The 57,671-nt window shown below is 29.0% G+C and carries 55 protein-coding genes and 4 tRNA genes (1 of these 59 running past the window's edge); 15 read left to right on the top strand and 44 right to left on the bottom strand.

Going from position 1 to position 57,671, the window contains the following annotated elements:
• Positions 1-1,019, bottom strand: partial view of a phosphoenolpyruvate carboxykinase (ATP) gene (pckA, locus tag B3Z56_RS13520; protein ID WP_346877813.1) — the 5' portion only. Its footprint begins 556 nt before the window's first position; 1,019 of the gene's 1,575 nt are visible here — the first part of the coding sequence; the start codon lies at positions 1,017-1,019; the stop codon falls past the left edge of the window.
• A gap of 387 nt (positions 1,020-1,406) precedes the next feature.
• Here pckA and B3Z56_RS13515 point away from each other — a divergent pair, with 387 nt between their 5' ends.
• Both B3Z56_RS13515 and B3Z56_RS13510 read left to right on the top strand, forming a co-directional pair.
• Positions 1,407-2,756, top strand: coding sequence for a Mur ligase family protein (locus B3Z56_RS13515; RefSeq protein ID WP_346849255.1), 1,350 nt, complete (start codon positions 1,407-1,409; stop codon positions 2,754-2,756).
• Between the two features lie 15 nt (positions 2,757-2,771).
• The gene (locus B3Z56_RS13510) at positions 2,772-3,494 is read left to right on the top strand and encodes a type 1 glutamine amidotransferase (RefSeq protein ID WP_346849212.1); all 723 of its coding nucleotides are present in this window, start codon (positions 2,772-2,774) and stop codon (positions 3,492-3,494) included.
• 81 nt (positions 3,495-3,575) lie between these two features.
• On the opposite strand, the gene B3Z56_RS13505 is transcribed toward B3Z56_RS13510, so the two are convergent.
• From B3Z56_RS13505 to B3Z56_RS13475, 7 genes are all read right to left on the bottom strand, one after another.
• Positions 3,576-4,835, bottom strand: coding sequence for an XRE family transcriptional regulator (locus tag B3Z56_RS13505; protein WP_346849213.1), 1,260 nt, complete (start codon positions 4,833-4,835; stop codon positions 3,576-3,578).
• A 15-nt stretch (positions 4,836-4,850) separates the two neighbouring features.
• Positions 4,851-6,164, bottom strand: coding sequence for a helix-turn-helix transcriptional regulator (locus tag B3Z56_RS13500; RefSeq protein WP_346849214.1), 1,314 nt, complete (start codon positions 6,162-6,164; stop codon positions 4,851-4,853).
• A gap of 199 nt (positions 6,165-6,363) precedes the next feature.
• Positions 6,364-6,534 carry a hypothetical protein gene (locus B3Z56_RS13495; protein ID WP_156964390.1) on the bottom strand — a complete coding sequence of 57 codons (171 nt, stop codon included), beginning with the start codon at positions 6,532-6,534 and terminating at the stop codon, positions 6,364-6,366.
• 167 nt (positions 6,535-6,701) lie between these two features.
• The gene (locus B3Z56_RS13490; RefSeq protein ID WP_346878985.1) at positions 6,702-7,613 is read right to left on the bottom strand and encodes a ribonuclease H family protein; all 912 of its coding nucleotides are present in this window, start codon (positions 7,611-7,613) and stop codon (positions 6,702-6,704) included.
• 25 nt (positions 7,614-7,638) lie between these two features.
• Positions 7,639-8,640 carry a YkvA family protein gene (locus B3Z56_RS13485; protein ID WP_346849216.1) on the bottom strand — a complete coding sequence of 334 codons (1,002 nt, stop codon included), beginning with the start codon at positions 8,638-8,640 and terminating at the stop codon, positions 7,639-7,641.
• A 262-nt stretch (positions 8,641-8,902) separates the two neighbouring features.
• Positions 8,903-9,961 (bottom strand): HD-GYP domain-containing protein, encoded by a 1,059-nt coding sequence (locus B3Z56_RS13480; protein WP_346878984.1) that lies wholly within the window; start codon positions 9,959-9,961, stop codon positions 8,903-8,905.
• A 20-nt stretch (positions 9,962-9,981) separates the two neighbouring features.
• The gene (locus tag B3Z56_RS13475) at positions 9,982-10,380 is read right to left on the bottom strand and encodes a DUF6762 family protein (RefSeq protein ID WP_346849218.1); all 399 of its coding nucleotides are present in this window, start codon (positions 10,378-10,380) and stop codon (positions 9,982-9,984) included.
• An 87-nt stretch (positions 10,381-10,467) separates the two neighbouring features.
• On the opposite strand from B3Z56_RS13475, the gene B3Z56_RS13470 reads away from it, so the two are divergent.
• On the top strand, positions 10,468-10,809 hold the full coding sequence (locus B3Z56_RS13470; protein WP_346849219.1) for a hypothetical protein: 342 nt from the start codon (positions 10,468-10,470) through the stop codon (positions 10,807-10,809).
• A 115-nt stretch (positions 10,810-10,924) separates the two neighbouring features.
• On the opposite strand, the gene B3Z56_RS13465 is transcribed toward B3Z56_RS13470, so the two are convergent.
• Together B3Z56_RS13465 and B3Z56_RS13460 are read right to left on the bottom strand one after the other, a co-directional pair.
• On the bottom strand, positions 10,925-12,379 hold the full coding sequence (locus B3Z56_RS13465; RefSeq protein WP_414633085.1) for an aminoacyl-histidine dipeptidase: 1,455 nt from the start codon (positions 12,377-12,379) through the stop codon (positions 10,925-10,927).
• Positions 12,380-12,398: 19 nt separating this feature from the next.
• A complete protein-coding gene (locus tag B3Z56_RS13460) occupies positions 12,399-12,950 on the bottom strand; it encodes a manganese efflux pump MntP family protein (RefSeq protein ID WP_035135592.1) in 552 nt (183 codons plus the stop codon).
• A gap of 216 nt (positions 12,951-13,166) precedes the next feature.
• Here B3Z56_RS13460 and B3Z56_RS13455 point away from each other — a divergent pair, with 216 nt between their 5' ends.
• Complete coding sequence (locus B3Z56_RS13455) at positions 13,167-14,105, top strand: magnesium transporter CorA family protein (RefSeq protein ID WP_035135590.1); 939 nt, start codon at positions 13,167-13,169, stop codon at positions 14,103-14,105.
• A 149-nt stretch (positions 14,106-14,254) separates the two neighbouring features.
• Positions 14,255-14,929 carry a DUF4397 domain-containing protein gene (locus B3Z56_RS13450; RefSeq protein ID WP_346849221.1) on the top strand — a complete coding sequence of 225 codons (675 nt, stop codon included), beginning with the start codon at positions 14,255-14,257 and terminating at the stop codon, positions 14,927-14,929.
• 110 nt (positions 14,930-15,039) lie between these two features.
• On the opposite strand, the gene B3Z56_RS13445 is transcribed toward B3Z56_RS13450, so the two are convergent.
• The 6 genes from B3Z56_RS13445 to B3Z56_RS13420 all read right to left on the bottom strand — a co-directional run bounded on the left by B3Z56_RS13445 (position 15,040) and on the right by B3Z56_RS13420 (position 21,775).
• Positions 15,040-17,070, bottom strand: coding sequence for an ABC transporter ATP-binding protein (locus B3Z56_RS13445; RefSeq protein WP_346878982.1), 2,031 nt, complete (start codon positions 17,068-17,070; stop codon positions 15,040-15,042).
• A gap of 2 nt (positions 17,071-17,072) precedes the next feature.
• Complete coding sequence (locus B3Z56_RS13440; RefSeq protein WP_346849223.1) at positions 17,073-18,824, bottom strand: ABC transporter ATP-binding protein; 1,752 nt, start codon at positions 18,822-18,824, stop codon at positions 17,073-17,075.
• 193 nt (positions 18,825-19,017) lie between these two features.
• On the bottom strand, positions 19,018-19,473 hold the full coding sequence (locus B3Z56_RS13435) for a PadR family transcriptional regulator (protein ID WP_346849224.1): 456 nt from the start codon (positions 19,471-19,473) through the stop codon (positions 19,018-19,020).
• Between the two features lie 6 nt (positions 19,474-19,479).
• Positions 19,480-20,328 (bottom strand): DegV family protein, encoded by an 849-nt coding sequence (locus B3Z56_RS13430; RefSeq protein WP_346849225.1) that lies wholly within the window; start codon positions 20,326-20,328, stop codon positions 19,480-19,482.
• Positions 20,329-20,468: 140 nt separating this feature from the next.
• Positions 20,469-20,696: a DUF1450 domain-containing protein gene (locus tag B3Z56_RS13425; protein ID WP_346849226.1), complete on the bottom strand. Its 228-nt coding sequence runs from the start codon at positions 20,694-20,696 to the stop codon at positions 20,469-20,471.
• A gap of 146 nt (positions 20,697-20,842) precedes the next feature.
• Complete coding sequence (locus B3Z56_RS13420) at positions 20,843-21,775, bottom strand: metal ABC transporter solute-binding protein, Zn/Mn family (protein ID WP_346878981.1); 933 nt, start codon at positions 21,773-21,775, stop codon at positions 20,843-20,845.
• 256 nt (positions 21,776-22,031) lie between these two features.
• On the opposite strand from B3Z56_RS13420, the gene B3Z56_RS13415 reads away from it, so the two are divergent.
• Both B3Z56_RS13415 and B3Z56_RS13410 read left to right on the top strand, forming a co-directional pair.
• Positions 22,032-22,691, top strand: coding sequence for a metal ABC transporter ATP-binding protein (locus B3Z56_RS13415; RefSeq protein WP_346849228.1), 660 nt, complete (start codon positions 22,032-22,034; stop codon positions 22,689-22,691).
• Positions 22,678-23,478 carry a metal ABC transporter permease gene (locus B3Z56_RS13410; RefSeq protein ID WP_035135574.1) on the top strand — a complete coding sequence of 267 codons (801 nt, stop codon included), beginning with the start codon at positions 22,678-22,680 and terminating at the stop codon, positions 23,476-23,478. Before B3Z56_RS13415 ends, B3Z56_RS13410 begins: the two co-directional genes overlap by 14 nt.
• Before the next feature lie 73 nt (positions 23,479-23,551).
• On the opposite strand, the gene add is transcribed toward B3Z56_RS13410, so the two are convergent.
• Positions 23,552-24,544: an adenosine deaminase gene (gene add, locus B3Z56_RS13405; protein ID WP_346849229.1), complete on the bottom strand. Its 993-nt coding sequence runs from the start codon at positions 24,542-24,544 to the stop codon at positions 23,552-23,554.
• Between the two features lie 220 nt (positions 24,545-24,764).
• Between add and B3Z56_RS13400 the strand changes: the two genes are divergently transcribed.
• Entirely contained in the window at positions 24,765-25,418 is a 654-nt protein-coding gene (locus B3Z56_RS13400) for a TVP38/TMEM64 family protein (protein ID WP_346849230.1), read from the top strand.
• A 64-nt stretch (positions 25,419-25,482) separates the two neighbouring features.
• On the opposite strand, the gene B3Z56_RS13395 is transcribed toward B3Z56_RS13400, so the two are convergent.
• From B3Z56_RS13395 to B3Z56_RS13370, 6 genes are all read right to left on the bottom strand, one after another.
• Positions 25,483-26,268, bottom strand: a complete 786-nt coding sequence (locus tag B3Z56_RS13395; protein ID WP_346849231.1) for an ABC transporter ATP-binding protein — start codon at positions 26,266-26,268, stop codon at positions 25,483-25,485.
• A 169-nt stretch (positions 26,269-26,437) separates the two neighbouring features.
• Complete coding sequence (locus B3Z56_RS13390; protein ID WP_346878980.1) at positions 26,438-27,223, bottom strand: ABC transporter permease; 786 nt, start codon at positions 27,221-27,223, stop codon at positions 26,438-26,440.
• Positions 27,220-28,089 (bottom strand): ABC transporter permease subunit, encoded by an 870-nt coding sequence (locus B3Z56_RS13385; protein ID WP_346849233.1) that lies wholly within the window; start codon positions 28,087-28,089, stop codon positions 27,220-27,222. Before B3Z56_RS13385 ends, B3Z56_RS13390 begins: the two co-directional genes overlap by 4 nt.
• Positions 28,079-29,287 (bottom strand): ABC transporter substrate-binding protein, encoded by a 1,209-nt coding sequence (locus B3Z56_RS13380; protein ID WP_346849234.1) that lies wholly within the window; start codon positions 29,285-29,287, stop codon positions 28,079-28,081. The genes B3Z56_RS13385 and B3Z56_RS13380 overlap by 11 nt, the downstream gene beginning before the upstream one ends.
• On the bottom strand, positions 29,277-29,876 hold the full coding sequence (locus B3Z56_RS13375; RefSeq protein WP_346849235.1) for a CDP-alcohol phosphatidyltransferase family protein: 600 nt from the start codon (positions 29,874-29,876) through the stop codon (positions 29,277-29,279). Before B3Z56_RS13375 ends, B3Z56_RS13380 begins: the two co-directional genes overlap by 11 nt.
• An 8-nt stretch (positions 29,877-29,884) precedes the next feature.
• Positions 29,885-30,661: a (Fe-S)-binding protein gene (locus B3Z56_RS13370; protein WP_346849236.1), complete on the bottom strand. Its 777-nt coding sequence runs from the start codon at positions 30,659-30,661 to the stop codon at positions 29,885-29,887.
• Between the two features lie 252 nt (positions 30,662-30,913).
• Between B3Z56_RS13370 and B3Z56_RS13365 the strand changes: the two genes are divergently transcribed.
• Positions 30,914-31,369, top strand: coding sequence for a rhodanese-like domain-containing protein (locus B3Z56_RS13365; protein WP_346849237.1), 456 nt, complete (start codon positions 30,914-30,916; stop codon positions 31,367-31,369).
• Positions 31,370-31,409: 40 nt separating this feature from the next.
• On the opposite strand, the gene B3Z56_RS13360 is transcribed toward B3Z56_RS13365, so the two are convergent.
• The 5 genes from B3Z56_RS13360 to B3Z56_RS13340 form a co-directional block, all read right to left on the bottom strand.
• A complete protein-coding gene (locus tag B3Z56_RS13360) occupies positions 31,410-32,123 on the bottom strand; it encodes a TVP38/TMEM64 family protein (RefSeq protein ID WP_346849238.1) in 714 nt (237 codons plus the stop codon).
• Positions 32,124-32,322: 199 nt separating this feature from the next.
• A complete protein-coding gene (locus B3Z56_RS13355; RefSeq protein WP_346849239.1) occupies positions 32,323-33,279 on the bottom strand; it encodes a sulfurtransferase in 957 nt (318 codons plus the stop codon).
• Positions 33,280-33,475: 196 nt separating this feature from the next.
• Positions 33,476-34,132 (bottom strand): tRNA (guanosine(46)-N7)-methyltransferase TrmB, encoded by a 657-nt coding sequence (gene trmB / locus B3Z56_RS13350; protein ID WP_346849240.1) that lies wholly within the window; start codon positions 34,130-34,132, stop codon positions 33,476-33,478.
• Positions 34,133-34,196: 64 nt separating this feature from the next.
• Complete coding sequence (locus B3Z56_RS13345) at positions 34,197-34,850, bottom strand: site-2 protease family protein (protein WP_346849241.1); 654 nt, start codon at positions 34,848-34,850, stop codon at positions 34,197-34,199.
• 443 nt (positions 34,851-35,293) lie between these two features.
• Positions 35,294-36,670: a PhoH family protein gene (locus B3Z56_RS13340; protein ID WP_035135555.1), complete on the bottom strand. Its 1,377-nt coding sequence runs from the start codon at positions 36,668-36,670 to the stop codon at positions 35,294-35,296.
• A 213-nt stretch (positions 36,671-36,883) separates the two neighbouring features.
• Here B3Z56_RS13340 and B3Z56_RS13335 point away from each other — a divergent pair, with 213 nt between their 5' ends.
• Both B3Z56_RS13335 and B3Z56_RS13330 read left to right on the top strand, forming a co-directional pair.
• A complete protein-coding gene (locus B3Z56_RS13335; protein WP_035135687.1) occupies positions 36,884-37,303 on the top strand; it encodes a Fur family transcriptional regulator in 420 nt (139 codons plus the stop codon).
• A 92-nt stretch (positions 37,304-37,395) separates the two neighbouring features.
• Positions 37,396-38,331 (top strand): hypothetical protein, encoded by a 936-nt coding sequence (locus tag B3Z56_RS13330; protein WP_346877820.1) that lies wholly within the window; start codon positions 37,396-37,398, stop codon positions 38,329-38,331.
• A 194-nt stretch (positions 38,332-38,525) separates the two neighbouring features.
• On the opposite strand, the gene B3Z56_RS13325 is transcribed toward B3Z56_RS13330, so the two are convergent.
• From B3Z56_RS13325 to B3Z56_RS13270, 12 genes are all read right to left on the bottom strand, one after another.
• Positions 38,526-39,494, bottom strand: coding sequence for a hypothetical protein (locus B3Z56_RS13325; RefSeq protein WP_346877821.1), 969 nt, complete (start codon positions 39,492-39,494; stop codon positions 38,526-38,528).
• 180 nt (positions 39,495-39,674) lie between these two features.
• Entirely contained in the window at positions 39,675-39,950 is a 276-nt protein-coding gene (locus B3Z56_RS13320; RefSeq protein WP_242844149.1) for a hypothetical protein, read from the bottom strand.
• Between the two features lie 129 nt (positions 39,951-40,079).
• Complete coding sequence (locus B3Z56_RS13315; RefSeq protein WP_346849244.1) at positions 40,080-40,397, bottom strand: hypothetical protein; 318 nt, start codon at positions 40,395-40,397, stop codon at positions 40,080-40,082.
• A 64-nt stretch (positions 40,398-40,461) separates the two neighbouring features.
• Positions 40,462-41,040 (bottom strand): hypothetical protein, encoded by a 579-nt coding sequence (locus B3Z56_RS13310; protein WP_346849245.1) that lies wholly within the window; start codon positions 41,038-41,040, stop codon positions 40,462-40,464.
• Positions 41,041-41,294: 254 nt separating this feature from the next.
• A complete protein-coding gene (locus tag B3Z56_RS13305; RefSeq protein ID WP_346877823.1) occupies positions 41,295-42,026 on the bottom strand; it encodes a CPBP family intramembrane glutamic endopeptidase in 732 nt (243 codons plus the stop codon).
• Positions 42,027-42,135: 109 nt separating this feature from the next.
• On the bottom strand, positions 42,136-42,726 hold the full coding sequence (gene yihA / locus B3Z56_RS13300) for a ribosome biogenesis GTP-binding protein YihA/YsxC (RefSeq protein ID WP_150844424.1): 591 nt from the start codon (positions 42,724-42,726) through the stop codon (positions 42,136-42,138).
• On the bottom strand, positions 42,716-45,049 hold the full coding sequence (lon, locus tag B3Z56_RS13295; protein ID WP_346878979.1) for an endopeptidase La: 2,334 nt from the start codon (positions 45,047-45,049) through the stop codon (positions 42,716-42,718). Before lon ends, yihA begins: the two co-directional genes overlap by 11 nt.
• A 317-nt stretch (positions 45,050-45,366) precedes the next feature.
• Entirely contained in the window at positions 45,367-47,058 is a 1,692-nt protein-coding gene (gene lonB / locus B3Z56_RS13290; protein ID WP_346877824.1) for an ATP-dependent protease LonB, read from the bottom strand.
• A 139-nt stretch (positions 47,059-47,197) separates the two neighbouring features.
• A complete protein-coding gene (gene clpX, locus B3Z56_RS13285; protein WP_346869358.1) occupies positions 47,198-48,490 on the bottom strand; it encodes an ATP-dependent Clp protease ATP-binding subunit ClpX in 1,293 nt (430 codons plus the stop codon).
• An 18-nt stretch (positions 48,491-48,508) separates the two neighbouring features.
• Positions 48,509-49,093, bottom strand: a complete 585-nt coding sequence (gene clpP / locus B3Z56_RS13280) for an ATP-dependent Clp endopeptidase proteolytic subunit ClpP (protein ID WP_035135664.1) — start codon at positions 49,091-49,093, stop codon at positions 48,509-48,511.
• 122 nt (positions 49,094-49,215) lie between these two features.
• On the bottom strand, positions 49,216-50,505 hold the full coding sequence (gene tig, locus B3Z56_RS13275) for a trigger factor (RefSeq protein ID WP_346877825.1): 1,290 nt from the start codon (positions 50,503-50,505) through the stop codon (positions 49,216-49,218).
• 201 nt (positions 50,506-50,706) lie between these two features.
• The gene (locus tag B3Z56_RS13270) at positions 50,707-51,498 is read right to left on the bottom strand and encodes a hypothetical protein (RefSeq protein WP_346878978.1); all 792 of its coding nucleotides are present in this window, start codon (positions 51,496-51,498) and stop codon (positions 50,707-50,709) included.
• Positions 51,499-52,047: 549 nt separating this feature from the next.
• Here B3Z56_RS13270 and pflB point away from each other — a divergent pair.
• The 4 genes from pflB (at position 52,048) to B3Z56_RS13250 (ending at position 57,095) form a co-directional block, all read left to right on the top strand.
• Entirely contained in the window at positions 52,048-54,279 is a 2,232-nt protein-coding gene (gene pflB / locus B3Z56_RS13265) for a formate C-acetyltransferase (RefSeq protein ID WP_346877827.1), read from the top strand.
• 174 nt (positions 54,280-54,453) lie between these two features.
• Positions 54,454-55,197 (top strand): pyruvate formate-lyase-activating protein, encoded by a 744-nt coding sequence (gene pflA, locus B3Z56_RS13260; RefSeq protein ID WP_346849253.1) that lies wholly within the window; start codon positions 54,454-54,456, stop codon positions 55,195-55,197.
• Between the two features lie 205 nt (positions 55,198-55,402).
• Positions 55,403-55,852, top strand: coding sequence for a YbjN domain-containing protein (locus tag B3Z56_RS13255; RefSeq protein WP_035135659.1), 450 nt, complete (start codon positions 55,403-55,405; stop codon positions 55,850-55,852).
• Positions 55,853-56,003: 151 nt separating this feature from the next.
• On the top strand, positions 56,004-57,095 hold the full coding sequence (locus tag B3Z56_RS13250) for an AI-2E family transporter (RefSeq protein ID WP_346849254.1): 1,092 nt from the start codon (positions 56,004-56,006) through the stop codon (positions 57,093-57,095).
• A 184-nt stretch (positions 57,096-57,279) separates the two neighbouring features.
• On the opposite strand, the gene B3Z56_RS13245 is transcribed toward B3Z56_RS13250, so the two are convergent.
• The 4 genes from B3Z56_RS13245 to B3Z56_RS13230 form a co-directional block, all read right to left on the bottom strand.
• Positions 57,280-57,356 (bottom strand) — tRNA-Arg (locus B3Z56_RS13245).
• A 50-nt stretch (positions 57,357-57,406) separates the two neighbouring features.
• Positions 57,407-57,480 (bottom strand) — tRNA-Gly (locus B3Z56_RS13240).
• A gap of 17 nt (positions 57,481-57,497) precedes the next feature.
• Positions 57,498-57,573: transfer RNA gene (locus B3Z56_RS13235), tRNA-Pro, on the bottom strand.
• A gap of 5 nt (positions 57,574-57,578) precedes the next feature.
• Positions 57,579-57,655 (bottom strand) — tRNA-Arg (locus B3Z56_RS13230).
• Positions 57,656-57,671: the final 16 nt, after the last annotated feature.

Raw genomic sequence — 57,671 nt, 5'->3', positions numbered from 1 at the left:
AAGAATACTACTGTATTAGGATTTCCACCAACTCCACTTATTTCAACATTTTCGATAAAATCTATAGGATATGCTCCTCTTGTATTTTCAGTTAATGAATCATCATCAAACATTGGTCTATTACTCTCATCTAAAACTACATTTTCTAGTAATGCACCAAATTTTAAAGCGTTATAAATTTCTCTTTCCTTTTCTTTATCTAACTTGATAGTTTTTGCATAGCACCCACCCTCAAAGTTAAATACACCTTCATTACACCAACCATGTTCATCATCACCAATTAATTTTCTATCCGGATCTGCAGATAAAGTCGTCTTTCCAGTTCCAGAAAGTCCAAAGAATACAGCAGTATCGCCATCTTCTCCGATATTAGCTGAACAGTGCATAGGGAATACACCCTTTTTAGGTAATAAGAAGTTCATTATAGAGAATATTGATTTCTTAATCTCTCCAGAATATTGACTTCCACCTATTAAAACAATCTTCTTTTCAAAATTAATTATTATAAAGGCTTCAGAGTTTACTCCATCCTCTTTTCCTTTAGCTTTAAAACCTGGTGCTACAATTACATTAAACTCAGGTTTAAAACTTTCTAATTGTTCTTTTTCATATCTTCTAAATAATTGATTAGACATTAGAGCTTGTGATGCCAATTCATTGACAACTCTTATATTCATGCTATACTCTTTCATTGCTCCAACATAACCATCAAATACATATAAATTCTTAGTAGATAAATAATCTATAACTTGTGAATATAAATTATTGAAAATTTCTTCTTCTATGGGTAAGTTAACCTCTCCCCAGTTAATTAAATCATTTACACTTTCTTGTCTTACGATAAATCTATCTTTAGGAGATCTTCCTGTATACTTTCCTGTTTTTACAACAAAAGCTCCACTATTAGCAAGAATTCCTTCTTCATTTTTAATAGCATGAGAAACTAACTCAGCATAGCTTAAATTTCTATAAATTTCCTTATTAGTATTAATTTTTAAATTATTTAAGTTAAAATCCATTTTACTACCCCCAAATATCTTCTAGGAATTAATGTAACACATTTTTTTAATTTCCTAATATTATAATACTACTTTTTTATAAAAATGCAACAAATATTTTATTTTTCTTTATTAAATCATATTTTATTCAGAATTATTGCAAGTCGAACTTCATTATACTGCATTTTAAATATTGTAACGGTATATAGTACATCACTTTTATCGAATTTTGCTAACTTTTAATATTTTTTTAAATCTAAATTAATATTTAAAATCATCCTTTCATTTTCAATTTAGAATGATGTCATTAATGTAGATATATGTTATAATATAAAATTGATATACTTATAAATACTTAAATTAATTTATTAAAATAACTCTGAGAAATATTTAAAGGATGTGTGAAAAATTAAGATAAATTCATTTATAGCTATAGTCACTTCAAAAATTATATTAAAATTAAGTACCAAATTATTCAAAGGGGGTTCAAACTTTCCTGGCAAAGTCGCTTTAGCCTTAGACAGAAGTATATTATCAACAGTTGCTAAAGGTTATAAAGTAATTTTAATCACAGGTACTAACGGTAAAACTACAACCACTAGCATGATTTATAATATTCTTAATAAAGCCGGTAAAAATGCTATAACAAATAATACTGGAGCTAATATGAATACTGGAATAGTTGCGTCTTTCATTTCTAATTTCAAATTTTCTAATAAGAATAAAGATATGTACGCAGTTATCGAAGTAGATGAGGCTTACCTTAAATTCATAACAGAATATATAAAACCTGAAATAATTACTGTAACTAATCTATTTAGAGATCAGTTAGATAGATATGGAGAGGTACATACTACTTATAATAAAATTTTAGAAGGAATACATAAATCTCCTCAATCTCTACTTGTTCTAAATGGCGATGAATCTCTACTAGGTAAAATTGATGCCAATAATCCTGTAGTTTACTATGGCTTTAATGTTCCTATTAAAGAAAATACAGTTTTAAATGTAAATGCAGACAGCAAGTTCTGTAAATTCTGTAAGACTCCTTATAGTTACGAATTTATTACTTACAATCATCTAGGAAAATACTTTTGTGCAAATTGTGGGTATGAAAGACCTGAACTTAAATATCATATTGATGAAGTAGCAGCTTTAACTACCGAAGGCTCAGAAGTTGTTGTTAATGAAGAAAGTTACTTTATAAATCAATCTGGAGAATATAACATATATAATGCTATTTGCGCATTATCTGTAACACTAGAATTGGGTATAGAATCAACTTCAATTAAAGCATCTTTACAAAACCAAAAGAGCACTTTTGGAAGGCAAGAGAGTCTAAATATAAATGGAAAAGAAGTAAAAATAATTCTTGTAAAAAATCCTGCTGGTTATAACCAAGCTATAAACACTTTGCTTCTTAATAATAAACCTATAAATTTAGTATTGATGTTAAATGATAATTATGCCGATGGTACAGATGTTTCATGGATATGGGATGTAGATTTTGAAAAATTAAATTCACTAGAAATAAATGATATTATAATCTCTGGTATACGTCTTTATGATATGGCTGTAAGACTAAAGATTGCTAATCTTAAAGAAGAAAACTTTAAAATCTGCGAATCCGATGATGAGCTTATAAATAATATAATAAGTGCTGAAGCAGAAACCACATATGTACTTGTTACATATACTGCTATGTTACATCTTAGAAAGTTATTGCACAGTAAAGGCTATATAAATAAAATTTGGTAAGGTTAAGGTGAGTTTATGGAAATTAATATATGTCATTTATATCCTGATTTATTGAATGTTTATGGTGATATTGGAAATATTCTAATTCTTAAACATAGGGCTGAGAAAAGAGGAATAAATGTTATAATAAGAAACGTATCAATAGGTGATGCATTTAACCCTGAAGATTTTGATATAGTGTTCTTCGGAGGTGGTCAAGATTATGAACAGTCCATAGTTTCTAAAGACTTAGTAGAAACTAAGAAACAAGGGATTACCGATTATATAGAATCTGGAAAAGTATTTATATGCATATGTGGAGGATATCAACTTTTAGGAAAAACCTACGAAACTTCTACAGGTGAGATTTTAGAAGGATTGGGTATATTAGATATTTATACCAAAGCTTCTAATGAAAGATTAATAGGCAATTCAATTATATATAATGAATTCTTTAATGAAACCTACGTAGGATTTGAAAATCATTCAGGTAAAACTTACATTGGTGATTTAAAACCTCTTGGTATAGTGAAATACGGATTCGGTAACAATGGTGAAGATAAAAAAGAAGGTTGTGTTTATAAAAATACTTTCTGCACTTATTTTCATGGAAGCCTACTATCTAAAAACCCCGAGCTTACAGATAGACTTTTATCTTTAGCCATAAAAAATAAGTATGATGAAGTTGAACTTTCCCCTTTAAATGATTCCTTCGAAATTAAAGCTAAAGATCATATTATAAAAAGATTTATAAAATAAAAATAGGTTGTTTCAAAGTGATTAAAAATCATTTTGCAACAACCTATTTTCATATTAAATCCTGATAAATAAAATTACTAACTAATAAAAACTTTTATCCATCTTAAAGGCCAAACTAAAATATTTTATTGAATCATTAACATTTCCCATATCATGATACATGGTACCTATCTTCATATACCTTTTACATATTTCACTCTTAGTTCCATATTTCATCAGAGCATCTAAAGAAAGCATCATATACGTTTCAGCCATTATATAATTCTTCTTCCTTTCGAATATCATGGCTTTATAGTAGTATGCTTTTTCCATTATGGGAACAAGCTCTAGTTCAATAGATAAATCTAGGACTTCTTCTATATAGTTTAACACTAAATCGTAGTAACCATACTCTATCAAACTTTTAACCCCATCAATTAAAAATTCACATAACTGCTCTTTATCACTTCTTGGATATTCACTCAATGCCCTTTCTACATAGTCTAAAGCCTCGTCTTTAATTCCATTTTCAAACATAGCTTTTGCAAGATCATAATACGCTCTTGCTTTTTTATCTAGCAAGTTATCATATCTTTTTAAAGCTTGCTCTTCATAGTATTTAACTTCATCGCCACCTAAATAAATTTCTATAATAGCTAGCACTTTATATATTTCTGCATTTACATACTCATTTTTATTAAATGAAAGTATTTCCTTTAAATCTTCACTAACTTTTTTTGCTTTAATTATATTATTACACATTATATAAATTACTACTTGATTATAAGTTGCCTTTATATATTCTACTGAGTCTTTTTTATCTAATTCAATAAGTTTCTTCCTTACTGTTGATATATAACTACCCGCTTGAGAGCATTCACCATTAGTATATAAATATTTTGCTATATACATATAATAATTAATATGTAAAATTTCATCTTTAGACTTTTGACAAGAATTATAATATCTAGGTATAGTAGTACTTAATTCTGCTGACATACCGTGATTCAAATAGTATTCAAATAGTATTTGAAATAGTTTACAACTCAAATCGTAATAGTGATACTTTTCTGCATAATCTACATTGTATAGTACATCTTCTAAAGAAATTAATGGCGTCATAGAATTAAATTTTTCAATATTTGCTTCTATCTGTTCTCTTACACCATGTTTTAAATACTCCATATCTAATCCAAGCTTATCTACAATAATTTCTAGAATCCAATCTTCTGGATCAACCTTATTGTTTTCTATACAACTCATTTTAGAAACGGAAATTTTATCTTCACATATATCTTTTAAAGTTAGACCTTTATATATTCTGGTCCTCTTTATTTTTTCTCCAGCCGATAATATTTCCATAGTTATCCCCCATTTTTAAAAATCCGTTAAGCATTTTGTTTCTTCAAGAATCTTAACCCCTTCATCTAAATATTTTCCAGCTTCTTCTTCTCTTCCTAAGTCCATGTAGAATTTTCCTAAGGCAATAGCAATTTCAGCACTTTCCTTATGATAATTCATTTTTTCTGTATAGTTTAAAGCATCTATTAAAGTTCTTTCTGCTTCTTCATACTTCTTCTCTAGTAACTCAATTTTATATTTAAGAATATGGTACTTGTACATTAAAGTACAATCTGTTACACTTAAATTTTGCATATTAGATACTATCTGTTCTAGTACCTTTTTTGCATTTATTTCATCTTTTAATTTTATATAGTTATTACAAATCAACATTAAAGTATTAACAGTAGATTCCTCAGAAAGCCTTTCTTTAATAGCTTTAGCATCTAAAAGATATTCAAAGGACCTGTCTACATATCCATATTCTGAAAACATTTCTCCTAACCCTGACATTAAATCTGTAATTAAAATACTTTGTTGTCTAGTTCTAAAGAGATTCAAACTTTTTTCAGTGTATGCAATAGCCTGGTTTAAGTTACCCTCTTTAAACCTTACTTGTCCAATCTTCATAAATGATTCTCCATAGTTCCTCGAATCCTTTAGTTTTAAAAGTTTTTCTTCAGCATATTTCATATACTCTATTGCTTCTTTATCAATTCCCATTTTATTAAGAGTTTTGCTTATGTAATAATAAACCTTACCCATAGCAACTTCATTATATACATCACTTTCTTCAAACACCTTCTCTGCTTGTTGAAAATAGCTATATGCAGAATGATATGCATCAAGTTCAAGAGTAATTTTGCCTAGAAGCATAAATACTTTAATAATTTCGTCACTACAATTATATTTAATATATATATTATTAGCTGAAAGTAGTAACTCCTGAGCTTCATCATATTCTTTTTTCTTTTCATGTATTAAGGCTTTTAAATACAAATTAGTTGCCATATTTAATTCAAGATCATATTTTTCAATATATAAAAATGAATCTTCTAATGCCTTCCAAGCTATCTCCAAATTATTATTTAATATATTAGATTCCGCGATATTTTGATAGTATATACAAATCTTGCCTGCTTGCGTTTCTTCAGTCTCCATAAGGTGTTCTACCGAAACTTTTAATGCACCTGCTAAATATTCTAACAAGTCCATGCTAGGATTAGATTTACCTGATTCAATTAAACTTATTTGACCAGCAGTTATTCTATCTCCAGCCAGATTTTTTAGAGTTAAATCAAGCTCCTTTCTCCTTTTTTTTATTTTTTCTCCTAAAGATAAAATTTCCATAAATTCATCCTCTTCTCTTAGCAAATGCTTCCTAATTACTTCAGATAATTATACCCCTATATTGTATCATAAACAAACAAAATACACAAAAATAAATGTCTTAAATTTTTATTAAATGTGCGTTAATTTAATCAGTTTTATTGTATTATATTAAACTTTATTTAAAATAAAGATAACTAGAGCAGAAAATCTGCTCTAGCTATCTTAAAGGAACCATTGCTTTATTAAACATATCTTCAGCTCTATGTTGAAATCTCTTAGCCTTTTTCCTTAATTTTCTTTTAGTTCTTCCATCCATTGAAGGCATTACGTAATTAACAGCTAAGGCTAAACTTGCTATCAACACCATAATCTTTAATAACATTTTCATAAAATACACATCCCTTCTCATTGTATACTTATCCACCTGGAATTCCATAGAATTTTCCATATAAATAAATATTTTAGGTTACAATAATATTTACTTATTCATAATTAGTAGATCTTAAGTATGTTTATAGGATGCACATATTTCTAATTTATATGCCTATAATTAATTTATTTTAAGTTTTGAATTAATTCTAATATAATTTTATCCTTAACCTCTATAGGTACACATTTTAAATATTTTTCTCTCTCATTTATATCTATACTATTTAAGTGTTCTATTATTCTGGTAATGTGACATTTATCTTCAATTCCTATATTACTATGAACATCTAGAGACATAACGTTACTAATATTTTTCTTAATAATTTTAGAAAGTTTATTTTTAGCGTCACTAGTAGCAACCCTTAAAGTATTATTTTCAACAGCTTTATCTACTACAGAATCAAATTCTACCCCAGCACCACTTTTTGCCAACTCATCTGCAATATCATTATATAAATCATTAGTATGACTATCTACCTTAACAAATATAATGTTTATATTACCTTCTTTTTTTAACTTGTTAATAACTTCATAGTATTCCTTTGATAAAACTGTATTTCTCTCCCATGCGCCTGTTGCATGTTGACAGACTCCTGCATAATCATAAAATAATACTATTTCTCTATAGTTATTATCTAATGCATATTTTACACCATTTATAGCAGCCTTCAGCTCTCCATTTACTTGCCTTTGATTGCACTGATTATTCTTGCCTCCACCATAGTTGACATATGTAATTATATCCTTTTCAACTACAAGTACCCCATATCCAAACTCTTCTGTAGATATGTTATAGCTTCCATCAACATATATATGAGGCACATCTAAAGGATAGTTGTCCACACCTTTCTTTAATTCTGAACTATTATCTAAATAATCTTTTGCCTCTTTTTCTGTTAAAAAACTCTTATATATAGCACCTTTCGCTCCTTTTACATAGGAAAGACACTCACTCCAACTTTTAACAATAATATTATTAACGTCTACATTATTATTAAAATCTCTTCCTTTTTTTATCGCATAATATTTAGTTGCCATAATAACCCCTACCTTAAACGTAGATTTATTTAGTAAAAAATACTATAGACTTTTTTATAGATATTCTTACTACATCTACCATTTTTCTTATTTCTTTTGCTCCAAACTTGTCATTTAGTAAAGTCATAGCTTCTCTAGAAACCTCTATAATATTGCTCTGGCCTTCCCAATTATCAAGAATTATTTCTTCTGGAATATCACAAAGCACCTTTTGAAGTATAAAGAATGTAACTGCTAAATCATCAATCTTACCTATAATAGGTAATGTATCTGGTAATATATCTAAAGGAAACAAAAGATATCCTAAAGCAATAGATATATTAAACTTTACCTCTTTTACTACTCTTTTGTCCTTATATAACCTCATAAATAAAGCAATTATATCTGGTATCATCACTACATAGGGATACATCTTTTCATATTTTGCAGAAAATCTTTCTTTAAATTCTTTTCTAAACCTTCTATAAGTATACTCTTTATGATTATCTAAATTTTTTTTATTAGATTCTACACTGGAAATTGGCACTTCTTCTTTTTTTTCTTCATTTTTATCATTAGATTTATCATTTTCATTTTTAAAATTAAAATTACTAACCTCTGCTTCAAGACCATATGGGATTATAGATAAATCTTCTAATTTAAAATCAACCATCGGTATAACTTTACATAACTTGTATAAATCTATAATTATCGTATCATCAGTAAACTCTATGCCAAAATTAGCTACTTTTGAGCTAATTACTTTTAATGCCACATTTACAATGCCTTTAAATATTTTAAGACTTTTTACATTAATTTTATCTATACTTAAATATAGTTTATTATTCTCAACTTTGTTTATAGATATATCAACAGAAAAAGGAATAGATACTTTATGCTTATAACTTCCAACTACATTAATATTTTTATCTACTAATATTTTGTCAATTTTAAGTCCTTCAACGGGTACATAGTCTCTTAATACATCTACAACAATACTGTATAAATCTTTTTCTGTTATTGAAATCTTTATATTAGATATCTTCATTTTACTTTACCTCCAACTGTACTTTAATCATAATAGAAACAGAGTTTCTTGTTTCAGATGGGGTTTTTACTCCCTCTGAATAGACATCCTTATCCAAGGACGTAGCAACTCCTTACCCCCACCTTGAAGAAGATGAAAGTATTAGAGCTGGTAGTCATCGGGTAAAATATATATACGCCAAATTTCTATATCAAAACCAAAAGGACATACCTCAATTATACAGCATAATTAAAAACAGTACATCCCTCAATCTATATATTTATTAAATTACACATTGGATAATTAAATTAATTTTTTCCAACAAATTAATTTCATAAAATTTTACTGGTTTTCTAGTTTCATGATCATATAGTACTCTTATTATAGGCCTATCGGGGAACCCTTTGTTCTGACTTATAACATACCCTTCTACTCCATTAGAAAGTTTAACACAACATCCTAATGGATATACTGAAAATGTTTCTTTAAATGTGCGTACTAATTTTTCATCAAACTGACTTCCTGATCCAGAAAGTATAAGCTCATAAGCTTGATTAGGCTGAAATTTTTTTCTATAGCTTCTATTACTAGTTACCGCATCATATACATCGCATATTCCTACGATCTTACCAAATCTTGAAATTTGATCCCCTTGCAATCCATAGGGATATCCTTTTCCATTAATTTTTTCATGATGCTGCTCCACTCCTTCAATTGCACTAGCTGGAATTTTATAATTTTTACTCAATATTTCTCCACCATAAATTGGGTGTTTCTTCATGATTTCAAACTCCTCATCAGAAAGCTTCCCATTTTTATTAATTATACCTGCAGGCACTTTTATTTTTCCTACATCATGCAACATTCCACATATACCCAAATCTCGCACTGCCCACTTTTTCATTCCAAGGCTCATTCCTAAAAACACTGACATAATTCCAGTATTTATACTATGCAAAAATGTGTAGTTATCATGAGTTTTTACATCATTTAAACACTTATTCACATCTTCAATTTCCATTATATAATTCAATAACTGATCCATATTTTCTAAATATTCATCTCCACATGAACCGACTATACTTCCTATACCCCTTGATATGTTCTTTAAACTTTTAATAGTGGCTTGTTTTAGTATTATTAGCTTCTCATCTACTACGTCGATATCTTCTAATCGTTCATCCTCAAGATAAACATAATATACTCCTAGCTCTTCAAGTCTTTTTATGTATACACTGTTAAGACTCATACCAGCTTTTAACAATATTCTTCCATCATCACCATATACATGTTTACCAAGTATATCTGATTCATTAACTCTACATATATGTTCTAATCTCATGATTCTCCCCCAATTATGTACTATTGATATTCCTCACATTTTCCTTCTATATCAATAAAAACTTTTTCTAAAGCTTCCTTAATTCTTGTACATACATTGTTTAATCTATTATTTAGCACATTATGATCTTCATCATAATCAAAGGTAACAATCCATGTGGGATTAAATTCCTCATCATAAATTTCTATAGAGTCAACCAAATCAGTTAAACTTTCATCATCGAACAAATCATATATGGCTGAAAATTCCCACTCCTCTACATCTTTATTGGTATCAAAATATAAATTTACCTTTTCGCCATCATAAAATAGTTTAGTAATATATTCTGCACCTTCATTAACCTCATAGCTTCCAAGCTCTCTTGTAAAAAATTTTGTCTCTTTATCCTTTTCCATTAATACAATAGCAGAAAATTCCATTATCATACCCTCCTAATATTATGTAATTTATTTACATAAATTACTTTAAATGCTATAATTGATTATATCCTTAAAGGAGTGTGAATTATGAATCTTGTAAAAAATCTTAAAAAATTCAAAACTCTTTCCCTCATATCTTTAATTATTATAATTACTATTTATATAATTATTTTTAGTTACACTAACTTTAAATGTAAAAATTTAGATTATGCTATAAAAAAATATTCCACTTCTGGTATTTTTAATAAATATAAATTATATTCCTTAGAAGACTTTAACATTAAGTTTTCAGATGGTAATATATGTATTGCAGAAGTAAATGGTATAGAAGGAAAAAGCCCATATAAAACCACGACTTATAATCTTCACTTGGTAAAACATAAGTCTGGCAAATGGAAACTATCTGAAATTTCTCCTAATAACAATTGATTTTTCCCATAAACACAACTATTTTAGTATACCTTAGTAACCATAAATATACAACAATAAACAACTCCCCTTAAGATAATATTTATCGTTACCTTAAGGGGAGCATTTGTTCTTCCTATCTTATTTCTGCTAATACACTTAATAAGTAATCATACATTCTATCTAGTGAAGAAATACTTACATGCTCATCCGGTGTGTGAACATCAAAAATATTTGGCCCAAAGGAAATCTGATCTATATTCCCATTAAATTTATCTCCAATTAATCCACATTCAAGTCCTGCATGAATTGCAGATATCTCTGCTTTATTACCAAATTTATTTTCGTAAACTTGTTCAAATACAGTTCTAACTTTAGAATCTGGATTATACTGCCACTCAGGATAATCTGATTCAAGTTCTATAACACAATTCATTATTTCTGCAAGTACTGTCATTCGATCTACAATTGATTTTTTTAAAGAAGCTACTGAACTTCTAACTGCATTGTCAAATTCTACAGCTTCACTAGTAGTAGTTACCACACCTACATTGGTAGAACTCTGTACTAACCCTGGTATTGCCATACTCATAGTTTGAACTCCATTTGGTAATAAGAATAATGTTCTTATTACTTTCTGTCTAGTATCATCGCAGAATACTTTATCTACAGACTTAGTAATTTCATAGGTTAATTTCAAATCATCATCTATACCTTGTAATTCATTTATAAATATAGATGACCATTCTTTTACTTTTCCTTCAACTTTAACTATATCTTCTGGTCTTACAGCTATAATAGCATCTGCTTCTCTTGGAATAGCATTCATTTTAGCTCCTCCATTTAAAGATGCTAGTTTAAAGTCTACAACTGAATTAAGATCCATTAAGAATCTACCCATCATTTTATTGGCATTTCCTCTTTCTTTCTTAATTTCCATACCAGAGTGTCCGCCTTTAAGTCCTCTTATTTTAATAGCTAATGAACTATAGTTTCCTTCTATATTTTCATAATTTGTTGGCACAGAGAACTTAAGTCTAACTCCTCCTGCACAACTTACTAATAGTACTCCTTCTTCTTCAGAGTCTATATTTATTAGTATTCTTCCATTTAAATGTTCTGGATTTAAATTTGTAGCTCCACCCATTCCTGTTTCTTCTTCAGTAGTAATCAATACTTCTATAGGAGGGTGAGCTATTGTTTTATTATCAAGAATTGCAAGAGCATAAGCTACTGCAATACCATTATCCGCTCCTAATGTAGTTCCATTAGCCTTTATAAAATCACCGTCTATAATAAATTCTATTGGATCTTTTTCAAAGTCATGTTCAGTTCCTTGATTTTTTTCACAAACCATATCCATATGCCCTTGTAAAATCACTGTTGGAGCATTTTCATAACCACTAGTAGCTGGCTTCTTAATAATAACATTTAGTGCTTCATCTTGTATAACTTCTAAATTTCTGTCCTTGGCAAACTTAACTAACCAATCGCTAACAGCCTTTTCATTTCCTGAACCTCTTGGTATTTCATTCATCTCTTTAAAAAATTTGATTGCCTCAAAGCTTTTTAAGTTTTTTAATGTTTCTATCATTTTAATCATCCTTTCCTTAAAAGAAAATCATCTTTAATCCAAATAATATCAAAATTATGCCTCCTATATAATCAGCATATTTTCTTAATATATGGATTTTTCTTAGATACTTTGCTATTATAAATGCTAATATGCTCATAAAAAATGTTATCATACCAACAATAGCAGTAAAGAGTGTTAAGGTTACCATACTTTCTATCCTTGAGAAAGCAATAAATCCAATTACTATTGCATCAATGCTCACAGATATCCCTAAAATGAAGTACATTTTAAAGGTTATGACAATACTTTCTTCTTTTTCTATCATACCTTCCTTTATCATAAGTATACCAACTATTGCAATAACTATTCCCCCCATAACTGCAGGGACGGAAGCAATATTCTCTGTAAATATTTTACCACCAAATCCTCCTAAAATAGAAAACAAAAATTGGAAAAATCCAAAAGAAATTGCAAAAGAAAACTTTTGTCTTGCCTTAGCCCCTCTATTTAAGCCAATAGCTATTGCAATACCAAAAGCATCTAATGAAACTGCTAAGGCTATGAATAGCAATTCTTCTATTGCCATAAAAGACCTCCTACAAATACAATAATTTAATATTATCATAAATTTATATTTTCAATAACAACATTAATATTAATATTATAATTCTAACTTTTCAAAATTATGATTATAAATTAAATTATTTGTACTATAATAATTATTACTTTTAAATATACAGTTGTCAATTAGAAATATAGTGTTAAAATATATTCATGAGTTTTATTATATGAGGTGATAACATTGATTACAATATTTAAAAGTGATACCTCGGGCCGTCTCACAGAAATCGATTCTATAGAACATGGCTCTTGGATTAGTATGATTAATCCATCCGATGAAGAAGTTCTTTTAATTACACAAAAACTTAATATTCCTCAAGATTTTATAAGAGCTGCATTAGATGAAGAAGAAGGTTCAAGAATAGAATTTGAGAATAATGCTACTCTTGTAATTATAGATATTCCATTCACTGAAATGGATGATAATTCATTAACTTACGATACATATCCACTAGCAATAATATATACCGAAAGCGTAATTATAACTGTATGTCTTAAAAATAGTCCTGTATTATCAGATTTTACCATTGAAAAAATCTCTTCATTTTATACTTTTAAGAAGGTCAGATTTATGCTTCAAATATTATATAGAGCATCAAATTACTATTTATTATACCTAAGACAAATAAATAGAAAGAGTCTTTTGGTTGAAAAAACCCTTTATAAATCTTTAAAAAACAGAGAATTAATTCAATTATTTGCTCTTCAAAAGTCCTTAGTATATTTCTCTACATCTTTGAAATCTAATGATTTAACCTTAGAAAAACTTTTAAAGCAGGAAATCCTTACAAAATATGATGAGGATAGAGATATTTTAGATGATGTTATGATAGAAAATCGTCAAGCTATAGAAATGTGTAGTATATATAGTGATGTCCTCACTGGTACTATGGATGTATTTGCTTCTATAATTTCTAATAATCAAAACCAAGTTATGAAATACTTAACATCTGTAACTATAGTTATTTCTATTCCAACTTTAATATCAGGTCTTTTAGGTATGAATGTAGGTGGAATACCTTTTTTCAACGCCTCTGATGGATTTCTGTATATGTGTATAATTGTAGGATTAATAACTTTAGCCGTTACCTACTATCTTAGAAAAAAAGATATGTTTTAAATAATAAAAACCAATAGAAATCTAGTATGTAATTATGAAGGTATTTATGGATAATTATATACTAGATTTTATATTGAATCCCCTTTTGTAACATTCCCTAATTATATTTCATATACTATATTTGATAATATTTTTATATGAGGTATATAATGCAATATATTAATGTTCCCTTTAATATTCCTACAAGAGTAGATGACATGATGAATTCTGAAGATAATATGTCAGCCTATGTTAGGGTTGCTCACATTGCAGCTAGAGCCCCTGATATAGATATTTATGTAAATGATAAACTAACAATACCTGATCTTGAGTATAGAGATTTTACAACCTATATTAAACTCCCTTCTGGAACTTATAACATAAAGGTGTATAGAGCTAATAATACTGATTTTCCCTTGGCAGATGTTGATATTTTTATAGCACCCAAAAGTGTAACTACTATTGTAGCTTACATGCAAAGAAGAATGTTAAGCTTATACCCTGTGGATGAAACTCCGTTAACCTCTACAACTGATGGTAAAGCTAAAATTAGAATTGCTCAGTTTATTGAAAACATTCCACCTGTAGATGTAGTTCTTTCTAATGGTACTGTACTTTATAAAAATGTAAACTTTAAGGACATAAGAAATTATATTGAACTACCTATTGGTAGATATACTATGCTATTAAAATTAGCTAATACAGATATTGATATGTTATATGTTCCCAATATAAATCTAAAATCAGATAAATACTATACTCTTTATTTGATTGGTTTAGTTACTAATTTCCCAACACCACAGATGTTAATTCCTTTAGATGGAATAAGTTATTTAAATATATAAATTTTGTTTCTTTAGTCCCTAAATCTTTATTAATTAATCTTTACACATTAACGTAAAAGCTAGCCCACACAAACTAGCCTTTACGTTTAATTTTTATTTACCTACTTTAATTATTGTCCTGCATATTGTAATTTATACAAATTGCTATAAAGCCCTTTTTTCTCTAATAGTTCTGAATGACTTCCAATTTCACGTATCCTACCCCTGTGCATTACAATAATTTTATCTGCATTTTTAATAGTTGACAATCTATGTGCTACTACTATAGTAGTTCGTCCTTTAGTTAATTTATTTAGAGCATCTTGAATTAAACTTTCTGTTTCAGTATCTATGTTAGCTGTAGCTTCATCTAAAACTAAAATTGGCGGATTAAAAGCTAATGCTCTAGCAAATGCAATCAGTTGTCTCTCACCTTGAGAAAAGGTTGTTCCTCTCTCATTAACCTCAGCATTATATTTATCTGGTAACTTTTCAATAAATATATTTGCATTTACATATTTACATGCTTTTACAATCTCTTCATCTGTTATATTCTCATTATTTAATCTTACATTTCCTTTTATATCACCAGCAAATAAAAATACATCTTGAAGCACTGTAGCTACATTTTTTCTAAGTTCGTCCTTAGACATTTCTTTAATACTAACTCCATCTATCAGGATTTCGCCCTTTTGAATATCATAAAGTCTAGTTATGAGACTTATTATTGAGGTTTTTCCTGCTCCCGTTGCTCCAACAAAGGCTACCGTTTCACCTTTTCTAATTCTAAAGCTTACATCTTTTAATACCCAATCTTCATCATTGTAGGCAAACCAAACATTTTTAAATTCAATATCTCCTTGAGCACGTCCTATATGTTTAGGCTCCTTTGGGTTTTTAATTATAGAATCATTATCTAATAACATAAATATACGCTCTGAGGAAGCCATAGAAGACTGAAGTATATCAAATTTCTCAGATAAATCAAATATTGGTTGAAATAGTTTTTGTATATATATTACAAATGCATATAACACTCCAAATTCTATTGTTAAATTTAGAACTGCTGTACCACCAACCCAAATTAATATGCATAGAGCTAATTGATAAGTCATATCCATAAGTGGTCTAAATATAGCAAATACTTTAATTTGTTCCATTGCAGCTATGGAATATGATGTATTAATTTCATCAAATTCACTATACTTCTTACTTTCAACTCCAAATATCTGCACAGTCTTCATACCACTTATATTTTCAGATAAATTAGAGTTAATTCTAGATAATCTAGTTCTTACTTTCCTATAAGCTTCTCTATCATATTTTCTAAATATAAAGGTTAAAGCAACTACTAATGGAAGGGTTATAATTGATACTATTCCTAATTTTATATCTAATAGAAACATAGCAATTACAATGCCACTAACAAGAAATAAATCTTTGATTAAATATACTAAAACAGATGTGTACATTTCATTTAAGGTTTCTACATCATTTGTAATTCTAGTTACTAATCTTCCAACTGGACTTTTATCAAAGAAAGATAATGATAAACTCTCTACATGCTTAAATATTGCAGCTCTTATATTATATATAATCTTTTGACCAGTATACTGTAACAAATAAATTTGAATATAGTTTAGTATAAATATTACTATATAAATTAGCAATATTATAATAGCACTCCACTTTATCAAATCTAAATCATTAGTTCTTAATACTTTTATATCTTTTATAGTTATTTCATGAGCTTTAAATTCATTGTTATCTTGAAAAAATTTTTCACCTGATATTTCATAGGCTGTGTTTTTCCTTTGTTCACCCTCTATAACATAGGGTTCATTATTCTCATCATATACTATTGAAGCGCTTATTGCTCCGTCTCTTTCTCCCCTTACTACATATTTATCTCCTATAGCTATGGAACTATTTTCAGCTTCTTCTATAATAGAATATTTTCCACTTAAAGGATTAATATTATTATCTATAACATTTTTTATTATGAAGGGAACAGACAAATCTAAGCACACCACTAAAAACATTATAATTACTACTATTCCCATTAAGCCTTTGTATGGCAATGCAAATTTTAAGAGCCTTTTCATCAAAAGGGAGTCATATTGCTTATCTAATACTTCATCTTCCTGATTAAAGTTTTCCATAATTATATCTCCTCCTCTTCCATAATTTCTTGCTCAATCTGTTGTTTTTCATATATATCTTTATAAATTCCTGGCATATTTTTAAGCTCTTCATGTGTTCCTTCTTGAACAATTTCTCCTTGTTCTAGAACTATGATATTATGAGCATCTTTAATTGCTGAAATTCTATGAGATACTATAATAGAAGTTTTCTTCTTCATTACATCTTTTAAATTTTCAAGAATTATAGCCTCAGTTTTTGCATCTACTGCTGATAAACAATCATCTAAAATTAGGATATCAGGATCTTTAATAAGAGCTCTAGCTATAGAACATCTTTGTTTTTGACCTCCTGAAAGAGTTGTTCCTCTTTCTCCTACCATAGTTTCAAACTGCTTTGGAAAGTCTATTATATTATCATAAATATCTGCCTTTTTAGTTGCATCATGTATTTTTTCAATGCCTACTTCATGAAATGCAAGTCCTATATTTTCAGCTAAGCTAGTGGAAAACAAAAAAGGATCCTGTGATACAAACCCAATATTAGTTCTAAGACTATTTAAAGATATTCTATTTATATCTTTATCCCCTATAAAAATCTTTCCGTCTTCCACATTATAGAGTTTAAGCAATAAACTTATAAGAGTACTTTTACTGCTTCCAGTCTTACCCACAATCCCAAGAGTTTCTCCTTGCTTTACTCTTAAATTTATATTCTTAAGAGCTGGTGTTGTTGTATTATTATAGCTAAAAGTTAAATCCTTTATAACTATATCACCTTGTAATTTATCCACATATGATGTACAACAATCTACTATATCAGGTTTTGTATTTAAGACTTCTTCTATTCTTTCAAGGGATGCAAATCCTCTTTGTAAATTATTAATTACTTGTCCTATAGCCATCATTGGCCAAACTAAGTTTCCAAGATACATGTTAAAGGCCACAAAGTCCCCAAGAGATATTTTTCCCAAAACTACAAAAGTTCCCCCCACTACTATTAGTAATGCAAAGCTTAAGGATGAAATAAATTCTATCAAAGGAAAGAATACTCCCCAAATTCTTATAAATTCCATATTTACTTGAAAATTTTTATCATTCTCTTCTATGAACTTTTCATATTCCCTTTCCTCTTGAACAAAAGATTTAACTATTCTAATCCCTGAAAAATTTTCTTGAACTATATCTGTAAGTTTTGAAAAGCATCTTTGTACTTTTGTGAATTTTCTGTGTATTCTTTTTCCAAATTTCTGAGATACAAATGCTACAAAAGGAAGTGGGATTAATGATAACAAGGTAAGTGGTACATTAATAGTTAGCATAATAACAATAGTGGCAATAGTCAACACTACTGCATCAAAAAACATAATAACGCCGGGACCTAGTGCCATTCTTACAGCATTCAAGTCATTTGTTGCTAAAGCCATTAAATCTCCAGTTTTTCTTTCATTGTAAAAATTAGAAGATAACCCTTGTAGATGCTTAAAAAATTTACTTCTTATATCGTACTCTATTTTTCGTGAAGTACCATTTACATATATTCTCCACATAAATCTTCCAATAGCTATAACAGATGCTATAACTAATATATATACTATAGATTTAACTAAAGTAATTTTATTAGCACTTCCTAAGGCAAAACTATCTGTTAAAAAACCTAGAATTTTTGGTGGAACAAGTTGTAAAAAGTCTACTAGTATAAGAAAAAATATCCCTATAAAATATCGTTTCTTATATTTCTTTGCATACTTTAATAGTTCTTTAATTTTATCCATATTTCCCCCCCTAAATTATAAATCTCCTCTATAATTTTAGAAATAATTAATTTTCTACTACACATATATAATACAAGAAATTACCTTTTATTTCAATATATTTAATTCGAAATACGAAACTTTTGTATGTTGAAATAGCTTCACTGTGATACTAATGAAAAAGTCCCATAAGCTAATAAGCTTATGGAACTTTTTAATCATATAAATCTTTTTTTATTATCTTAAATACTTCTAATGCCTCTTCTATCTTTGATTTTAATAACTCTTTTTTATGTTCAAACTCTTCAATTCCTTTATTTGTAATCCTATATATCTTCTGGGACTTCTTTTCTTCATCCCAACTACCTTCAATAAATCCTTGTTTCTCCAGTTTTTTAAGCAATGGATATATTCCACCTGTACTAGGTATCCAAAATCCATTAGTACGCTTTCCTATTTGATGAGATATATCATTTCCATTAGTAGGCCCCTGAACCAATATATATAATGTGTATATTGGCAATAATCCTTTAGTAAACACTTGACCTACTGCTTCATTTTCTGTTTTTACCTTTCTAAGCTCTTGTAGTTTTCTTTTATATTCTTCATAAAGTTTCTTTTCTTCAGCTTTTATATCATTTATATCTCTCCCTAATTCATCCTCCACCATATCAACCTACTCCTTTTCATAGATAAGTACTCCTATGAATCCTGGTCCTGAATGAACACCTGATACTGGACTTAGATAACCTCCGAAATTTACGAAGTTAGCATTTTTATGAACTTTAAATTTATCTAGCAATGTCATAGCCTCTGCCTCTGCTTCACCATGCATTATATGAATATCATATTTTTTATCATTTAATTTTGATACTACAATATCATAAATTTTATTTAAAGATTGTTTTCTTCCTCTAACCTTTGCATAAGTATAATACTCACCTTCCTTATCTACACTTACAATTGGTTTAAGATTTAAAAATTGAGCTATAGTTCCAGCTACCTTTCCAATTCTTCCCCCTCTTATAAGATATTCTAAGGTTCCTATAACAAAGTATATATTTATTCTATCAGTAATTTTAGGAAGTTCTGATACTATTTCATCAAAACCTTTTCCTTGTTTAATCATTTCGGCTGACTCTTCAATAAGTATAGTTTCACCCTTAGATATAGACTTAGAATCATGAACATAGGTCTTAATCTCAGGATGATCTTCTGATATTAGTTTAATTGCATTATTAAACCCTGATAGTTTTGAAGAAATTGTTACTACTATTGCATGAGTATATCCTTCTTTTTTTAATTCATCATACATTTCCTCCATATCTCTCATGGATGGTAATGAAGTGGTTGGTGCATTAGTTTCTAAAGTATCATATACATATTTAGATGTAATATCTACTCCATCACTATACTCCTTATCCCTATATATTATTTTAAAAGGTAATACCTTTACATTATACTTATCAACTATATCCTTAGTAATGTCACTAGCACTGTCAGTAATTAAAGCTATTTTTTCCATATTTATCACTCCTATATCTGTTCTATTATTATTATATATCAGTAATGAGTACATTATCAATAGTGATATATCAGAAGTGATAATATTATATGCAATTTTATTAAATTTAATTATTTTTTATTGATAATTTATTTTTAAATTTAAATTCTATGGACTTCTTCCTTAATAGAATTTAAAACCTCATCTAAACTCTCATTCTCCACAAGTACTCCATCTACCCTGGCAATGTATTTGTGACTGCATAAATTGCATGCACCTATACACATATTTTCTGTTATTTTATTCTCATCACCAATAACTTTTTTTAATTCCTCTACTAATTTTTCTTGTCCCTCATTACATTTACATGTACTAATCTTCTTTCCCATGTTTTTTTAATCCTTTCAACCTTTATTCGTAAATTATATAATTATTATATACTATAGTCCTTTATTTACAACCATCATCACAGTTTTTTTCACAGAAAATTATAGGCGTATACCATAAAGTACACGCCTTATTTTACATTATATAATTATTTATTATTCATAGCACTGTATATAGTTTCTACATTGTATTTTATAACATCAGAAAAAGATTTTCCGTCCTCGCTACTATGTAGAGTGTATATTTGTTTAGTTTGTGCTCCCACTTCTTTAGCTAAAGTATCTGAAAGCTGAGGACTAATTAATTCTTCAACAAAAATAGTTTTTATATTATTCCCTTTACAATATTCCATAAGATTTTGTAATTCCTTTGGTGATGGTTCTCCTTCTACAAAAACCCCCTCTATGCTCTTTTGTGTAAGACCAAAATCTCTACATAAATAACCAAAGGTTGCATGACCTGTAACAAAATTCTTATTAGCCAGTTCTTTGAACTTTGGATTATACTCCTTAATTATATTATCTATTTTTTCATTAAATTTCTTAAGGTTTTCTTCATAATACTCTTTATTTTTAGCATCCTTTTCTACCAAAGCATTTTTAATATTTTCACCTTGAATCTTTGCTTCACTTAACCCAAGCCAAGTATGAGGATCCTTTCCTGAATGATTATGCTCTTCATCTTCTTCATCTTCTTCATGTTCTTCATCAGCATTTATAAGTTCAACGTCCTTGCTAGCTTCTACAACTATTAGTTCTTTACCACCGATAGCTGCTTCTACATCCTCAATCCACGATTCCATGCCAGCTCCATTATAAATGAATATATCAGCCTCTTCTATAGCCTTCATATCCTTAGCCTTAATGTCAAAGTCATGGGGTTCACTACCTTCTGGTATAACACTTTCTATGCTAACCTTATCTCCCCCTATCTCCTCAGTTAAAGCCTTCATACCATAAAAGGACGTAACAATATTAATTGTATTAACCTTTTCTTCACTATTCTTTGACTCTATATTAGAACATGCTGTTAACATAACTACTATCAAAGTTAATGCTCCTAAAACCTTTAATTTCTTCATAATTTTCTCTCCTTCAATTGAAAATGATTTTCATAAGTAGTATAATTATATCATATTAGATTTTATTATCAACACTGACCTACACTATTATGTACTAGGTCAGTGTTAATAATTTACATATGTTACACTTTTAAATATTGTCATATTAATGAAAAATCATTCACTTATAGATAATCTTTATTTTAATTTGTTTAAATTATAGCTATAATATGTAAAATTATGGCTAGACTTATAATTGTAGAAAGGAGCAACACTAATGATCAAAATTAAAGACCTATGTTTTTCATATAATAATTCTAAGCCCTACATTATTGATAATCTTTCACTAAACATAGCTAAAGAAAGTTATGTATCCATAATTGGTGCTAATGGTAGTTGTAAAAGTACCTTAATAAAGTTGATTTTAAATCTACTTACTCCTCAAAAGGGAAGTATTAATTTAACTTCTAAAAAAATTGGATATGTTCCTCAAATAGTCGAAAATTTTAATAGTTCTTTTCCTATAACTGTTTGGGAAATGCTTAATGCCCATAGAAATGTTCTTAAAATTAAAGATAAAGAGTCAATCACTGAAGCTCTAAAGAAAGTGGATATGCTTGAGTATAAAAATTCTCTTATTGGAAACTTATCTGGAGGTCAAAAACAAAAGATTTTTATTGCAAGGGCTATATTAGCTAATGAAGATATATTAATTCTAGATGAACCTTCCACTGGAGTTGATAGCAAAAGCATGAAAGAGATTTATGGGCTTATAGCCTCTTTAAATAAAAAGAATGGAGTTACCGTTATATCTGTAGAGCATAACTTAGAAACAGCTCTTCAAAATTCAACCCATATCCTTACCATGGAGAATGGCTTTGGAACTCTATATACATCTGAAGAGTACATAAGGAGGATTTCTAATGTTTCAATATGAGTTTATGCAAAATGCCTTTTTAGCAGCCATATTCATATCCATACTATGTCCTATGGTAGGAGTATTTTTAGTGCTTAAACGACATTCTATGATGGGTGACACCTTGGCTCACTCAGCCTTTGCTGGTGTTGCTATAGGACTAGTAATGGGATTTAATCCAATAATATGTGCATTTATATTTACAACTATATGTGGTTTATCCATAGAATTTCTTAGAGACTACTACAAAAAATACGCAGAACTTATTCTTTCTATAGTTCTGACCTTTAGTGTTGGTATAGGAATTACCCTTATAAGCACTGGAAAAGCTTCTGGGAACGTTAATAGCTATTTATTTGGAAGCATATTAACCGTTACTAAAGCAGACTTAATTATTATGGTTATTCTTAGCTGTATATCTATTGTAGTTATATACTTTTTATATGATAAGCTTCTTTATACTACCTTTGATGAAGAAGGTGCTAAGATTTCTGGTATAAATGTAAAAGCAGTAAACTATATATTTTCTTTACTTGTTGGAGCTACCATTTCTGTCTCTATACGTATAATGGGTATCCTTGTAATGTCGTCAATGATTGCATTACCTGTAGCTACAGCTCTTCAACTAGATAAAGGCTTTAAACCCACTCTATTACTGTCTATCCTTTTTGGGTTTATAGATATAATATTAGGTCTTATTTTTTCATATATACTAAATTGTGCTCCTGGAGGTACTATAGCCCTAACCTCTGTTGTTATATTAATAGTAATTATTATATTTAAATCTACTTTTAAATCTAGAAATTAAAATATAAATAGCTATAATCTTAAAAAAATTAAGATTATAGCTATTTAATATAATAATTATATATCTAACCATTTTATATTAATGTTTTTAAATATCCTTTAATTTCTTCTGTAGTAAATGCAGCATCTACAGAATCCATGTATATCTTTTTATAGTCTTCATAGCTCATATTTACAACCTTACCTATACTTTCACACTCACCAGTTACATTAGTAGCAGAAACAGTTCTATTGTCAGTATTAAAAGAAACTCTTATGCCCTCTTTATAAAATTTAAACAATGGGTGCTCTTCATAACTTTTTACAGCTTTTGTCTGCATATTACTAGTTGGACACATTTCTAAGGTTACATTATTTTCTTTAACTAAGTCATAGGCTTCCTTAAGATCTCTTATTGCTACTCCATGACCTATTCTCTCTGCATGAAGTAATTTGATTGCATCTACCACATTTACTCCTATACCGGTTTCTCCTGCATGTATAGTAACTCTGTAGCCATATTCTCTAGCTACCTTTATTACATCTACAAATTCCTTAGCAAAACCTTCATTTTCAGCTCCGGCAAGATCTACAGCAACTACCCCTTCACCTAAGAATTTCTTTCCAGCTTCCACCACTGTAGATGCACTATTTGCACCATTATGTCTTAAGCAAGATAAGATTAAATTAGCCTTTATATTAAAGTCTTTTTCACCTTGTCTAATTCCCTCTAATACACTTTCAATAACTTCTTCTAATGTTAATCCCTTTTCTGTATGTAAAGTCGGTGCATACCTAATTTCTAAATACTTTACATTTTCTTCAGCTGCATCTTCTAAAAGTTCATAGGTAATCCTTCTTAAACTTTCCTTACTTTGCATTATCTTTATTGGAATATTAAATCTATCTAAATATTCCACTAGTGATTTACATTCTAATGGAGCTTCTAATAATTCTCTCAATTGTTCTAAATCATAAGTTGGTATTTCTATATTTTCTTTTGTAGCTATATCTAATATAGTTTTGGGTCTAACACTTCCATCTAAGTGACAATGTAATTCTATTTTTGGCAATGCTTTAAAGTCCATAACTCATACCCCTTTCTATTTTGTTGTATATTATCATATTCTTCTTTAAATATCAACCAGTTAGTTAAATTATACTAAAATTAAAGTTAAATTACTACATTTAGTAATCATTACATTTTACTTATAGAAATTCTCTATACTAATTTCAATATATTGACTTACACTGTTAATTTATATACTATATGTTATGGAGATATAGTCACTATAAGGAGGCAACACTGTGAAAAAAAATAAAAAACTTACAATTTCAATGATAACCCTTTTAATACTTGTTATCACCTATCTTGCATTTTTCAGAGGATTAACTCCAGAGATTTTAAGAAATTACATAGGTGGTTTTGGCTACTTAGCACCATTTATTTATATATTATGTTTTACTATACTTCCAATCGCTTTTTTCCCTGTACCTATCTTAGCCCTTGCTGCAGGACTTCTATTTGGATTTCTTCCTGGCACCATATATACCTTAATTGGAGCAGTTTTAAATAGTGCCATAATGTTTTTAATGGCTAAAGTCCTAGCAAAGGATGCTGTTACTAATTTACTCCAAAGAAAGCTTCCTGAAAACTGGAGCAGCTTCTTATTTAATTTAGATGAAAAAAAAGGCTTTGGAATTATATTTATTCTAAGATTAATACCAGCCATGCCGTACAATTTAATTAATTATGGTGCTGGATTAACATCAATAAAGTTCAGTTCCTATATGTTAGCTACTATCCTTGGAATTCTTCCAGGTACCTTAGTATTTTTGAACATTGGAAATCAAGCTTTGAATATCCATAACCCAGCATTTATGGTATCAATTATACTTCTAATATTGCTGACGATTTTCTCTTTAATCCTTGGAAAAAGGATAGGAAAAACCAATTCTTAAAATAAACCTCATATGAAATTCCCCATAACATTTAACTATATAATATAAAAAATAAGGATATCAATTAAATAATTGACTCCTTATTTTTTATCTTTATAATTCTATCAGAAAAAATAATCCTTCCATCCCCTAAAGTAGTAATTTCACCTAAGTATTCATCAATACAAGGTATATTAGTTAATCTATTTAGGTTTTCTGTTTTATCTACTAAAGCTATACTTCCTTTAAATAAAAAAGCTATACTACTACTCATAGAAAAAGCATCTTCCTTTTCATGAGTGATCATAATGGTAGTAATTCTAAACTGTCTTTGTATCTTCATTATATAGTCTTTTATATAATGCTTTAAATTATTATCTAACCCTGTAAAGGGCTCATCAAGCAAAAGCACCTTAGGCTCTATAGCTAAAGCTCTCATTAATGATATTAACTGTTGTTGTCCCCCAGAAAGTTGATGGGGGTACTTTTTCATATGTTCACTCATGTTAAAAAACTCAACAAGAAATTTGACCTTATCATCAATATATTTCCTTGGAAACTTTCTCATTTTTAATCCAAACTCTACATTTTCTCTTACCGTCATATGTGGAAAAAGTTGATTTCCTTGGTGTACCATTACTACATTTCTTTTTTCCATAGGTAAATAGTTAATAATCTCACCATCTAATCTAAGCTCTCCCTCATTAGGTAATATAGCCCCTGTAATAGTCTTAAAAATTGTAGACTTTCCTGCCCCACTAGGACCTAATATAGAGAAAAACTCTCCATCTTCAATAGTTAAATTAATATTTTTTAGAATTTCCTTATTACCAATAGAAAAATATATGTTTTTAAGCTCTATCTTACTCATATTTAACCCATCTCCCTATATTTATCATTAGACATCTTCAAAAAATAAATAAGTCAGAATGCTCGTTTATTTTGTGTTATACTGCGTCAACAGAACCCTTAGATAGTGCTACTATCTGCGGAACCTGTTTCCTTGTCTAATTCAAAATATACTTCCCATCTTTGACTTGTTATTTATTTTCAGATGCCTTACTGCACTTCTTTGTTATATATGAACTCATTATCATTACTATTACTCCATGTAGTATATACATTAATGTATATACCGAAGCTATATTTCTGTTAGAATTTCCTATATACGGTGTCATAATCATAGAAAAGTTAACATGGCTATTATCTCCAATAAACATGTTTATGAAATACTGAGAGTAAGATATAATAAATGCCATAAAAAAACTTGATGCATACCCTTGAGCATATAGTGGTATATTCACATATTTAAACGCTTGCCAAAAAGATGCACCCAATCCTCGAGCTGTAAGCTCATCTCCTATACCCCAAACAGTATAATAGGAATATATTAATTTAAATGCATAGGGTAAGGAAAAATAAATATGTAACACTAAAACAGCAATACTACAAGAAGTAAAATAGTTTAGAAATAATTTATGACTTCCTAAACATATACTTATTACTGGTAATAACATAGGTAAATAAAAAATGCTTTCGAATGTGACTTTATACCTTATATGGGTAGTTATAAAAAATCTTGCAGCCATGATACTTAAAACTAAAGATATTAATGCTACTTCTATAGAAAAGAAAATAGACTTTATTCCAATAAACCAATCTCCTGATGTAAAAAAGTATTTAAAACCATCTAGTGTAAAAGTATTAGGTAAAATATCCGTTGCTTTCCAATTTTTAAAAAAGGCCCAAACCATCATAGATATTATAGGAAGTACTAAAAATATAAGTATAGAAAATATCAATACACTTTTAATCCACCTTCTCACTCTCTTACCTCCTCTTGTCCATTATCCTTTATCATTTTATAATAAAGCACACATAATATTAAAGATATTATGATCATTATCATATTTATAGCCATTCCATATATTCTATTGGATAAATCTGCATTTAGGTAGGTTTTATAAGCATAAACCCCTATAGAAATTGGGTTTGATGGTCCTAGATAGTAAAAACCTTCATAAGTAAACATATTAAAATTAAATATTACTAAAAATGAAGTAAATATAGCTCTCTTAGCTAAAGGTAAAAGAATTTTTATTATATACTGAAATCTTGTACATCCTAAGTTCTGTGCTATAAACCTATAATTTTTATTTGCTTTCATAAAAATAGGAGCAACACTAAATGCTATGAAAGGCATACCTTTAAAAATATTTAAAAGTATTACTGCTATTCCCTTGGAGTTAAAAATTAAATTTATATTTATATTAGAAAATCCTAATAATGATATTATGTGAAATAGTAAGCCCTTATCACTATAAGTTGTATATATAAGAACTGCCGCTGCCACATAGGAGAGTAGAATTGGCAATCTATATAAAACATTTATAAATTTATTCCTTGATTTTGATATGTAATATCCTAGATAACTACCTAAAACTGTAGCAATTACTGAAGATACTAAGGATATTTTAAAACTATAGTATAAACTATTTAAAAAAACAGGATCTGAAAATAACTCTTTATAATATTTAAATGTAAAATTATTAAAGGAAAGCTCAGGAATATATCCTAAGCTTTCCATAAAGGTATTGATAATAACAAACATAGTAATTACAACTATCACAGATAAAGATGGAATAATCATTAATCCACCAATAACCTTTTGTCTCTGCTTATTATTTATCAAAAAGAATCACATCCTCCCATACCTTTTCTATAATTACTACTAAGTCTGATCTTAATTCTGCTTGTTGATGCTTTGAAAGTTCTTCATAGCTTAGAATTGTATGCTCATACTCTTTATCTGGAGTAAGCTTCTCATCAAGTTCCTTCTGTTGTTCCTCACTTAACTTATTGTATTCAATAGATGGTAAATCCGCCCATCCTCTTAAGTCTGCTTTAGACATCTGCATTTCAGCTGATAGGGCAGCATTAATTACCTTTAATGCTCCATCTACATTAGATGCATTAGCTGCAATGGCTAAATAATGTGTATTAAATGGAGTTCCCTTATCCCATACAAAGGATTTAGTAGACACAGGCCAACTTTTATCCATTACTTTACTTAAAGCTTTATTAGCATTGTAATCCATGGCAATATCAACTTCACCATCTTGATATAAACCATCTAGTTGAGCAGAATCTGTAGGGTAAACCTCCCCTTTTTTCCATAGATAAGGCTCAATCCCTTTAAGGTATTCTAATGCAGGTGCCATAGCTTCTTTAACTTCATCATAATCTGCTGGTAAGTCCTTTAATTTATCATATCCAATAATATCATAAAGTACTGTTCTAACAAAGGCTGAGCCAGTAAAATCACTAGCCTGAGGATATGTAAATCTACCAGGATTCTTTGTTACATACTCTTTTAATTTTTCTATATTAGTTGGTGGTATATTTATCTTATCGCTATCATAATTTAATACAAATTGAGCTGTTCCCCAAGGCACTTCATATCCTTCTGTAGGATACCCAAAATCCTTATTTGCAGCATCACCTTCTAAGTCTATATACCTTTGTGTATTTTCTAATTTATCTAAAAAAGGTCCATACAAAAGCTCATTTTCCTTAGCATAATGAAAATTTTCACCGTTTATCCATATAATATCAATAACCCCTTTTTCTGTAGAACTTTTTTCATTAGTAAGTTTCAGTAAAATTTCATCAATATTCATAGGAATACGATTTAAAATAATATTGTAGTTCTCTTTTACATAAACTGCCAATTCCTTATCAATCCAAGTGTTAACTCTTTCATCTCCACCCCATCCATATAAGTTTACCACTTCAGCTTTATCATTTTTCTTACCACAGGCTACAAGTCCAAAAACAAGTATTATGGAAAGAATTATCAAAAGTTTTGATTTTAATTTCTTATTTTTCATTGTTACCTCCTAATACTTTAATTGCCATATATAGTCTTTGTACTGCTGTATATAAAATTAACACGGCATAAATAAATGCTAATATTTTCATATAAGAATAAAAGATTATCATAAAGGTAAACATTATAAACCCTTCAGTTCTTTCCATTAATCCAGCTTGATAATGAAAACTTTTAATACCTGTATTTTCTAAGAGCATTCCACTAGTCAAAAATACCGTCATAGATAAAATTATAGTGCAAGCTAATATCATTAAGGTAAAGGTTGCCTCATTACATACTATAGCAAAGGATATTATATATGAAATTTCAACTAATCTATCAAGCCATATATCTAATAATGTACCTATCTCTGAAACCTTACCGCTTTGTCTTGCCATAGAACCATCTACAGCATCTAAAAATCCAGAAATCCATAATAAAATTATTGATAAAATAAACTTACCAAAGGAAAATGAAACAGCTCCTACAATTCCAACAATAGCAGCAATAATAGTTATATGTGTTGGCATGAAACCGATTTTAAGAAAACTTCTTCCGATTTTATCAAATATTCTATCAAAATATTTTCTTCCCCTTGTATCTAACATTATCAATCTTACCTCTTACTCTTCCTTACAGAATTATACCTATTCTTCCAAGACCCATTAGCCTTTGTTTCCCATAATAATTCTAAAATATGATATGCTTCAAAACTATTTTTTCTAAAAGTATCTACACAAGAACTGCAGTATGTCACTATTTCTTTGGATGGTGCTTGTTTTGCACGAATTTCAAATAGCTTTTGACCCTTTTCTGGATATAAAGTCATAATCATATCTTTTTTCCCACAACAAATTGTTCTATCCCTATTATTAGGGAACTCTAATATATCTACTCCTAGTTTATTTAATATATTTCTTGCAGCAACAGCATTCTCTAAATAACCTCTTATTGGACAAGGATCATGTAAGGATAATTTTCTTCCTTTATATATATTATATTTATTTTTTGGGATTATCTCATCTAAAACTGTCCATGCTGATATTATTTCACAATTGCTATTTTCAACCAAAGTATTTTGGCAATTAGGACATAAAGTATAAATTTTCTTTACTCCATTTTTCTCAAAAGCCTTATTTAAAAACTGTTTTCTTTTCTCATAAGGTTGTCCCCCATCTATATGAAGTGATGGTTTTCCACAGCACATAGTACTTAATTTTAAATCAGGTAGCTGTGTTTTTAAAAGTTCATAGGTTTTCATCACTATTTCTTCTCCCATAGATAAAATAGCACACCCTGGCCAAAATACATTTTCTCCTGGTGAAAGCTCAATAAATAGTGAACTAAAACTAAGAAGTTGATGAGTTTTTATGCTTATTTTCCCCTTAACCATCCTCTTATAACACTACCTTTCTATGCATAAAAATAAGAGGTACTATTGACCCCTATTTCATATCCTTTTATTTCAACAAAAAAAGTATAGCTTTAATAATAATTATTGTCAATAAGTATAGCTATCTCTAATACACCTATTACTTTCAATTTAATTTCTCTATTTGATTTTAATGTATCCTTTATATATAATAACTTTGGTAATAGAAACCAATATAATAAATATATTAATTTACTTACGGAGGGATATAAAATGAAAAAGAAACTTACTCTTCTACTTGCTCTTTGCTTAATTATCTCAACTATGCTTATGGGATGTAGTAAATCAAAGGATACTTCAAAAGAAGGCGAAGAAAAACAATATCAATATTATACAGCTGAACAATTAAAAACTGCTATTGAAAATAAAGATGATACTTATTTAATAGATATACAGCCAAAAGAAGATTACGATGCACATCATATTGTTGGTACTGTTCCAACTTATGCTTATCCAGCAGATACTGATGATTTAAGATCTAAAATAGATGTTACCTTAGATGAAATTAATAAAACAGATAAACCAATAATAGTTGTTTGCCCAGGTGGTGGCGGTGGTGCTAAAAACACTATTGATTACTTAACAACTAAAGGTGTGGATGCAAAGAGAATGTTTATATTAGAAAAAGGCCAAAAAGGTTGGCCATATGATGAATTATTAGAAAAATAATTTTTATTATAAAATGCAGAGTGAATTTTAACTCTGCATTTTATTTTTTACTTTTCTTTTGTCTCTCATTATATATCTGTTTAAACATAAATACTAATACAGTTATTGCAAAAAGTATTAATAACGCCGTAACAATCATTTGAGCTCCACCAGTTAACATACCACCTATATAGGAATAAACAACAGTTGCTGGTAATTGTCCAATCCCTGTAGCCACTATAAATTCTAAAAATCCCATAGATGTTAATCCTGCTGCATAGGATATAAAGTCAAAGGATACAAAAGGCAATAATCTACATACTAAAATTGTATGTTTACCATACTTTTCAAAGAACCCATCCACACTTGCCATTGCATATTTACTAGTAAGTTTTTCAACAGCATCTCGTCCAAGAATTCTTCCAATATAAAAACACAAAGCTGCTCCTGTCATAGAACTAATCCATGATAATAGAGCACCCTTCCACCATCCAAAAATAGCAGCATTGGCAAAGGTTATTAGAAATGCTGGCAAGGGTGCTGCCACTGATTGAAACACCATTAGTAAAAATGAAACTAATACTGCATATATTCCAAAGGATCTTATATATCCAGCCACAGACTCAATACTCATAGAGCTGAATAACATAAAGATGCCATTTACTTTTGAATTGAAAGTTGGTATGAAAAAATATGCTAAACTTAGTGATACTATAATAATTAATATTAAGATTTTTCCTAAATTTCTTTTTTTGTGTGTCAATTTCTTTTCCATAACATACTCCTTACTTTAACTATGTATATTTATCCATAGAAAATCATATTTACTTATTATCTTTTTTGTATCATATATAATATCCAAGCTATTCAGTAATTTGTATTATTTCTTGTATTAGATATAATGTTTTTCTATTGTAATAAAGTATTCTTTGATATCAAAGAATACTTTATTTTATAATATTAACTTTATGATATTATTTTTCAACTTCCTCTACCGCACACCATCTATAGTATGATTCATCATAATTTAGAGAATTTTCAAATCCACACATTTCAAGAATTAACTGCATATATGCAGAACGAATACCTGCTGTGCAATAGGTTACTATCTTATCACTTTTTGATAATCCTGATGTTTCAAATATTTTTGTTAAATCATCATTTGACTTTAAATTTCCTTCTTCATTAAATAAATCTGTGTATTTAATGTGTATTGCCCCTGGTAAATGACCACCTTTTGCCTCACCATACAAGGTCTTTCCTTCATACTCTTCATCAGCACGAACATCTACTACCTTTACATTTTCATATTCTTTTTTTAAAGCATCAGTGTTAATTAAATGAGTATCATCAATAGCCTCAATTTTTACATCTGCTAGCTCTGGTGTAGCAATCTCCTTTACTACTGGTAACCCTGCTGATACCATAGCATCGTATCCACCATCAACCATTTTAACATTATCATAGCCTGCTGCTACAAGCTCCCATAAAATTCTTCCGTCATCGCCCCATCCATTTTTAGCCGCTGCAAAAATAATAATCTCTTTATCTTTATCAATACCAAGGTTACTTAGCTTTTTACTTAACTCTTCTGGTTCTAGAATAGTACCCCACATCTCATCTCCAGCTTTGCTATCTTCAACTTTAGCAATAGACTGCCATGCCATAGCCATTGCTCCTTGAATAGTTCCTTTTTTTGCAGTTTCTTCACCCCTTGCATCAATGAGAAGTAGATTTTCTTTTTCTAAACTTTCTTTTACATATGAAACATCTACTATGTACTTACCTTTAAAACTAACCTTTTCTTCAACTTGAGCTCCTTTTGAAGAATTTGCTTCTGGTTTTACTTCTTCTTTTTTACCACAACCGACCAAGGAAATAGTAGTAGTTAACATTAAGCTCATAGCTAATAATAATGCCTTTTTTCTCATATTAATTCCCCCCATATGGTTTTACTATTTTATATACCTACATAAATATAGCAAAGGCACTATTTATAGTCAAAACTTATTAAATATACTTATAGTTTTCTTATTTTCTATTTGAAATATCTATAGATTAAATACATTATAAAAATAAAAAAACAAGATTCAACATCAATATAAAGCTAAATCTTGTCTCTTACTTTTATTTTATTCTTGCCACCAAGAACATAGTTTTCATTCCCATAGCTGTAAACTTGCTTTCATACTCTGTAACTACATTATCTTCAAATCCACTATTATGTAAATCATAGGTTATAAATTCTAAAGAAAATCCTGCTTCTTTAAAGTATTCTTGAGAATCATTGAATAAATCTACATCATCGGTTTTAAACCATATCTCTCCATTTGATTTTAAAAACTTTTTATATGATTGTAAAAATTTCGTATATGTAAGTCTTCTCTTGTTATGACTTTTTTTCGGCCAAGGATTACAGAAGTTTATATATATTCTATCTATCTCATCTTTCCCAAATACATTGTCTATAAGCATTATATTAAGGACTATAAGTCTTGCATTTATATCCTTTGCTCTTTCTATTACTTCAAATGATGCCATAACTTTCCTTAATGCATATACTACAACTTCATCTTTTAAATCTATTCCTATAAAGTTTACATTTCTATCTTTAATTGCACGTTGACTAATATGTCCTCCCATACCACAACCTAACTCTAAATGAATAGGATTATTATTTTCAAATTCTTCTCTCCATTTTCCGCAATGACCATATTTATCATATATTACAATATCACTAGCTTCTAATTCTGGTCTTGCCCAATGCTTTTTTCTAAGTCTCATATATTACTCTCCTCGATATTAGTTTGTTAAATTATATCATATATTTATTTTGTCTATATAAATTTTATAAAAATAAATATGTAGCCATAGCTGCAAAAATATTATATATATACTGTCCTGGTACTCCAACTACAAAATCTAAAATTGAAAATCCACCTATAATAGGTAGAACTAATATAATAAATATTAACATATTATTTTTATACATTATAGTTTGAAATCTTTCAGATTTATCTCCTAATATATCTACTATTATGCTAAATCCATCAAAACCTGGTATAGGTAATAAATTTAATATAAACCAAGAACAATTTACGATAGCTGTTTGTTGGATAATTAAATATATTATATATTTAATATCACTATTTCCTGGTATAAACTTGACATATAAAGCTAGAGCTATTGTAGCTATAAATCCTATAGTCAAAGTAGTTAGAAGTCCTCCAAGTCTTATTTTAAAATCATCTTTATAAAGATTTTTAAAATTTGATTTATTAATTTCTACAGGTTTTATCCATCCAAAACCTATTATAAGCATAAATATAAACCCAAATACACTGATGTGCTTCAAAGGATTTAAAGTATTTCTTCCATACTCTTTTGGGGTATCATCACCAAGTTTTATAGCAATTTTAGATTGAATATATCCCTTAAATGTAAATGCAACTAAAATTGCTGGTATCACTAAGATTCTTCCCAATAAATAATTATTGTTCATCCTTTTCACTCCTTCTGCAATACTCCTAGTATATCATATTTTTATCACTCTTTTTAATTCTTTTATTAATATAAAATTTTTATTATTTTTTCAACTACTTAATTTAATAAATAGTACTTATATTATGTCTTTACTATAGAGTTAATTACACTATTAAAATACAAAAGCAACTGAAACCCGCACGGATAAAACAACTAGTTAACTATTTATATATTTAACTGGTTCCATATGTAACATTTTAAATAGGTGCAATTTTAGCTATACTCACTCCATGTATTAATAACTTTTCTTAAATATAATATTGGAGTATTTGTAACATTTATCACTTTAATTAACTACAGAGCCAAAAAAGAACCAATAAATATTATAAAATACTTATCGATTCTTTACTATTATATAAATACTATAAAAATTATTATATCCTAATAAATTTATGATTTATACTACAAACGTTGAGCAGCTTCAAAGGATAGTGGTGATCTTTCACATTCATCATATTTCAAAGTTACTTGGTAACACAATTTACTACCTTTCATTCTTTCAGATGCATAACATAACCCATTAGACCTAGAATCCATAAATGGGTGATCTATTTGGTCTGGATCTCCAATAAGTATAAGTTTTGTTCCAATACCTACCCTAGTGGTAATTGCCTTTACTTGCTTTGGAGAGAGATTTTGAGCCTCATCAATAATTACCCACTGTCTTATTATTGATCTACCTCTTAAATATGCTATGGCTTCAGTGGTTATAATCCTTCTATCAAATAATTCATTTACCTTATCTTGTAACTCTTTTTCATTTTTATATCTTTCTTTTTCATCTGAATCTACTAGAACTTCTAAATTATCAAAAATAGGTCTCATAAATGGAGATATTTTTTGTTCTTCAGTACCTGGTAAAAAACCTATTTCTTCATCCATAGTTACATTAGGTCTACATACTAATATCTTTCTATATTCACCAGTTTCTTCTTCTATAATTTTCTGTAATCCTACTGCTAAAGAAAATAATGTTTTGGCTGTTCCTGCTGGACCTTTTACTATACTTAAAGGAGCCATATTAGATGACGTAAATAGACACTCTAACATGAATCTTTGTCCTACATTTCTAGCACTTAATCCAAGGGGTTTGCTATCCTTATAATGCAAATGTACTATATTTTCTCCATCAAATCTGCCTAATGCACTTTGTTTTTTATTTTCTAAGGAATGCATAACTAAAAATTGATTTGTATAAAGGGTAGGAGTATAATACTCATCATTTTCTTCTTGATAACATACTACGTCATTTTTAGATATAACCTTTTTAGAATAGAATTCTGAAAGCTTATCTTGTGAAACATAGACTTCCATTCTACCAGTATACTGCTCATCTCCAGCTGGAACTACCTTCTCATAAAAATCTTCACTTTTTACATTGACAATATCTGCTTTTATTCTTTCAAAGGTATCCTTTGTAATTAATATAACATCTTCCCCAGCATCTTTTAACGCTTTACATACTTGGAGTATCCTGTTATCAGCTTTATTTCTATCCCAAAACTTTGGAACTTCTGCATTTAAGCAATTAGTCTCTATTCTTAATTTACCACCACCAGGAAGAGGTACTCCTTCATTCAAATTTCCTAACTTTCTTAATCCATCTATAATTCTCGATGCCTGTCTAGCATTTAATCCAAGGTCAGTTTTATTTTTTTTAAAATCATCCAGCTCCTCTAATACCACCTCTGGTATTACTACATCATTATTACCAAAAGATAATAATGCTCCTGATGAATATAATATAACGTTAGTATCTAACACATATGTTTTTTTCAAGTCATTCTCCTCCTCTCTTATACTATAATATATGAGTGACTTCTTATTAATTGAATTAATTTTTTAAATTTATATAAATATTTTATTGTAATTGCTATAATATATTATATAATATAACTATATTATATAATAATCATTATCCATTCTTTCCCTTTGACAATGGATAATATTTATTATATAATATCTATAATAAATAACTATAGAGGTGATTCAATGGATATTAATTTTACCCAAGTTTTCAAAGAAAAAAAACTGAAACTTACACCTCAGCGTATAGCCGTATACAATTACTTGAAATCAACAAAAGAACATCCATCAGCTGAAACAATTCATAAAGCTTTAAAAGAAGCGTATCCAACTATGAGTTTAGCAACAGTTTATAAAACGCTAAAGGTTTTAGTAGACGTTAATTTAATTCAAGAGATTAATGTTGGAGAAGGCAACTTTAGATATGATGGTTTTGCTGATCCACATCCTCATATACATTGTATAAAATGCTCTAGGGTAGATGATTTAGAAGGTGTTAACTTTGATTTTCTAAATTCTAGTGTAAAAGATAATACAGATTATGAGATTATTTCTAATAAAGTATATTTTTATGGACTATGCCCTATGTGCAAGAAATCAAAATAAGAGATTAGATCATCTAATCTCTTTTTTATTTGTCTAATTTTTAATAATTATTATCTCTCTTTACACATATAATTTATGGAGGGGTGATTATAGTGTATAAGAAAAATAATTTGCATACTAAATTATTTAATATATTCTTATTTGTATTAGCTACTTTATGTTTTTTTAAACTATTTTTTGAAGAAAATAACTTAAAAGGAAAAAATGTTTTCAACTTATCTGAAGAAAACATTGTAATTAATGAAGATTTAAATAATGATAATAAAAAAGACTCCATATTTATTAAAAAATCTGACTCTGACTTATTAGCTCAGGTAAATTTAAATAGTAATGAAACCTATAGTTTAAACTATGATAAAAACTTGCAGACCCTTGGAGAATATTGCACATATTGGCCTGTAAGGGTTTCTACCTTAGATATTTCTAGAGATAATTCTAAAGAAATATTTATTCAAAGCTCTTTTCATAATAAAGCTGTTCAACATATTTTTTCTTGGAATGGAAATGGATATGATGACATATTTTGTTCTACTAATAATTTATTAGGATTTATAGATAGTGCTAATAGTAGAACTCCTAAAATTATATCAGGTAATTTTCAAGATAATAATATTAATTTAAAGGGATATTTATATAATAAAGGCTCCCTTAAAGAATTTAATGATAATCTGACTACATCTTTACCAGGCAAGGATACTATAACTAACTTTATATGCCTAATAGAAAGTTTGCCTGACCCTTACTTGTCTGTTCCCAACTATTTTTACTCTCAAATAAGCGGTTCAGATTTAGAGAGTATTTTTAGACTTGCTAATGGATCAAATTATTATAAATTTCAAGATGGTTATTTTACAGATTTAGCTTGGGATAATACAGGAAATATAACCTGTGAAAATTGGATATTAAACTTTAGAGTAATAAGCGCATCTGATAGTAAAAAAGTAAGTAATTTAACTATAAATTTAATGATAAATAAATATAATGATAATGATTTTCCATTTAAAATTACCTCTGTTAATATATATTAAGTTATTTTACCTTTTTAATCTTCGCCTCCCATTATTAGAATTATTATATTCAAAAAATAAAAATGGGACCTAATGGTCCCAGGGGGATGGGGGGGGCCTCTAAAATTACTTCTAGAGGTTTATGGAGATTTTAACTTCCATTACATTTTTATTATTGACTAAATTATATTTTATATACATCTTTTTTAAATATTTTAATCTTTTTCTAAATTATTATATTCAAAAATTTTTTGTAATAATTTAATCTTATTTGGATCAATGAGTCTAATCAATATATTTATAATCTTATTATACTCTTCCTCCGTTAACCCTTTTTCATCTCTAAATATGTTCTCTTCAATTATATCTGCTTCATCTACTGTAGTAATATTTTCTTCTGAAAACTCATCACTTTTTATAATGTCATTTATGTCTAAATTATTTAAATCTACATTGGAAAAATCTATTCGTGAAAACTCCAAGTTATTCATGTTATTCAATATGGCATTAAAGTCAAGATTAGCTAATATTTCATCTACTGATTCTTTATCTTTTTTTTTTATCTCTGTATACTCTTCAACATTTTCATTATTGACATTATTACCATCACTATAATTATTAGAATTCATATTCTGTAGCAATGTTTTTAATTGTTCTATATCCTCTGGTTTAATCTGAGATAAAATTTGTTCTATAGAACTATGATTATTTACTGAACTATTACCATTGTTTACATTATTAGAAGGTGCTTGTGTATTTCCTCCCCCTAATAAAGAAGATATCATGCTAATTAAATCACCACTATCTCCTGTGTTACCTCCCCCGCCTATGCCTAAATTGCTAAGCAAGTCCAGAATACCATTAAAGTTTCCGCCCATACCTCCTAACATGCTAGCCAACGGATTATTTCCTCCCATATTATTCATAGGATTATTCATTCCCATTGGATTCATCATGCCCATAGGATTCATTTCCATAGGATTATTCATTCCCATTGGATTGTTCATTCCAGCTGGATTATTCATTCCCATTGCACCTAAGTTAGCAGCCATATTCATTGCATTCATGCCCATATTATTATTCATTGGATTATTACCATTATATCCTCCAAAGTATCCATTATTATTTTGCTCTTGCACATAGTTTTCTTCTCTATCTCTTTTTCTATGCTTATGCTTTCCCATCTACTCACCTCTTTACTTATTATAAAATTTTAAAAAAGCAATCCATGAATAACATGGACTGCTAATTTTCTTACTTTTCTAGAAACCCCCCTATACTGGGCCATGGTTTACATCATTCTTTATCCATTGTTATTTCTACTTTTATAAGCAGTCCTTACTTTTGTTTAAACATCTTATAGTTTAGCAACATTTACAGCAGCATTGTTTTCTGCAGCAACATCCATTATTAAAATTATTATGGCCAAATCCAGCATTTCCTCTATTAAATCCAAATCCACCAAATCCACCAGAGCAACATAACCAATATAAGAATATTAAAGTTAATGCATTTCTAGCACTTGAATTACATTCTGTGTCTAGCAAGCACTGATTTTTTAGAATTACGATTAATAGTAGAATTGTACATGGTTGAAAGCCACAACCTGAATTTCCTATATTTCCGCATCCACACATCATAAATTCCTCCTTCTTGTGAAGTGTACTTTCTAATTATCATAGATTAATCACTTAAAACCATTTGTTGATACTTATTAACTTTTTCTCTTGATAATTAATAATCCATTAGTTAGTTTGATATTTATTGTATTATGCACAACAAACTTTTATTCTTTTACATTTACATTTTCTTTCTTTGCATTTACATTTACAGCATTTACACTTGCATTGACATCCACATCTACATGAACATTGGTTTCCACACATTGATCCAAAGTTGCAGTTTCCTAACATATTATTACTTCCACATCCACCATTGAATCCACATAACCAATATAAGAAAAGTAATGTTAATGCATTTTTAGACTTTGATGAGCCATCTAGTAATCCTTGATTTGCAAGAATAACTATTATTAAAAGAATTGTACATGCTTGTGAGTTACATCTATTATTTGAATTTCCACACATTTATTCATTCCTCCAATCTTTATTTATCGTTTTCTTATCTATAGGCTTATCTACTCTTTATTCTTTAGCATGGTTTACATACTTGTTGAGGTGTTCTTCTTATAAGAAAAATTGCTATTATAAGAATTATTTGGCATATATTACATCCGCCAAAGCCACCAAAACCACTATTTCCAAAACAACCAGTATTGCCACTACATTGATTTTGATTGCAACATGGGTCACAACATGGGTTACAACATTGGCATGGGTTGCATGAAGCAGTTTCTATAATATAATGCTTTTGTTTTTTACGATCTTTTCTTACTCCACCACAGCAGCAGCAATATTCTTTGCATTTGCAACAGCACGGCTCACAGCAACAGCATGAGCAATCACATGGATCGCAACAGCAATTATTTCCACCGCATCCACAGTTTCCGCCGAATCCACCGAATCCACAGTTTCCTCCGAATCCACCACATCCACAGTTTTCTCCGAATCCGCCGCATCCACGGTTTCCGCCGAATCCACCTCTACAGAAAATTAGTATTATTATTATCCAAATTAGTATTTTTCCACTTCCAAATCCAAAGTTTTGAGAAGGGTTTCCATCTGTACATGCTCCGCCAAACATCTGATATAGATTTGAATAGTCACTCATAGTTTTTATCCTCCTATTATATTTACATTTTTATATCATCATTTGTATAATACACTATATGATTTTGCTTAAGTTTTGACACTGATAATTATATTTTTGAAGTTTTTTTATATATTTAATCTATAGTATTTTTAGTGTGTTTTTCCTAAGCCTCTTTACTACAATATATGTTTTTCCATAAAATCGGTGATAAAAAAGTCATCTCATAATTTTCAATAAAGAAAATTATAAGATGACTTCTTATTATGTTATTACTATAAAATTATCTTGCTTAGAAGTAATATAACAGTAGAAACTCCATTAACAAATAAGTGGGTAAATACTGAATACCAAAATCCTTCCTTTTCAATTAGATAACAGTTGAAAAAACTTACTACAAATAACGAAGCAAAAGCACTAATACTAAAGTGAATAGATGCAAATAATATACTAACAATAGATGCAGATATTATAAATCCAAACTCACCCTTAAGTCTACTTCTTAAAAACTTACCATAAAATAAGTACCTAAAAACGAATTCTTCAACCACTGGTGCAAAAATAACTGTAAACGGAATAGTTATTATAAAAGAAACTAAATCATAATTACTTAGCATAGTTATAACTTGTTGTCGTTCAATAGGTATTTTAAACAATAATAGTAATAAAAGCCAAAACAAACCACACATTATTATAAATCCATAAACTAATAACACATATATCAATGCTTTACCTATTTTAAAATCACCTAAAGAAAACCTGTATTTTATATAATCATCATTCTTACATTTTGAACTAACCCAATTAACTAAAATAAAAATTATTAAAACAAAAGGTAATATATTATTATAAAGTTCCGGTAATAAGAAATACAATGATATATATCCTATACTCACCATAGTTTTAATTAACTTAGAATTTCTTTTTATTACCACTATTCTTAGATAAAATATTAGTGGTAAAATATAAAGCATAAATATAATAAATAAATTTCCTAATATCTTCAAATAAACACCCCTCTTTAATCACATATATACTTATATGTTTAAAAGTAAATCAATATTATTATATCATAAATAAAGGGTCATTGATTTCTCTAATCAATAACCCTTTATTTTATTCAAGTCCTAAGTCTTTAAATATTTCCTCAAGTAATTCTTCTTTTCCTTCCTTTTTTAAAGAAGAGAAGAACAATAATTTATCTTCTTTTCCAAGCTTTAAGGTTTCTTTTATTACCTTAGCACTCCTCTGTAATTCACTTTTAGTTAACTTATCTTTTTTAGTTGCTACAACTATAACTTCATAACCATAATGCTTAATCCACTCATACATCATTATATCATCACCAGTTGGTTTATGCCTACAGTCCACTAAAATAACTACTTTTTTCAATTCTGGCCTATTTATTAAATATTGTTCCATCATTTTTCCCCAAGTAGCCTTCTCGCTTTTTGACACTTTAGCATATCCATATCCAGGTAAATCCACAAAGTATAGCTTATTATTTATAGTAAAGAAATTTATAAGTCTTGTTTTGCCAGGTGTACCACTTACCTTTACTAACTTTCTTCTATTTGTTAAAGTATTAATAAGTGAAGACTTTCCTACATTAGATCTACCAACAAAGGCAATTTCACACATTCCATCTTCTGGATATTGGGTGGGCTTTACAGCCGAAGTTTTAAATTCCGCTTGTTTAATTTCCATTTTTATCTTCTCCAACTAGTGCATTCTTCAATACATCTTCAATTTTTTCTACTGGTATAAACTTTATTTTATTTTTTATAACTTTTGGTATATCCTTTAAGTCTTTTTCATTAGCTTTAGGAATAATTATAGTTTTTATTCCCATTCTGTAAGCAGCTAGACTTTTTTCTTTTAGTCCCCCTATAGGTAATACTCTACCAGTTAAAGTAACTTCTCCTGTCATAGCTACTGAATATTTTATTTTTCTGTTACTTAAAGCAGAAACCATAGCTGTAACCATAGTAACTCCAGCGGATGGACCATCCTTTGGAATAGCTCCTTCTGGTATATGAATGTGTATATCTTTATTTTTATAAAATTCTTTATCTATAACATGCATGTCACAATGAGCCCTTACATAACTGTACCCTGCCTTAGCTGATTCCTTCATTACATCTCCTAGTTGACCTGTAAGTTGAAGCTTACCATCACCATCCATTACTGCTACTTCAACGGGAAGCGTATCACCACCATATCCAGTCCATGCAAGACCTGTGACTACTCCAATTTTATCTTCTTTATCTAAATCATCATAGCTATATAATTCAGAACCTAGATACTTCTTAACAGTTAAAGAATTTATAGTTATTTTTTTCTTATTACTTTCCATTATTTCTGTTATAGATTTTCTTATTACTGAAGCTATCTTTCTTTCTAGATTTCTAACTCCTGATTCTCTTGTATATCTATCTATTATAGTTCTTAAAGCACTTTCATTAACTATAATCTGACCATCTTCCACAGAATATTCCTTCATAACTTTAGGTACTAAATATTTCTTTGCTATTTCATATTTTTCCTCTGTAGTATAGCCTGAAACCTCTATTACTTCCATTCTATCTAATAGTGGTCTAGATATAGTATCTAAAGTATTTGCTGTAGTTATAAATAATACCTTTGACAAATCAAACTCTACATCTATATAATGATCCCTAAAGGTCTTATTCTGTTCTGAATCTAGCACCTCAAGAAGAGCATCTTCTACATTTCCTTTATAATCCTTTGATACTTTATCTATTTCATCTAAAAGGCATACTGGATTTTTGTAACCAACTTCCTTTAATGCAGATACAATTCGTCCTGGAATTGCTCCTACATACGTTTTTCTGTGGCCTCGAATTTCAGCCTCATCTTTTACTCCACCTAAACTCATTCTTACAAATTTTCGTCCTAGTGAATTAGCCACTGATTTTGCAATAGATGTTTTACCAACCCCTGGAGGTCCAACTAAGCATACTATAGGTGACTTTAATGATTTACTCATTTTTCTAACTGCTAAATATTCTATAATTCTTTCTTTTACGTCTTCTAGTCCGTAATGTTCCTCATCTAAAACTTTTCTAGCATTAGTTAAGTCTAAATTATCTTTTGTTAGCTTATTCCATGGCATACCTAAAATAGTGTCTAAATAAGTTTTTATAACTGATCCCTCTTGGGATGAAGGCCCAATATTTTTAAGTCTATTAATTTCAAATTCTATCTTAGTTTTAACATCTTTAGGTAATTTAATTTGCCCTAATTTTTTTTCATAATTAGCTATTTCTCTTCCAAACTCATCTTCTTCTCCTAGCTCTTCTTGAATTACCTTAAGTTGTTCTCTAAGATAATACTCCTTTTGAGATGCACTTACTCTAGCTTTAACCTTATTACTTATAAACTTCTCTACTTTTACAACTTCAATCTCTTTTTTAAGAATAACTAATAATTTTTCCATTCTTTCTTTTATTGAAATAATTTCTAATAACTCCTGCTTTACATCAGCCTTTACCGGTAGAAATGCACTTATTACATCGCAGTATACACTATTATCTTCTTCTGCTTCTAATTCCACTATTAAATCTTTAAATTCTTCACCTGCTAATTCTAAGTAATTAATAAACATATCATTTAGTGAGTTTTTATATCCTTCAGATTCTGTTTTATCTTCTATATCCAACTCTTCAACAGCTTCAACCTCTGCACTTATACAATCATCTTCATCTAAATATTTTACAAGCTTAGCCCTATATTCTCCCTCTACTAATACTCGCAAGTGATTCCCCGGCAACTTCATAAATTGCTTTATTGTACATACACATCCAACATTATATATATCTTTTTCAGTTGGATTTTCAGTAGTTGCTTCTCTTTGACTTATTATAAATATCTTCTGATCTTCATCCATGGCTCTATTAATTGCTTCTATAGATTTCTTTCTACCTATATCAAAGTTTAAAGCCATATGTGGAAAGATACTTAATCCCCTAAGGGGAATTAATGGAAGTTTCATTATTTGATTCTCCATAACATCTCCTCATTTCTATCTAATCTATTATTTAATCTTACTTAATTTCATATTATAAAATCTTATCTAGTTTACTCAAACTAATAATTCAACCTAAAGTATTTATACAGGAATCTTTCAGGGCAGAGCAGTATTTTCTTTTTTATTGTAAAGTATAACATTTAAAAGAAAATCCTACTTTAATAAAACATCTAAATGATATGTGTTTATTGTATTAATTATAATTAGACTAGTATATTATACCTATAAAAATATAATTTTTCAATTAAATAATCCCTATAAAAGTTTTATCCATTGAACTTCTATAGGGATTAGCTTTAAGCATCTAATTGTGGTAACATATTCAATTCAAACCCTTGATCTTTTTTTTCTACGCTTATATGAAGAATTTGTTCTTTTATTATTGCTTCATCTATTACTTCCTTTATAGTATTTACCGGTATTACTTTTATATCTTTATAATCTTTATATACCTCTTGCCAATTTTCTTTTGGAATTAAAACCTTTTTTGCACCAGCTTTTATAGCACCAGTAATCTTAGCTGTAACACCACCAACTGGCTTTACTTCACCATGAATAGATATTTCTCCTGTCATAGCTATATTATTATCTACACTCCTACCTGTTATTGCACTATAAATTGCAGTAGTCATACTTATTCCAGCAGAAGGACCATCTACAGGTATTCCCCCAGGAAAATTAACATGTATATCGTATTTTTTTGTATCTATGTTGTACATTCTCTCCAACACTGTAATTACATTATCAATAGAATTTCTTGCTGTGCTTTTTCGTTTTAATTTTCTACCCTTATCTCCTAATTCCTCTTCCTCAACAATACCTGTTATTTTTACTATTCCTTCTCTATCTCTTGCCTTTGTTGCTGTCGCCTCTATTTCCATTACAGATCCAACATTTGAACCATATACCGCAAGGCCATTTACATAACCAACCTTTGGTTTCGCACATATCTTTTTATTAGGCTTTGGTGAGTATTGTCCGTTCTCAATAACCCATTGTATTTCATTTATACTAACAGTATTTCTATTTTCATTAATTACAATTCCACAAGCTAATTGAACCAAATTTACAGCATCACGGCCATTATTAGCAAATATCCCAACCAGTTTTGCTGCTTCTTCGTCTATTGATATTCCAATTTTTTCTGCTGCATTCTTTGCAATTATTTCTATTTCATCTCCATCTAGAGCTCTAAAAAATATTTCTACACATCTAGACCTAATAGCTGGAACAATTTCTTCTGGACTTCTAGTTGTTGCACCTATTAATCTAAAGTCAGCAGGCAATCCTTCTTCAAATATCTCTTTAATATAAGATGGCATATTAGGATCTTCACTATTATAATATGCACTATCTAAAAATACTTTTCTATCTTCTAAAACTTTCAATAACTTATTCATTTCTATAGGATGTAATTCACCTATCTCATCAATAAATAGGACTCCTCCATGTGCTTTTGTAACTGCTCCAGGTTTTGGTTGTGGTACTCCTATAACACCTAATGGACCCGCCCCCTGATATATTGGATCATGAACTGATCCTATTAATGGATCCGCTATTCCTCTTTCATCAAATCTTATAGTTGTAGCATCAATTTCTACAAAAGAAGAAGCTGCCTTAAATGGTGAAGCTGGAATTAGTTTTGCCTCTTCTAATACAAGTCTTGCTGCTGCTGTTTTTCCTATTCCTGGAGGTCCATATATTATAACATGTTGAGGATTTGGACCACATATGGCTGCTTTTAAAGCCTTAATACCCTTTTCTTGACCAATTATATTTTCAAAATTTCTAGGTCTACTCTTTTCTGTTAAAGGCTCAGTCAAACATATACTTTTTAACTTTCTCAGCTTTTCAATTTCTTTAGTGTTCTCTTTATTAATTGTAATCTTAGATGATTTTTGTCCCTTTAATGCATTAAAGAAGTAAATTCCCATTACTATTGTAACTAATAGTTGTATTAGCATAATCAAAATCGCTACTGGTTCCATATCAATATTAGCCTACTTTATAAGCAAACTAATCTTCCCTCCCTTTACTAATTATTTAAGTCACAATAGTATTATTCACAATATATTGGATTAATATTCTATAACAAGAAAAAACTGCTGAATTTCAGCAGTTTTTATATTATGCAAGTTCAGGTGTTCTCTTTACACCCTTTTTACTATCTATTTTTAAAGGTTCTCTCTTTCCATTGTCTGCAATGATATATTCAGGAATCTTTGTATTTAAAGTTTCTTCATGAATTATAACTTTTTCTATTTCTTCACGTGAAGGAATCTCATACATTATTTCCTGCATTATATCTTCTATTATTGCTCTTAATCCCCTTGCTCCTGTGCTTCTCTTTATTGCTTCTTTAGCTATAGCTATAAGAGCATTTTCATCGAATTCAAGTCTAACATCATCAATTTCTAATAACTTTTGATACTGCTTCACTAATGCATTTTTAGGTTCACTTAATATTTTTACAAGAGCATCTTCATCTAAATTATCTAAAGTTACTATTACAGGAATTCTTCCTACAAACTCTGGAATTAATCCAAACTTCAGTAAATCACCAGGCATTATTTGCTTAAATAATTCTCCTAAGTCTTGTTTTTCCTTAGAAACCACTTCTGCACCAAATCCCATGGCTGATTTTTGAGTTCTCTTTGTTATAATTTTTTCTAACCCATCAAAAGCTCCACCACAAATAAATAATATATTAGATGTATTTATTTGGATAAACTCTTGATGTGGATGTTTTCTTCCTCCTTGTGGTGGTACTGAAGATACAGTTCCCTCAAGAATTTTAAGTAAAGCTTGCTGAACCCCTTCACCAGAAACATCTCTAGTTATAGATGGATTTTCGGACTTACGTGCAATCTTATCAATTTCGTCGATATATATAATGCCTCTTTCAGCTCTTTCTATATCATAATCAGAGTTTTGAATTAATTTTAATAATATATTTTCTACGTCCTCACCTACATATCCAGCTTCTGTAAGTGTTGTAGCATCTGCTATTGCAAAAGGTACATTTAACATTTTTGCTAGTGTTTGAGCTAATAAAGTTTTACCTGAACCAGTTGGTCCTAAAAGAAGTATATTACTTTTTTGTAGTTCTATATCATTATCCATAACATTAGAATTTATTCTTTTATAATGATTATACACTGCTACAGACAAAGCCTTTTTAGCATCATCTTGCCCTACCACATATTGATCTAAATACTTTCTAATTTCTTTAGGTTTAGGTAATGTGCCCATGTCAATTTGGACATCCTCTTCTCTTTCGTCTACTATGATTTCAGAACAAAGCTCGATGCATTCATCACAAATATATACACCTGGACCTGCAATAAGTCTTCTTACTTGCTCTTCACTTTTTCCACAAAAAGAACATTTAAATTTTTTCTTTTCTTCATTTCTTGGCATGTTGACACCCCTTTAAAGCTATTTCTTTTTAACAATTACTTCATCTACTAATCCATATTCCTTAGCTTCATCCGCGGACATAAAATAATCTCTTTCAACATCTTGTTTTATTTTATCTAAAGGCTTGCCTGTTCTTTCACTTAATATTTCATTAAGAGTTTCTTTTATCTTTAATATTCTTTTAGCATGAATATCAATGTCAGTTGCTTGACCTTTAAATCCACCTAACGGCTGATGTATCATTATCTCACTGTTAGGAAGCGCATATCTTTTTCCCTTTTGTCCTGCTGCAAGTAGAAAAGCTCCCATAGATGCAGCCATTCCTACACAAATTGTAGAAACCTCTGGCTTTATATAGTTCATCGTATCATAAATTGCCATTCCAGAAGTTATTGAACCACCAGGGCTATTTATATATAGATATATATCCTTATCTGGATCCTCTGACTCTAAAAATAAAAGTTGTGCTACAATTAAACTAGCAGTAACATCATTTACTTCATCAGATAAAAAAATAATTCTTTCTTTTAATAATCTAGAATATATATCATAAGATCGCTCGCCCTTACCAGTTTGCTCTACAACCATTGGTATATAACTCATAATTACAACCTCCTTACTATTGTAAATATATTAGAATATTTACTATTATATCCTCATTAAAATTATTTTAACCTATTTTATTTAAAATAATTGCCAGTATATACTGGCAATTATTAATTAACTTAAATAGTTTTGCTATTTTCCATTATCATGTTCTTAATTTTTTCATTTACTATTTGAGTTCCAAGGTATTCTCTTTGAACTTGAACTAATCTATCAACAGTTTCTTCCATTTTCTCAGCTTCACCATACTTACTAGCAATCTCTGTAGCTTTTTCTCTTATCTCATCTTCTGATGCTTCAATTTTCTCAGCTTTAGCAATTTCACCTAATACTAATTCATTTTTAACATTTTTAGTTGCTATATCTTTCATTTGTTCTCTAAAGTCAGCTTCTGAAGTATTTGTAAACTTGAAGTAACTTTCTATATCTAAACCTTGATACTTTAATCTATTTTCTAAATCTTGTAGCATTCCATCTAATTCTCTATTTACCATAGCATCTGGAATTTCCACATTAGCATTAGCTACTACAGTTTCTATAACAGCCATTTCATATTCATTTATTGCTTTCAACTCGTTAGCTTTTACTAATTCTTCTCTTATATTGTTTCTAAGTTCCTCTAAAGTTTCAAATTCTGAAACCTCACTAGCAAATTCATCAGTTATTTCTGGTAATTCTTTTTTCTTAACTGATTTAACTGTTACCTCAAATTTAGCTGGTTTTCCATTTAAATCTTCTTTTCCATATTGTTCTGGGAAATTAACCTTTACGTCTTTAGACTCTCCAGCTGTTAATCCAACTAATTGATCTTCAAAGTTATCAATAAAGCTACCTGAACCAATTTCTAATTCGTAATCTTTAGCTTCTCCGCCTTCAAAAGCAACTTCATCTACATAACCTTTGAAGTCTATAACAGCTATATCACCTTTTTCAACAGCTCCCTCTTTAACTTCTACTCTTGTATTTTGAGCTTGTAATTCTTTTAATTTATTTTCTACATCCTCATCTGTAACTTCTACTACTTCTTTCTTTGCTTCTATTCCTTTATAAGCACCTAATTCAACTTCTGGTACTACTGGTACTGATGCAGTATATATAAATTCCTTACCTTCACCAATTTGAACAATATCAATTGATGGATAATCTACTGGATTTATATTATTTTCTGCTAATACTTCTGGATAAGTAGTTTCATATATGTAGTTTATAGCATCCTCATATAATGCACCTTCACCATAGTATTGTTTAATTATATTCATTGGAGCCTTACCTTTTCTAAATCCAGGCACATTGAATTTTTTCGCATTTTTTGCATAAGATTTTTTAACAGCTTCTGCAAATTTATCTGCTCCTATTGTTACTTCAAATTTAACAACGTTTTTTTCTAGCTTCTCCATTTTAACGTTCATTATTTCTTCCTCCTAATATTCCCAACTCTGTATTTCTTAAAATTATAACATAAATTTAGTAAAGTAAATAGTACATTTAATTATTTAACTGTTAGTCAGATACATCATCATTCTCTAAATTTATGATAATAAATTAAATATTACCTAATAAATTATACAATAATACTATTATTATGTACAATACTTTTTCCCATGATATATTTATTCAACTATTTTACCATCTTTATCCACAACTATTTCCTTATTGTCTAAAGATATAGTAAGACCCTTATCTGTTATTTGTCCCACTTCAAAAGTTTTTCCTTTTACATTATAAAATCCTCTATGGGTATTACTCTCCATATTATATATCCACAAATACTTATCATCACTGTTATTTATCCAAGGCAAGCTACTAGAATATGCAATATGTGTATTGTCAATAAATTGTGCACTTTCAACCCATTTATAAGAAGGATTATATTTTAATACGTTTTCCTTGTTAAATACTTCATTAGTAGTTGATACGTACTGTTCATTGGTAATATTTGTTAGTTTCTCGTTACTATTTAAAATATACATATCTTGAGCTTCTTTGTCTAAAATTAAAATCATTTCTTGTGATGGGGCTATACTACATTTAACTTGTGAATCTGAATCAATTGTGTTGATTTTCTTAACTTGATCTTTTTCTTCATAATTAATAGTAACTTTTTTTCCTGATTTAAGAACTACATCTGAATAGGTTTTAGTAGACTTTTCCTCTACAACACTTTCCTCTTCAAAATTTTCTTCAGTTTTATTCTTATTTTCTTCTGATTTATAGTTATTTTCCTCTGTACTTTCTTTAATAAAAAAATTTTTTATAGCCACTATTCCTTCTCTATTAGTAAAAACTAATCCAGTTATCCCAATAACCATTATTATAATTAAAAATATAATCATATATTTTATACGCCTCAGCTTTAACTGTCTGCGATAATCCTTACTAAACATACTTGGCTTTTTCCTCACAGCTTTTACCTCCATAGTTAACTTTATTATTTCACTATACATTTTGATTAATAATTATATTCTCATAACTTATTATAACTCAACTTATTATAAATTAACATTTTTTTATACCAAATCAATTTAAATTTACAATTAATTTATTTAATTATATTAACCAACTTTATTTTTTGTTTTATGTTTCCATTTATTATTGCTTTATTACTTTAATATATGAAATTGCATTTTACAACAAATTAACTTCTCTCTGTTTCAAAATTTCATTTAAACTGTTATATTCATCTTCAAATTAACCTTTAATGAAAATTGTTAAATGTCTTCTTGCAATTATTTTTTTTACTAAATTTCGCAAATTTAATCCTTTACTTGTTCGAATTTTCTGAATTTTTAATCTTTTATCCCTATTAAAAAAACTGTTGTTTTTCATCTGTTATAGTTGTACAATTATAACAGATGGAGATAAAATTAAATTATTATTTAATAATTTTAGTACATAAAACAAATGTTTTATACTTTAATTTTATTAAAAATTATTTTTTAGGAGGATTATATATGTTTACTCAATGGAATGGCTTTAAGGGCAAAACTTGGAAAAAGGAAGTTAATGTAAGAGACTTCATTCAAACTAACTATACTCCATATGAAGGTGATGCATCATTTTTAACAGATGCTACAGAAGCTACAAACAAATTGTGGAATGAAGTAAGCGAATTATTTAAAAAAGAAATAGAAAACGGTGGCGTTTTAGATGTTGATACTAAAACCATATCTAAGATAGATGCATATAACCCAGGGTATATAGATAAGAATCTTGAAAAAATTGTTGGTGTTCAAACTGACGCTCCACTTAAAAGAGCTGTTATGCCTCAAGGTGGAATAAGAATGGCTGAAACCGCAGCTAAATCTTATGGATACGAAATTGACCCTTTGATTTCTGAAATATTCTCAAAACATCGTAAAACTCATAATCAAGGAGTTTTTGATGCTTATACAGATGAAATGAAATTAGCTAGAAAGTATGGTATAGTAACAGGTTTACCAGATGCTTATGGAAGAGGTAGAATCATAGGTGACTATAGAAGAGTTGCTTTATATGGTATAGATAGATTAATAGAAGATAAAATTCAACAAAAGAAAAGTTTAGAAGTTAGCACTATAGATGCTGATGTTATTCAATTAAGAGAAGAATTATCTGATCAGATAGTGGCTCTTAACGAGTTAAAAACAATGGCAGCTAGTTATGGATTTGATATATCAGTTCCTGCTAAAAATGCTCAAGAAGCTATTCAATGGTTATATTTTGGGTATCTTGGTGCAATAAAACAACAAAATGGTGCTGCTATGTCTCTTGGTAGAACTTCTACTTTCATTGATATATATATTCAAAGAGATATCGATAATGGCATTCTTACTGAAGAAGATGCTCAAGAAATGGTAGATCACTTTGTAATGAAGTTAAGATTAGTAAAGTTTTTAAGAACTTCTGATTATAACAACCTATTCTCCGGAGATCCAACTTGGGTTACTGAAGTAATAGGTGGTATGGGATTAGATGGAAGAACATTAGTAACTAAAAACTCTTTCAGAATGCTTAATACATTATATACATTAGGAGCATCACCTGAGCCAAACTTAACTGTACTATGGTCAACAAGATTACCTCAAGGATTTAAAGATTTCTGTTCAAAAGTATCTATTGATACAAGCTCTGTTCAGTATGAAAATGACGATTTAATGACAACTTATTGGGGTGATGACTACGCTATAGCTTGTTGTGTATCAGCTATGAAAGTTGGTAAACAAATGCAATTCTTTGGAGCTAGAGTAAACTTAGCTAAGACTTTATTATACACTATAAATGGTGGTGTAGATGAAAAATCTGGAGTACAAGTTGCTCCTAAGATGGAAAAAATCACTTCTGAATACTTAAGCTATGATGAAGTTATAGAAAAATTCGATGTTATGGTAGAATGGTTAGCTAAACTTTATGTTAACACATTGAATGTTATTCACTATATGCATGATAAATACTCTTATGAATCTTTACAAATGGCTTTACATGATAGAGATGTATTTAGAACAATGGCATGTGGTATAGCTGGACTTTCAGTATGTGCAGACTCTTTATCTGCAATTAAATATGCTAAAGTTAAGCCTATTAGAAATGAACAAGGAATAGCAGTAGACTTCGAAATCCAAGGTGACTTCCCTAAATACGGAAATGATGATGATAGAGTTGATGATATCGCAGTATACTTAGTTGAAACTATGATGAATAAGGTTAAAAAGAACAAAACATACAGAAATGCATATCACACTCAATCAGTGCTTACTATAACTTCAAACGTAGTTTATGGTAAAAAAACTGGTTCAACACCTTGCGGACGAAAAGCTGGTGAGCCATTTGCTCCTGGTGCTAATCCTATGCACGGAAGAGATAGTAGCGGTTCTTTAGCATCTCTAAACTCTGTAGCTAAATTACCATATGAATATTCTCAAGATGGTATTTCTAATACTTTCTCAATTATTCCAGATGCTTTAGGAAAATGCTCTGAAAACAGAATATCAAACTTAAGTAACTTATTAGATGGATACTTCGGACAAAATGCTCATCACTTAAATGTAAATGTATTTAATAGAGAAACTTTATTAGATGCTATGGATCATCCAGAAAAATATCCTCAGTTGACTGTAAGAGTTTCTGGATATGCTGTTAACTTTATTAAACTAACAAGAGAACAACAATTAGATGTTGTTAACAGAACTTTCCACGCATCAATGTAATCTGAATAAAAAGAATTGATTATAACAACATAGTAGAGATGTCTTAGTTAGATATCTCTACTATATTTAGTATTTTTAAAGAAACTTAAATTAATTTTATAGAGAAATTATAGAATTTATTTTTTGTATAAAGTTAATTATGTTATTTAGTTTAAATTGCAAGGAGGCTTTATAATGAAAACTGGTAGAATTCACTCAATAGAAAGCATGGGCCTAGTTGATGGTCCTGGTATAAGAACTGTAGTATTTTTTCAAGGATGCAAATTAAGGTGTGCTTATTGCCACAATCCAGATACTTGGAACTTAAAAGATGGTAAGGAAGTTACTTCTGAAGAAATTATAAATAAAATCATAAGATTTAAACCATATTTTCAACCTTCTGGAGGTGGTATAACATTCTCTGGTGGAGACCCTCTTGTTCAACCTGAATTTTTATTAGAATTATTAAAAAAATGCAAAGAATTAGGTATTCATACAGCTATTGATACCGCTGGCTATGGACATGGTGACTATGATGAAATATTAAAGTATACTGATCTAGTTTTATTAGATGTAAAACATATTAATAGTGATGGATATGTAACTCTTACTGGTAGGGATACACGTGATGTTAACTTATTCTTGTCAGCTCTTAGAAAATCTAAAGCTCGTGTATGGGTTAGGCATGTGGTAGTTCCTGGTTATACAGATACTTTAGAGCATATGGATAAAATAGCCAGTATAATAAATGAAGAAATTCCTAATGTAGATAAAATAGAATTATTACCTTATCACCTTTTAGGTGTAAATAAGTATGAGAGTTTAAGTATAGACTATAGGCTAGATGGTGTAAATCAAATGGATAAAGAAACTTGTAGTCAACTTCAAGATTATTTAATATCTAAAGTTCAACAGATTAAAAGGAGTAAAATTTCTTAACCTGTTAATGCTTTTACATTTTTTTCCACATAATCCCCAAGTTTATCCACAGGTTAGTAATAACTTATAATTTAAATCATATACTTATAAGTTATACAATTCTATTTACTAACCATCTCTTTTATGAGATAATTACTAATACATTATAATATGTATAATATTCAAAAAATATATTTATATAAATTTTATTCAAGGGGGAAATAGTATGAGAAATAATGCTATAGAATTTGAAAAATATATAGAAGAACATAGACTTCCATTAAACAAAGGACTCAATGTAGATGAATTTACCATCTTTTCATTTCCTGAAAAGATCACTATAAACGGAGTTACTAAACCAGTTCTGGGAGGTGGCCAAGATAGAAGAGCTGTTATATCATTAAGAGATGATGATACATTAGCTGACATCTTCTGCTTTAATATAGCCTCTATATCTAAAGCTCAAGATAAATATAAGTTATATGCTTTATTCAATGAATTAAACTCTACATATAAATATGTATCCTTTTATGAGGATAATGAAATTATAAGTGCAAAAGTATCCCTACCATTTAATGATAACTTTGATGCAGATTTAGTTTTCCAAATGCTTTCTATAATATTTAGAGCTGTAGATGAAGAATACCCTAAAATTCTTTCTACCTTGCACAACTAAATAATCTAGAAAACTAACATGCTAGTTTTAATTTTCTAGCATGTATTTTTTTAATCATTTATGTTATGGTATATAATGACATTAGCTTAATTATAGTTAAATAAATCTCAAAGTCTTCATTATTCTAAATTTTAAATTAGAGGAGGAAAAAATGAATAAAAATAAAAATTTTACTAAAATAATACAAATTCTTTTAATAATAAATTTAATTCTATTGGCTATAGGACTCTTCAGTAAAATGAATTTTGTACTATCTCCTATAACTACAATTCTTAATGCTATGTTTATACCTATAGTTTTAGCAATTTTTCTTTACTATCTAGTGAGACCCGTGAAAAGGTTTCTTCAAAACAGGAAATTATCAAGTGGAATAGCTACAGCCCTTTCAATACTATTGATAATTGTATTAATTGTATATATGCTTATATATTCTTCATCGATAATAGCTACTCAAGGTGAAAGTTTAACCATAGCTATTATTGAATCCGTACAGAACTTAGCAGATAAATATAGCTACTTATTTCCACAAATTAATGAATTTTTAAATATTGGTGAATTACTTCAAAAAGCCGCTAACTATTTAGTAAATTCTTTTACAGACATAAGTAAAAACATATATGTATTTGCTAGTTCTATAGGTAATTTTGTAGCTCAGATGATTTTAATACCAATAATAATGTTTTATATACTTAAAGATGACAAAAAAATATATAATACTTTCACTTCCTTTCTTCCAAGAAAATTTAAAAGTATTATATTGAAAATACTCCATGAAATTGATACAGTATTAAAACAATACATTACTTCACAGATTATGGTTGCTTGTGTCATCGGAGTTCTTATGTTTATAGGTTATGTAATCATCGGAATGCCTAATGCTCTTGTTCTATCTCTATTTTCTCTTATAACTGCCTTTATTCCTTTCTTAGGTGTAATACTGGGAATTATTCCAGCTATCCTTATATCCTTAAGTATGGGCTTTGGTATGGTACTTAAAATAATAATTCTTACAGTTATTGTTCAGCAGTTAGAAGGCAATGTTATAACCCCTAATATCACTGGTAACCAACTGAATATGCATCCACTGACAACTATTTTAGTAGTTACCATAAGTGTATACTTTGGAGGTTTCTTCGCAGCCTTCCTTGCAGTTCCTATATATAACATTGTTAAAATTCTTGTTAAGAATTTATATTGTTATTTGATAAATAAACATAATACGGAAATTACAGTTGAAAAATAACTTTCAATATTAAAATAAGCACTATTGATTTAACTCATTAGTGCTTATTTTTTACTTTTTTACTCTATCATTTCCTCTAATATTGTTGTTCCTGAGTAAATTTCATCATTAATCATAAATTAATAATAAAATAAAAAAATACCAACGATTTCATCTACTGAAATCGTCGATATCACTACATTCATGGTACACCCAACAGGATTTGAACCTGCCACCGATGGATTCGAAGTCCAGCGCTCTATCCAGCTGAGCTATGGGTGCAAAAATAAAATATGAATTCCTTATAAAACACCTTCTCAAAAAATAAAAAATGGAGCGGGTGAAGGGAATCGAACCCTCGTAACTAGCTTGGAAGGCTAGCACTCTACCATTGAGTTACACCCGCACATATTTAATTTAAAGTGGTCGGGGTGACAGGGATTGAACCTGCGACCTCATGGTCCCAAACCACGCGCGCTCCCATCTGCGCCACACCCCGATATATGGTGCGTCTTAAGGGATTCGAACCCCTGGCCCACGCCTTAGAAGGGCGTTGCTCTATCCAGCTGAGCTAAAGACGCATATTTTGGAGCGGGT

Source organism: Clostridium sp. UBA7791, from assembly GCF_002480755.1.
Lineage (GTDB): Bacteria > Bacillota > Clostridia > Clostridiales > Clostridiaceae > Clostridium_J > Clostridium_J sulfidigenes.
This window is presented reverse-complemented; position numbering and strand designations above follow the sequence as displayed.

Excerpts from the sequence above, each read along its gene's own strand:
- B3Z56_RS13470 (WP_346849219.1), top strand. The coding sequence starts at position 10,468 with ATGAATCTTGTAAAAAATCTTAAAAAATTCAAAACTCTTTCCCTCATA.
- B3Z56_RS13510 (WP_346849212.1), top strand. The coding sequence starts at position 2,772 with ATGGAAATTAATATATGTCATTTATATCCTGATTTATTGAATGTTTAT.
- pflB (WP_346877827.1), top strand. The coding sequence starts at position 52,048 with ATGTTTACTCAATGGAATGGCTTTAAGGGCAAAACTTGGAAAAAGGAA.
- B3Z56_RS13425 (WP_346849226.1), bottom strand. The coding sequence starts at position 20,696 with ATGGGAAAGAAGATTAGTACATGTAAATGTAATGAGGGACAAGAAAAA.
- B3Z56_RS13375 (WP_346849235.1), bottom strand. The coding sequence starts at position 29,876 with ATGTTAGATACAAGGGGAAGAAAATATTTTGATAGAATATTTGATAAA.
- B3Z56_RS13320 (WP_242844149.1), bottom strand. The coding sequence starts at position 39,950 with ATGATGTGTGGATGCGGAAATATAGGAAATTCAGGTTGTGGCTTTCAA.
- B3Z56_RS13250 (WP_346849254.1), top strand. The coding sequence starts at position 56,004 with ATGAATAAAAATAAAAATTTTACTAAAATAATACAAATTCTTTTAATA.
- B3Z56_RS13495 (WP_156964390.1), bottom strand. The coding sequence starts at position 6,534 with ATGAAAATGTTATTAAAGATTATGGTGTTGATAGCAAGTTTAGCCTTA.
- B3Z56_RS13450 (WP_346849221.1), top strand. The coding sequence starts at position 14,255 with ATGCAATATATTAATGTTCCCTTTAATATTCCTACAAGAGTAGATGAC.
- B3Z56_RS13490 (WP_346878985.1), bottom strand. The coding sequence starts at position 7,613 with ATGGCAACTAAATATTATGCGATAAAAAAAGGAAGAGATTTTAATAAT.
- B3Z56_RS13410 (WP_035135574.1), top strand. The coding sequence starts at position 22,678 with ATGTTTCAATATGAGTTTATGCAAAATGCCTTTTTAGCAGCCATATTC.
- B3Z56_RS13315 (WP_346849244.1), bottom strand. The coding sequence starts at position 40,397 with ATGTGTGGAAATTCAAATAATAGATGTAACTCACAAGCATGTACAATT.
- pflA (WP_346849253.1), top strand. The coding sequence starts at position 54,454 with ATGAAAACTGGTAGAATTCACTCAATAGAAAGCATGGGCCTAGTTGAT.
- lonB (WP_346877824.1), bottom strand. The coding sequence starts at position 47,058 with ATGGAACCAGTAGCGATTTTGATTATGCTAATACAACTATTAGTTACA.
- trmB (WP_346849240.1), bottom strand. The coding sequence starts at position 34,132 with ATGAGACTTAGAAAAAAGCATTGGGCAAGACCAGAATTAGAAGCTAGT.
- B3Z56_RS13460 (WP_035135592.1), bottom strand. The coding sequence starts at position 12,950 with ATGGCAATAGAAGAATTGCTATTCATAGCCTTAGCAGTTTCATTAGAT.
- B3Z56_RS13255 (WP_035135659.1), top strand. The coding sequence starts at position 55,403 with ATGAGAAATAATGCTATAGAATTTGAAAAATATATAGAAGAACATAGA.
- clpP (WP_035135664.1), bottom strand. The coding sequence starts at position 49,093 with ATGAGTTATATACCAATGGTTGTAGAGCAAACTGGTAAGGGCGAGCGA.
- B3Z56_RS13485 (WP_346849216.1), bottom strand. The coding sequence starts at position 8,640 with ATGAAGATATCTAATATAAAGATTTCAATAACAGAAAAAGATTTATAC.
- add (WP_346849229.1), bottom strand. The coding sequence starts at position 24,544 with ATGGACTTTAAAGCATTGCCAAAAATAGAATTACATTGTCACTTAGAT.
- B3Z56_RS13380 (WP_346849234.1), bottom strand. The coding sequence starts at position 29,287 with ATGAAAAATAAGAAATTAAAATCAAAACTTTTGATAATTCTTTCCATA.
- B3Z56_RS13430 (WP_346849225.1), bottom strand. The coding sequence starts at position 20,328 with ATGGAAAAAATAGCTTTAATTACTGACAGTGCTAGTGACATTACTAAG.
- B3Z56_RS13355 (WP_346849239.1), bottom strand. The coding sequence starts at position 33,279 with ATGAGAAAAAAGGCATTATTATTAGCTATGAGCTTAATGTTAACTACT.
- tig (WP_346877825.1), bottom strand. The coding sequence starts at position 50,505 with ATGAACGTTAAAATGGAGAAGCTAGAAAAAAACGTTGTTAAATTTGAA.
- B3Z56_RS13395 (WP_346849231.1), bottom strand. The coding sequence starts at position 26,268 with ATGAGTAAGATAGAGCTTAAAAACATATATTTTTCTATTGGTAATAAG.
- yihA (WP_150844424.1), bottom strand. The coding sequence starts at position 42,726 with ATGGAAATTAAACAAGCGGAATTTAAAACTTCGGCTGTAAAGCCCACC.
- B3Z56_RS13360 (WP_346849238.1), bottom strand. The coding sequence starts at position 32,123 with ATGGAAAAGAAATTGACACACAAAAAAAGAAATTTAGGAAAAATCTTA.
- B3Z56_RS13415 (WP_346849228.1), top strand. The coding sequence starts at position 22,032 with ATGATCAAAATTAAAGACCTATGTTTTTCATATAATAATTCTAAGCCC.
- lon (WP_346878979.1), bottom strand. The coding sequence starts at position 45,049 with ATGGAGAATCAAATAATGAAACTTCCATTAATTCCCCTTAGGGGATTA.
- B3Z56_RS13505 (WP_346849213.1), bottom strand. The coding sequence starts at position 4,835 with ATGGAAATATTATCGGCTGGAGAAAAAATAAAGAGGACCAGAATATAT.
- B3Z56_RS13345 (WP_346849241.1), bottom strand. The coding sequence starts at position 34,850 with ATGAACAATAATTATTTATTGGGAAGAATCTTAGTGATACCAGCAATT.
- B3Z56_RS13420 (WP_346878981.1), bottom strand. The coding sequence starts at position 21,775 with ATGAAGAAATTAAAGGTTTTAGGAGCATTAACTTTGATAGTAGTTATG.
- B3Z56_RS13480 (WP_346878984.1), bottom strand. The coding sequence starts at position 9,961 with ATGAGATTAGAACATATATGTAGAGTTAATGAATCAGATATACTTGGT.
- clpX (WP_346869358.1), bottom strand. The coding sequence starts at position 48,490 with ATGCCAAGAAATGAAGAAAAGAAAAAATTTAAATGTTCTTTTTGTGGA.
- B3Z56_RS13370 (WP_346849236.1), bottom strand. The coding sequence starts at position 30,661 with ATGGTTAAGGGGAAAATAAGCATAAAAACTCATCAACTTCTTAGTTTT.
- B3Z56_RS13435 (WP_346849224.1), bottom strand. The coding sequence starts at position 19,473 with ATGGTGGAGGATGAATTAGGGAGAGATATAAATGATATAAAAGCTGAA.
- B3Z56_RS13440 (WP_346849223.1), bottom strand. The coding sequence starts at position 18,824 with ATGGATAAAATTAAAGAACTATTAAAGTATGCAAAGAAATATAAGAAA.
- B3Z56_RS13445 (WP_346878982.1), bottom strand. The coding sequence starts at position 17,070 with ATGGAAAACTTTAATCAGGAAGATGAAGTATTAGATAAGCAATATGAC.
- B3Z56_RS13335 (WP_035135687.1), top strand. The coding sequence starts at position 36,884 with ATGGATATTAATTTTACCCAAGTTTTCAAAGAAAAAAAACTGAAACTT.
- B3Z56_RS13310 (WP_346849245.1), bottom strand. The coding sequence starts at position 41,040 with ATGAGTGACTATTCAAATCTATATCAGATGTTTGGCGGAGCATGTACA.
- B3Z56_RS13475 (WP_346849218.1), bottom strand. The coding sequence starts at position 10,380 with ATGGAATTTTCTGCTATTGTATTAATGGAAAAGGATAAAGAGACAAAA.
- B3Z56_RS13500 (WP_346849214.1), bottom strand. The coding sequence starts at position 6,164 with ATGGAAATTTTATCTTTAGGAGAAAAAATAAAAAAAAGGAGAAAGGAG.
- B3Z56_RS13365 (WP_346849237.1), top strand. The coding sequence starts at position 30,914 with ATGAAAAAGAAACTTACTCTTCTACTTGCTCTTTGCTTAATTATCTCA.
- B3Z56_RS13325 (WP_346877821.1), bottom strand. The coding sequence starts at position 39,494 with ATGGGAAAGCATAAGCATAGAAAAAGAGATAGAGAAGAAAACTATGTG.